Source organism: Stenotrophomonas sp. FSL W7-1447 (assembly GCF_037966425.1).
In the GTDB taxonomy this organism is placed as follows: domain Bacteria; phylum Pseudomonadota; class Gammaproteobacteria; order Xanthomonadales; family Xanthomonadaceae; genus Stenotrophomonas; species Stenotrophomonas pavanii.
In genome coordinates, this window is record NZ_CP150199.1 from 4030433 (window position 1) to 4086340 (window position 55908).

The following is a 55908-nucleotide window of genomic DNA, read 5'->3' on the forward strand; positions in this document are numbered from 1 at the left end:
ATGAGCGCCAACGAGCGCCGCGAACGCATCGAGAAGGCGCTGACCCAGGTCGGCCTGGGCTCGCGCATGAAGCACTACCCGAATGAGCTGTCCGGTGGCCAGCAGCAGCGCGCGGCGATCGCGCGTGCGCTGGCTGGCAGCCCGCGCCTGCTGCTGGCCGACGAACCGACCGGCAACCTGGACACGCAGATGGCGCGCGGCGTGATGGAACTGCTGGAGGAGATCAACGCCGCCGGCACCACCATCGTGATGGTCACCCATGATCCGGAACTGGCCGCGCGTGCGCAGCGCAACGTGCACATCGTCGACGGCCAGGTCACCGACCTGGTCCGCGAGCCGGTGCTGGCCACGCCGCGCCACATCGTCGCCGTCAACGAGTGAGGCCCGGCCATGTTCGCCTACTACGCCCGATTGGCGGTACGCAGCTTCCGCCGCAACAAGGTCCTGACCGCGCTGATGGTGGTGGCCATCGCGCTCGGCATCGGTGCCTCGATGACCACCCTGACCGTGTTCCACGTCCTGTCCGGCAACCCCATTCCGGACAAGAGCGAGCGCCTGTTCTACGCGCAGATCGACCCGCGGCCCCGCAACGGCTTCGGCCTTGAGGAGGAACCGGAAGAGCAGATGACGCGCTATGACGCCGAAGCGCTGCTGCGCGAAGCGAAAGCCGAGCGCCAGGTGATGATGACTGCCGGTGATGCAACGATCGAACCGGACAACAGTACGCTCAAGCCGTTCTCCATCGACACCCGCTGGACCTCGGCCGACTTCTTCCCGATGTTCAACGTGCCCATGCAGTACGGGCGGCCGTGGACCCGCGAGGACGACAACGGGCGGGCCCGCGTGGCCGTCATCTCCAAGGCGCTCAACGAGAAGCTGTTCCAGGGCGCGAACAGCGTCGGTCGCGAAATCCGGCTCGAGGGCAATGCGCTGCGCATCGTCGGCGTCATGAAGGCCTGGAACCCGGAGCCACACTTCTTCGACCTCACCACCGGCGCGTTCGGCAAGGAAGAGGATCTGCTGGCGCCGATCTCCACCTCGTTCGATCTGCAGCTGGGCAGCAATGGCAACATGAACTGCTTCGGTGAAAATCCCGACGGCGCCAACAGCTACTCCGTCAACGCGCCCTGCGCCTACCTGCAGTACTGGGCAGAGATGGATCCGTCCAAGGCCGGCGACTACCGGCGCTATCTGGAGAACTACTCCAGCCTGCAGCGCCAGGCCGGCCGCTTCGAACGCCCGGTCAACGTCCGCCTGCGCAACGTGATGGAGTGGCTGGACTTCAAGGGCGCTGTACCCAACGACGTGCGGCTGCAGCTGTGGCTGGCCCTGGGCTTCCTCGGCGTCTGCCTGGTCAACACGGTCGGCCTGCTGCTGGCCAAGTTCCTGCGCCGCAGCGGCGAGATCGGTGTGCGCCGCGCGCTGGGCGCCAGCCGCGGCCAGATCTTCCTGCAGTGCCTGGTCGAAGCCGGTGCCGTGGGTGTGGTCGGCGGCGTGCTCGGCATCGGACTGGCCCTGCTGGGGCTGTACGCGGTCCGCCAGCAGCCCGTCAGCTACGCGCAGCTGGCCCACCTGGATGGCAGCATGCTGCTGCTCGCGCTGGGCCTGACCCTGCTCGCCAGCCTCGCCGCCGGCTTCCTGCCCGCCTGGCGCGCGATGCAGGTCACTCCCGCCATCCAGCTCAAGTCGCAGTAAGCACGAGAACGAGGACCTCCCATGGACATCCGCCCCATCCTCAGCACCCTGCGCCGGCACAAGACCGCTGCCGCGCTGATCGTGCTTGAAATCGCCCTGACCTGCGCCATCGTCTGCAATGCCCTGTTCCTGGTCAGCCAGCGCGTGGAGCGCATCAGCCGGACCAGCGGCATGGCCGAAAACGAGCTGGTCCTGGTCCGCGTGACCGGCGTCGGCAAGCAGACCGATGCCGCCGCCCGCACCCGCGAGGACCTGGCATCGCTGCGCGCCATCCCCGGGGTCACCGCGGTCAGCGTGATCAACCAGGTGCCGTTCCGCAACAGCTCGTCCAACACCAGCATTTCGCGCGAAATGAACCAGGAACGGCCGACGGCCAGCGTCGGCATGTACACGTTCTCCGAAGACGCCTTGCGCACGCTGGGCCTGAACCTGGTTGCCGGCCGCGACTTCCAGCCGGCCGAGTACTTCGACTTCGACAACCTGAGCAAGGCCAACGGCACGCCGGTGATCCTCAGCCAGGCCGCCGCGCACAAGATGGCGCCGGACGGCAATGCGCTGGGCAAGACGTACTACATGGGCAAGCAGACGGTGAACGTGATCGGCATCGTCGATACGCTGGCCACGCCCAATGGCTGGGGCAACAACTGGGATGACACCATGATCATGCCGGTGCGCCGCGTCTTCGGCGATGGCATCTACATGCTGCGCACCGATCCTGCGCGCCGCGATGAGGTGCTCAAGGCCGCACTGTCCGCCCTGGACCGCAACGATCCCAACCGACTGATCCGCGAGAAGCAGTCGTTCACCGACCAGCGCGAGGACTTCTTCAAGAACGACCGCGCAATGGTCGGCCTGCTGATCACCGTCTGCGTGGCGCTGCTGGTGGTCACTGCGCTCGGCATCGTCGGGCTGGCCAGCTTCTGGGTGCAGCAGCGCAGCAAGCAGATCGGCATCCGCCGCGCGCTCGGCGCCACCCGGGGCCAGATCCTGCGCTACTTCCAGACCGAGAACTTCCTGCTGGCCACGCTGGGCATCGTGCTGGGCATGCTGGCCGCCTACGCGATCAACCTGGCACTGATGAACCTGTACGAGCTGCCGCGCATGCCGCTGCTGTACCTGCCGCTGGGCGCCCTGCTGCTGTGGACGCTGGGCCAGGTCGCGGTGTTCGGCCCGGCGCGCCGCGCTGCGGCGGTCCCCCCCGCAGTCGCCACGCGCGGAGCCTGAGATGCGCACACGTCTGATGACCCTGCTGATGCTCCTCCCACTGCCGGCAGTTGCCGGCGGTGGCAGCGCAAGCACCCTGCAGTGGCAGCAGGGCGAGGCCCGGCTGGCGCTGCACTCGACCGATGGGCAGATCCAGGTGGAGGCGGCGCGCCCGGAGGGCCGATTCGGTGTCCGCCGCGGGGACCGCATCCTGCGCGTGGATGACACGCCCGTGTACCAGATCGATCACCTGTCCCGGGCGCTGATCGATTCCCCCGCCGCGCGGGCCTACCTGCTGCTGCGGCGGGAGCGACGGCTGGTGAGCGTCGCGGTGGATGTGGACGCCTGGCGCCAGGCGCTGGACGCTCCGCCGCCGCCCCCGCCGCCGCCGCCTCCTCCGCCCCGCCCCTGAGAAGCGGCAACGCCTGCATGGCCACGGCTTTGGCTATGCTTGATGGGTGGCGCCGGGCTCTCCCGGCGTACGGACACGAACACGGCTCCATCGGTGCCGCCCATCCCTTTCTGCAGAACCGCTTGATGCCTTCGATCCTGATCATCGATGACAACGCCAGTGTGGGCACCGCGCTGGACGTGCTGTTCTCCCTGCACGACATCGACACCCTGCAGGCGCAGAGCCCGGCCGAGGGCCTGGCTCTGCTGGAGTCGCAGCCGGTCGACCTGGTGATCCAGGACATGAACTTCAGCGAGGACACCACCTCCGGCGAGGAGGGCGAAGCGCTGTTCGCACAGATCCGCGCGCGCCACCCGGACCTGCCGGTGATCCTGCTGACTGCCTGGACCCACCTGAGCAGCGCAGTGGACCTGGTCAAGGCCGGTGCCGCCGACTACCTGGCCAAGCCGTGGGACGACCGCAAGCTGCTGACCACGGTCAACAACCTGCTGGAACTGTCCGAGGCCCGTCGCGAGCTGGACCGGCGGCGCGCGCGTGAGCTGCGGCAGCGCACTGCGCTGGAGGAGAAGTACGACCTGTGTGGCGCGGTCTTCGCCGATCCGGCCAGCGAGCGCGTCATCGCCCTGGCCTGCCAGGTCGCGCGCTCGGAGCTGCCCGTGCTGATCACCGGTCCCAACGGCGCTGGCAAGGAGAAGATCGCGCAGATCATCCAGGCCAACTCGCTGGTGGCCAAGGGCCCGTTCGTCACGGTCAACTGCGGCGCACTGCCGTCGGAACTGATCGAGGCGGAACTGTTCGGCGCCGAGGCCGGCGCGTATACCGGCGCCAACAAGGCACGCGAAGGCAAGTTCGAAGCTGCCGACGGCGGCACGCTGTTCCTGGATGAGATCGGCAACCTGTCGCTGGGCGGGCAGATGAAGCTGTTGCGCGTGCTGGAGACCGGCCGCTTCGAGCGCCTGGGCTCCAACCGCGAACGACAGGTCAAGGTCCGCGTGGTCAGCGCGACCAACGCCGACCTGCCGGCGATGATCCGCGACGGCAGCTTCCGCGAGGACCTGTATTACCGCCTCAACACGGTCGAACTGGTGCTGCCGCCGCTGGCCGAACGTCCGGGTGACATCGTGCCGCTGGCCGAGCGCTTCCTGGCTGCCGGCAAGCCGCTGGCCAGCGCCGCCGCTGCCGCCCTGCAGCGGCACCCGTGGCCGGGCAACGTGCGCGAACTGCGCAACGTGATCCAGCGCGCCGAACTGCTGGCGACCGGCAACCGCATCGACGTGGCCGATCTCAACCTGCCGCGTGCGGCACCGGCACCACGCGCCACCGCGAGCGCCGGCAATGATCCAGACCGCGCGCGCATCGAGGACGTGCTGGCGCGCCACCATGGCGTCATCGCCCAGGCGGCCGCCGAGCTCGGCCTGAGCCGCCAGGCGCTGTACCGGCGCATGGACCGGCACGGCATCCCACGCGAATGAAACGGCGCTCGTTCACCTTCCGCCTGTTCCTGCGCCTGCTGCCGGTGCTGGCCCTGGCCGCTGCGTTGCCGTGGCTGCTGGCCTACTGGATGGACCATGGCTGGGTGGTGACCTCGGTGTCGGCGGCGCTGCTGCTGGCGCTGATGTGGTGGACCCTGCGCCGCGCCACCGCTCCGGTGCGCTCGTTGATGCGCGCGCTGTCCGGCACCACCAGCAGCTACCGCGACGGCGAGTACACCTTCGGCGTGTACTGGCCGGACAACGACGAACTGGGCGACCTGGTGCAGGCCCACCGCGAGCTGGGCGATGTGCTGCGCGAACAGCGGCAGGGCCTGGTGCAGCGCGAACTGCTGCTGGACACGATGGTGCAGAACACGCCGGTGGCGATGCTGTTGATTGCATCCGGCGGCGATGGCATCGCCCGCGTGGTGTTCTCCAACCTGGCCGCGCGCAAGCTGCTGCACGGCGGCTGGAAGCTGGAGGGCCAGCGCCTGGAAGAGGTGCTGGAGCAGGTGCCGGTGGAGCTGCGCGATGCCATCGTCCGCGGCGGCGACAGCCTCTTTGCGGTGCATGCGGAGGGCGAAGAAGGCGATGAGGAGGACGAGCAGGTCTATCACCTCTCCCGCCGCGCCTTCCAGCTCAACGGCCGCCCTCACGATCTGCTGCTGGTGCGCCTGCTCACTGCCGAGCTGCGCCGCCAGGAAGTGCAGACGTGGAAAAAGGTGATCCGGGTGATCAGCCACGAGCTCAACAATTCGCTGGCACCGATCGCCTCGCTGGCCCATTCCGGCGGCGTGCTGGTGCAGCGGGAGCGTTTCGAACGGCTGCCCGAGATCTTCACCACCATCGAGGACCGGGCGCGCCACCTGGAGGGCTTCATCCGTGGCTATGCGCGCTTTGCCAAGCTGCCCCAGCCACAACTGCAGACCGTGCACTGGGCGCCCTTCCTGTCCAGCCTGCGCCAGCAGATCCCGTTCACCCTGGAGCAGGAGCCGGACGAGGAACTGAGCAGCCGCATCGACATCGCGCAGTTCGGGCAGGCGCTGTTGAACCTGCTGAAGAACGCCCACGAAGCCTGCGCCGAAGCCGATCCGCCCAATGATGACGTGCGGGTGCAGCTGACGCGGCTGCCGCAGTGGCTGCGCCTGGATGTGCTCGATCGCGGCAAGGGCATGAACGAGCAGGTGCTGCAGAACGCGCTGATGCCCTTCTATTCGACCAAGCGCAATGGCACCGGCCTGGGATTGGCGCTGACCCGCGAGATCGTGGAGGCGCACGGGGGACGGGTGTCGCTGCAGAACCGCGGTGATGGCGGCTTGTGCGTGTCGATCCTGTTGCCGGTGGCTTGATCGAATAGATCCACGCCATGCGTGGATGTGCCGAGCCAGGTCGGCACCTACCCAACCTGCCGCATCGCCACCCGCAGGTGCATCGGGAACCCCAACGCAGCCTCTTCGGCCATCACCGCGCGCAGGCCCTCGCTCCACTCCGCTTCCGGCACTTCAACGAACCCTTCGCTGGCGTAGAAGGCTGCATTCCACGGGACATCGCTCAAGGTGGTCAGCACCGCAGCGGCAAAACCGGCCGCCCTGGCCTGCGCCACGGCATGCCGCAGCAGGGCACGGCCATGGCCACGACGCGCATGTGCCGGGTCCACATCCATCTGCACGACATGGAACTCGCCGCACAGCTCGCCGCCCAGCAGGTAACCCGCAATACCGCCTTCAGCGGCATCGACCACCCACAGCTGCCCGCGCCGAAGGCCATCCTGCAGTGCCTGCAGGTCCAGGCCGTGGCCGGCAAACACCGGATAGGCTTCGTGGCCCTTCAGCAGTTCGCCGGCACGCTGTTCAATTGCCGGCAACAGGCCGAGCTCGTCGGCGCGCGGGACACGTGGCTCAGGGCTTCTTGACCGGGCGCTTCCAGCCATCGATCGTTTCCTGTCGTGCGCGCGCCAGGGTCAGCTTGCCGTCCGGAGCGGTGCGGGTGATGACCGAACCCGCGGCGATGGTGGCGCCCTCGCCGATCGTCAGCGGCGCCACCAGCGAGCTGTTGGAGCCGATGAACGCGTTGTCGCCGATGGTGGTGGTGGACTTGTTCACGCCATCGTAGTTGCAGGTGATCGTGCCGGCACCGATGTTGACCCGGCTGCCGATCTCGGCATCGCCCAGGTAGGTGAGGTGGTTGGCCTTGCTGCCGACGCCAAGCGTGACCTTCTTGGTTTCAACGAAGTTGCCGACGTGCACGCCATCGGCCAGCACGGTACCGGGGCGCAGGCGCGCGAACGGTCCCACCAGCGCGGCACCTTCGGTGACCACGCCTTCCAGATCGCAGTGCGCGCGCACCTCGGTGCCCGGGCCCAGATTGACATCCTTCAGGCGATTGAACGGGCCCACGGTGACGCCGTCACCGAGCACGATGTTGCCCTCGAGGATGACATCGACATCGATCAGCACGTCACTGCCGACGGTGACCGTGCCGCGGATGTCCAGGCGCGCCGGATCGCGCACCCGCGCGCCCTGCGCGCACAACGCCCGCACCGCGCGACGCTGCCACGCACGCTCCAGCTGCGACAGCTGCCAGGGATCGTTTGCGCCTTCGGCTTCCTGCGCGTCGGCCACCAGCGCCATTTCGGCCGGGGTGTACTCATGCGCGGCGAAGGCGAACACGTCGGTGAGGTAGTACTCGCCCTGTGCGTTGCTGTTGGACAGCTGCGACAGCCAGCGCCGCAGCGCGGTGGATTCAGCGGCGATGATTCCGGTGTTGATCGTGCGCACGCGCAGCTGGTCGTCGGTGGCGTCCTTCTGCTCGACGATCGCGCCGACCCTGCCCTCGGCGTCACGCAGCACGCGCCCGTAACCGGTCGGATCATCGACCTCGGCCACGAGCACCGCCAGTCGCCCCGGCTCGGCCAGCAGGTCGCGCAGCGTCTGCGCGCGGATCAGCGGCACGTCGCCGTACAGCACCAGCACCTGCGCGGCATCGGGCACCTGCGGCATTGCCTGCGCCACCGCGTGGCCGGTGCCGAGCTGTTGTGCCTGCTCGGCCCACTGCAGGTCGGGCTGGTCGGCAAAGTACTGCCGCACCGCCTCGCCACCGTGGCCGTAGACCACGTGGATGGCCGCCGGCTGCAACGCGCGGGCGGTATCGATCACGTGCGCCAGCATCGGCTGGCCGGCGATCGGCTGCAGCACCTTCGGCAGCACCGACTTCATGCGCTTGCCGGCGCCGGCGGCGAGGATGATGACGTGCAGGGCTTGGGTCATGGGAGCGGCGGTCCGTAATTCGTTGCCGGTGATTCTAGAGCGTGGGCCGTTAACATGGGCATCCCTCTTCCTTCACCATGCCGATGAGCCTCGTCCGCCAGGGAAGCGCCTACCTCGTGATTGGGCTCGTGCAGCTGCTGGTCGATTGGCTGGTGTTCGTGGCCGCCACCGCGCTGGGCATGCCGGTGGCGCCAGCCAACATCGCCGGTCGCCTGGGCGGCATGCTGCTGGGCTTCTGGCTCAATGGCCGCTACACCTTTGCAGAGGCCGGCACCCGCAAGCTGGGATGGAAGCGCTTCGCACGCTTCTTCGGGCTGTGGCTGCTGCTGACGGCGGCGAGCACGCTGCTGGTCAGCCTGGTCGACCAGGCGCTGGGCCTGCAGTACACCTGGCTGGCCAAGCCGCTGGTGGAAGGCGGTCTGGCGTGCGTGTCGTTCCTGTTGATGCGCTACGTGGTGTACCGCTGAGACGGCACCAGGATCGGGATCGGGGCTGGGATTGGTAGAGTCGACTGTCAGTCGACTGCGCTTCCATCAGGTCGCCAGAATGCCGCGCTGCGCGCGATAGTCGACTAACAGTCGACTCTACCCGGTCGACTCTACCCGGTCGGCTCCAGCCAGTCGGCCCTGCCCGCTCCAAATAAAAACGCCGGCACGGGGCCGGCGTTCTCGTGGATGCTGCGCGAGCCTCAGTGCTTGAGGGTCTTGCGCAGGCGCTCCAGTGCCTGCAGCTGGACGACGGCCTCGGCCAGCTTCTGCTGGGCTTCGGCCACTTCCATCGCTTCGCCGCGGTTGGCCAGGATGCGCTCGGCTTCTTCCTTGGCCTTGCGGACCGAGGCTTCGTCGATGTCCTGCGCGCGGATCGCGGTGTCGGCCAGCACGGTCACCACCTGCGGCTGCACTTCCAGGATGCCGCCGGAAATGGCGAAATCCAGCTGCTCGCCGTTCGGCGTGGTCACCACCACCTTGCCCGGCTTCAGGCGGGTGATCAGCGGCGCGTGCTTGGGCGCGATGCCCAGTTCGCCCAGCTCACCGGTGGCCACGACCAGGGTCGCTTCGCCACGGAAGATTTCCTGCTCGGCGCTGACGATGTCGCAACGGATCGTGCTCATGCAAATCTCTTCGCTGTTCGCGGCGGCGCAATGCCACCGTGGGGGTCCACCGGCGCGGGCGGTTGCCCGGCACCGGCGTCAGGTCGGGCAGGATCGCTCCCACCCGGCCCGGATCAGGCCTTCTCGGCCATCTTCTTGGCCTTCTCGACCGCTTCTTCGATGCCGCCGACCATGTAGAACGCCTGCTCCGGCAGGTGGTCGTATTCGCCATCGACGATGGCCTTGAAGCCACGGATGGTGTCCTTCAGCGGCACGTACTTGCCCGGCGAACCGGTGAACACTTCGGCCACGTGGAACGGCTGGCTGAAGAAGCGCTCGATCTTACGGGCGCGCGACACGGCCTGCTTGTCCTCTTCGGACAGCTCGTCCATGCCCAGGATCGCGATGATGTCCTTCAGTTCCTTGTACTTCTGCAGGGTCTGCTGGACGCGCTGGGCGGTGTCGTAGTGCTCGTGGCCGATGACCAGCGGGTCCATCTGGCGGCTGGTGGAGTCCAGCGGATCGACGGCCGGGTAGATACCCAGCGAGGCGATCGAACGCGACAGGGTCACGGTCGAGTCCAGGTGGGCGAAGGTGGTCGCCGGCGACGGGTCGGTCAGGTCGTCCGCGGGAACGTAGACGGCCTGGATCGAGGTGATCGAACCATTCTTGGTCGAGGTGATGCGCTCCTGCAGGACGCCCATTTCCTCAGCCAGGGTCGGCTGGTAACCCACCGCGGACGGCATGCGGCCCAGCAGTGCCGACACTTCGGTACCGGCCAGGGTGTAGCGGTAGATGTTGTCGACGAACAGCAGGACGTCCTTGCCCTTGCCGTTTTCGTCCTTCTCATCGCGGAAGTACTCGGCCATGGTCAGGCCGGTCAGGGCGACGCGCAGACGGTTGCCCGGCGGCTCGTTCATCTGGCCGTACACCATCGCCACCTTGTCCAGGACGTTGGAGTCCTTCATCTCGTGGTAGAAGTCGTTGCCCTCACGGGTACGCTCACCCACGCCGGCGAACACGGACAGACCGCTGTGCGCCTTGGCGATGTTGTTGATCAGTTCCATCATGTTGACGGTCTTGCCGACGCCGGCGCCGCCGAACAGGCCGACCTTGCCGCCCTTGGCGAACGGGCACATCAGGTCGATGACCTTGATGCCGGTTTCCAGCAGCTCGGTGGCCGGGGACTGGTCTTCATACGACGGCGCAGCGCGGTGGATTTCCCAGTTGTCGCTGGCAGCGACCGGGCCGGCTTCGTCGATCGGACGGCCCAGCACGTCCATGATGCGGCCCAGGGTGCCGGCGCCGACCGGCACCGAGATGCCACGGCCGGTGTTGACGGCAACCAGGTTGCGCTTCAGGCCGTCGGTGGAACCGAGGGCGATGGTACGCACCACGCCGTCGCCCAGCTGCTGCTGGACTTCGAGGGTGATCTCGGTGTTTTCCACCTTCAGTGCGTCGTACACCTTCGGCACCGATTCACGCGGGAAGTCGACGTCGACGACCGCGCCGATGATCTGAACGATCTTGCCCTGACTCATTGCTGCATCCTCTAATGTGTGCTTTGAACGAACGCGGTCAGACTGCTGCCGCGCCGCCGACGATTTCGGAGATTTCCTGGGTGATCGCTGCCTGGCGCGCCTTGTTGTAGACGAGCTGCAGGGTGCCGATCAGCTTGTTGGCGTTGTCGCTCGCCGCCTTCATCGCAACCATGCGTGCCGCATGCTCGGAGGCGACGTTTTCCAGCAGTGCCTGGTACACCAGCGACTCGATGTAACGCGTCATCACGTGCTCGAGCACGGTCGCGGCATCGGGTTCGTACAGGTAATCCCAGTCGTGGTGAGCGACCTGCTTCTCAGCCGGCGGCAGCGGCAGCAGCTGATCGAAGCTGGCCTTCTGCACCATGGTGTTCACGAAGCGGTTGTAGACCAGGTACACGCGGTCGATCTTGCCTTCGGTGAAGGCGTCGAGCATGACCTTGATCACACCGATCAGCGATTCCAGCTTCGGCACGTCGCCGATGTGGGTCACGCTGCCGACCATGTTGACCTTCACGCGGCGGAAGAAGGTCGAAGCCTTCTGGCCAATGGTCACCAGGTCCACTTCGGCACCCTTGTCCTGCCATGCCTTGGCTTCGCCCAGCATCTTGCGGAACAGGTTGTTGTTCAGGCCGCCGGCCAGACCGCGATCGGAGGAGATCACGATGAAACCGACCCGCTTGACCTGCTCGCGCTCGACCAGGAACGGATGCTGGTAGTCGGTGCTGGCCTGGGCCAGATGACCGATCACCTGCTTCATCGCCTGCGCGTACGGACGCGAGGTCTTCATCCGATCCTGCGCCTTGCGGATCTTGGAGGCCGAGACCATTTCCAGGGCGCGCGTCACCTTGCGGGTGTTCTGCACGCTCTTGATCTTGGTTTTGATTTCGCGTCCGCTTGCCATCTCTTGTTTCCCGTGGCGCGGGGCTGATGCCCCGCGTTGTTCAACCGTTTGTCATCTGGTCCAGCGGAGCCAGCGGCTCCGCTCTACAGGACCGCGATTACCAGCTGCCGGTGGTCTTGAACTCGGCGATGCCCTTCTTGAAGGCACCTTCGATGTCGTTGTCCCAACCGCCGGTGGCGTTGACCTTGCTGATCAGCTCGCCCTGGGTGTTGGCGAAGTGGGCGTGCAGGCCTTCTTCGAACGCCAGCAGCTTGTTGACCGGCACGTCGTCGAGGTAACCCTCGTTGACGGCGTAGATCGACAGCGCCTGGTTGGCGATCGACATCGGCGCGTACTGCTTCTGCTTCATCAGCTCGGTGACGCGCTGGCCACGCTCCAGCTGCTTGCGGGTCGCTTCGTCCAGGTCCGAGGCGAACTGCGCGAACGCAGCCAGCTCGCGGTACTGGGCCAGCGAGATACGGATGCCGCCCGACAGCTTCTTGATGATCTTGGTCTGGGCCGAGCCACCGACGCGCGACACCGAGATACCAGCGTTCACGGCCGGACGGATGCCGGCGTTGAACAGGTCGGTTTCCAGGAAGATCTGGCCGTCGGTGATCGAGATCACGTTGGTCGGAACGAAGGCGGACACGTCGCCGGCCTGGGTCTCGATGATCGGCAGCGCGGTCAGCGAACCGGTCTTGCCGGTGACCTTGCCTTCGGTGAACTTCTCGACGTATTCCTCGGACACGCGGGCCGCGCGTTCCAGCAGGCGCGAGTGCAGGTAGAACACGTCACCCGGGTAGGCTTCACGGCCCGGCGGGCGCTTCAGCAGCAGCGAGATCTGGCGGTAGGCCACGGCCTGCTTGGACAGATCGTCGTACACGATCAGCGCGTCTTCGCCGCGATCCATGAAGTACTCACCCATGGTGCAGCCCGAGTAGGCGCTGATGTACTGCATGGCGGCCGATTCGGAGGCGGTCGCGGCCACCACGATGGTGTGGGCCAGCGCGCCGTTCTCTTCCAGCTTGCGCACGATGTTGGCGATGGTCGACGCCTTCTGGCCGATCGCAACGTACACGCACTTGATGCCGGTGCCCTTCTGGTTGATCACCGCATCGATCGCCATGGCGGTCTTGCCGGTCTGGCGGTCACCGATGATCAGCTCACGCTGGCCACGGCCGATCGGGATCATCGAGTCGACCGACTTGTAACCGGTCTGCACCGGCTGGTCGACCGACTTGCGCCAGATCACGCCCGGCGCAACACGCTCCACCGGAGCGGTCAGGTCGGTGCCCAGCGGGCCCTTGCCATCGATCGGCTCGCCCAGCGCGTTGACCACGCGGCCCAGCAGTTCCGGACCGACCGGCACTTCCAGGATGCGGCCGGTGGTCTTGGCGACGTCGCCTTCGCGCAGGTGCTCGTAGTCACCCAGGACCACGGCGCCGACCGAGTCGCGCTCCAGGTTCAGGGCCAGGGCGAAGGTGTTGTTCGGCAGTTCGATCATTTCGCCCTGCATCACGTCGGCCAGACCGAAGATGCGCACGATGCCGTCGGACACGCTGGTCACGGTGCCTTCGTTGCGCGATTCCGCGGCCAGCTTGACCTTCTCGATGCGGTTCTTGATCAGTTCGCTGATTTCGGAGGGGTTGAGCGTGGTTGCCATCGTCAAGTCCTAGTGCCGGCAGCGGGGCCGGACGTTAAATGAATTCAGTTAGCGAGCGCGGTCTGCAGACGGGCCAGCTTGCCCTTCAGCGAACCATCGATGACCACGTCGCCGGCGTCGATCACGGCGCCGCCGATCAGCGAGGCATCGACCGCGGTGGTCACGTCGACCTCGCGGTTGAAGCGCTTGCGCAGCGCAGCCTTGATCGCGTCCAGCTCACCGGCCGACAGTTCGGCCGCCGAGGTCACCGTGGCCTTGACCACGTGCTCGGCTTCGGCGCGCAGGGCGTCGAACATGCCGGAGATTTCCGGCAGCAGCGGCAGACGATGCGATTCGGCCAGGATGGCCAGGAAGCGCGAGTAGGTCTCGCCGTGCGACACCGGCGCCAGCAGGGCGACGGCGTCGTCACGACCCAGCTCCGGGTTGGCGAGCAGGGCCGCCACGCGCGGGTCGGCGGCGACGTGGGCGGAGAACGCCAGGGCGTCCGACCACGGCGCGAACGCGCCTTCGTCGCGCGCGGTCGCGAACGCGGCGCGGGCGTACGGGCGGGCAAGCGTGAGGGCCTGGCTCATCCTTAGATCTCCGAGGCCAGCTCGTCGAGCAGCGCCTTGTGGGCGTTGGCGTCGATTTCGCGCTTGAGCAGCTTTTCGGCACCGGTCACGGCCAGCGCGGACACCTGCTTGCGCAGATCTTCACGGGCACGGTTGGCGGCGGCGTCGATTTCAGCCTGGGCCAGTTCCTTCTGACGGGTGGCTTCGGTGATCGCTTCGTTACGGGCAGCATCAACGATCTGGTTGGCACGCGCGTGGGCCTGATCGATGATCTCGTTGGCCTTGGTGCGGGCTTCCTTCAGCGCTTCGTTGACCTTCTCCTGCGCCTGGGCCAGGTCTTTCTGGCTGCGGTCGGCCGCGGCGAGGCCTTCAGCAATCTTCTGCTGGCGCTCTTCGATCGCGTTCATCAGCGGCGGCCAGATCTTGGTCGCGATGATCCAGATCAGACCAGCGAAGGCCAGCGCCTGCGCAAGGAGGGTGAAATTGATATTCATGGTTAGCTCGATCGCTGGTTTCGGGGTGGACGCGCCGCCGTAGCGGCACATCCGGCCTTCATCCGAAACCGGGTGCATCAGCACCCGGTCGTCTCAAACCGCTGTATCAGCCGGCCAGAGCCTTGGTGACGGCGCCAGCGAAGGCAGCCGACAGCGGGTTGGCGAAGGCCAGCAGCAGGCCAACGGCGACCGAGATGATGAACGCGGCGTCGATCAGGCCGGCGGTGATGAACATGCGGACCTGCAGGACCGGGATCAGTTCCGGCTGGCGCGCGGCCGACTCCAGGAACTTACCAGCCATGATGGCCAGACCCAGACCGGCGCCCAGCGCGGCCAGGCCGATCATGATGCCGACGGCAAGGGCGGTGGAGCTCTGAATCTGCGCGAAGTTGGTCAGGACGGCGAAGTACATGGTTATCTCCAGGAACTTAAGTTGCTAAGGGTGATGAAACGGATGAAGGTTGAAACGCGTTGAAGCTTGAAACTCAGTGAGCGTCTTCCGACAGGCTCAGGTACACGATCGACAGCATCATGAAGATGAAGGCCTGCAGCGGGATCACCAGCAGGTGGAACAGCATCCAGCCAAGGCCGAACGCACCACCGGCAATGGCACCGAAGAAACCGGCACCACCCAGCACCCAGATCAGCAGGAACACGATTTCGCCGCCGAACATGTTGCCGAACAGTCGCATCGCCAGCGAGATCGGCTTGCTCAGCCACTCGACGATGTTGAGGATCAGATTGAACGGCATCATCCACTTGCCGAACGGCGCCGTCAGGAATTCCTTGATGAAGCCCAGCAGGCCCTTGGACTTCAGCGCGAAGAACAGCATCAGGAAGAACACGCTGATGGCCATGCCGAGGGTGGCGTTGACGTCAGCGGTCGGTACCGGCTTCCAGTAATGGATGCCCGCCCATTCCAGCGGCTTGGCGATGAAGTCGGCCGGGATCATCTTGATCAGGTTCATCATCAGGATCCAGAAGAAGATCGTGATGGCGATCGGCGTGACCAGCTTGCTCTTGCCGTGATAGGTGTCCTTGGCCTGGCGGTCGACGAATTCCAGGCAGATCTCGACGAAGGCCTGCCACTTGCCCGGCACGCCGGCAGTGGCCTTGCGGGTGCCCAGCCAGAACGCGACCACGATCACCAGGCCCATCAGGACGGCGGTGAGGAAGGTATCGACGTGGATATGCCAGAACATACCCTCACCCTTGCCGACCGGCGCGGTCAGGTTGTGCAGGTGATGCTGGATGTAGCTGGTAGGGGTTAGAGCCTCGCCCGCCATGTGTCCGGAACCTTCAGTTAATTGAATTCTGTCAACGCCTGGCCATAGCCAGGACCTGGAACATCAAGCCGACGGCGATACCGGCCAACAGCGCCAATGCAGGCAGCTTGAAGACCAGAAACCCCACCAGCAGGACGCCGAAAACCACGACCCACTTGGCCACGATCGCAATGATCAGGCGAGCCATCGCCGATCCTGCGGCCACCGCGCCACCGCCCAGTGCCATCCGTGCAGCCACCCAGCCACCGGCGGAAATCGCCACTCCGGACGCCAGAGCACCGAGGGCATATTTCGGACCCACCAGCAGGAAGGCCAGGGCCAGGACAGCGACCGCGGCCAGCGGGTAGACCGCGGCGCGCAGCATCAGTCGCCGACCCGCATCAACGGAGTTCAGCACAGGACGTCCCGCGTGGTTGCAAGTGGAAGGCTGAGGCGGCTAAAGCAGGGGGGCCTCATCGAGCCGCCAAATTATAGCAATGGGACAATTTGCGAGACAACCGCTGCCTGTTCATCCCTGGAAGCCGCAAGTTGCGGTAACGGTTACATTTTTGCGTGCCACCAGGGGGACAATGACGTCCGCACCATGTTGCGGCGCAGTATTGAACTTTGGTCGCAGGCTGCGGAACTTTCGTCAGGCAAGCCGGTCCGATCATTCGACCTGCCTGCAGCATCCTCGTCGGCTCCACCCCGCAGGTCCCACGATGGCCCCGAAGCCCCGCTCCGGGGCCATCCTTTTGCAGGATCGCGACAGGGCTGAACCGTACACGCCCCATGGACCATACGTTCACGCATGGTGGACGCGTGCGTCCGGCACAGTGGTCTTCATTCTGATGAACCACTGCAAGGACTCTTCGATGCGCCCCGTACCCACCCTGCTCGCCCTTTCCCTGCTCGCCGCCGGCGCTTCGTTCGCCTCTGCGGCCCACGCCGCCGAAGGCGATGACCGCTTCGCCATCCGCCTGGGTGCGATGAACATCGACTCGGACAACACGCTGCGCGGCAGCACCACCGTGGCCGGCCAGGACATCTCCCTGGACCAGGACTTCAAGCTGGGCGGCAAGGAATGGGAGCCGCGCATCGACGGCATGTTCCGCATCAGCAACCGCCAGCGCCTGCTGTTCAACTACTTCAAGTACGACAAGGACCGCCGCGAGACGCTCGACCAGGGCATTTCCTTCGGCGGTGAGACGGTGCCGGCCGGCAGCTTCGTGAAGGGCGAGCTGAAGTACCAGGTGGCCAGCCTGGTCTACGACTACTCGGTCGTCGATACCGACACCTTCGACCTGGGCCTGCAGATCGGTGGCGAGTACGCCAAGGTCAGCACCAAGGGCTACGCCGACCTGGGCACTGTGTACGAAGGCCAGTTCCTCAACGAGAAAGCCGACGGCGTGGCACCGGTGGTGGGTGCACGCATGACCTTCACTCCGTCCGAGCGCTGGATGATCACGCTGCAGGGCCAGTACCTCAACACGCGCTGGGGCAGCTTCGATGACTACAAGGGCGACCTGAGCCGCGCCAATGCGATCGTCGATTATCGCTTCACCAAGAACTTCGGCGTATTCGCCGGCTACGACTGGTTCAAGCTGGACGTGGACAAGAAGGGCAGCGACGGCACGGTCGGCCTGAAGCAGGAGTTCAAGGGCCCGGTGGCCGGCATCAGCTTCGTGTTCTGATCCCCTGCCCCTTCCACGGCATCTTCTCTCCTGGCGCGGCCTCCGGAACATCGGGGCCGCGTTTTTTGTGGGTTGCTGGCGAAGAGCAGAAGCGGGTTGGTCGAGCGCCGGAGGGAGCGGGGGCTGCGTGCGAATGTCCCCCGGCGCCGGCCTGCGGCCGGCACCTCCTCCTTTACTTCGCACACAACCCCCGCTCCCTCCGCGTGTAAGGCATCCCGGCGGCCCAGGCTGTGGCTCTCGACTATCCGCAAGTCGAGCCGCTGCGCGGGTGGCAATTGCCGTAGACGCATGCGTGGTCGAGCGCTGGAGGGAGCGGGGGCTGCATGCGAATGTCCCCCGGCGCAGGCCTGCGGCCGGCGCCTCCTCCTTCACTTCGCACACAACCCCCGCTCCCTCCGCGTATCAGGCATCCAGGCGGCCGTGGCAGAACAGCCGGCTGTGGCTGCTCCGTCCGCAAGCCGAGCCACTGCGCGGGTGGCAGGCATTTCGACAAAGTAAAGGAGGAGGCGACCGCCGCAGGCGGGCGACGGGGGACATTTGTCGAAATGCCTGCCACCCACGCAGTGGCCCAGACCCTCGCGATGTGCTGCCGAAGGCATCCCCGCAGCCAACAAAAAACCCCGGCAGAAACCGGGGCTTTTCGTTCGGAACGGCGCGGGCGCCTTACTTCTTCTTCGGCATGTACAGATCGGTGATCGTGCCGTCGTAGATTTCCGAGGCCATCGCCACCGACTCGCTCAGCGTCGGGTGGGCGTGGATGGTGTGGCCGATGTCCTCGGCTTCCGCACCCATCTCGATCGCCAGGCCGATCTCGGCCAGCAGGTCACCGGCATGCACGCCAACGATCGCGCCACCGATGATGCGGTGCGTCTCTTCGTCGAAGATCAGCTTGGTGAAGCCCTCGGTGCGACCGATGCCGATCGCGCGGCCGCTGGCCGCCCACGGGAACTTGGCCACGCCGACCTTCAGGCCCTTGGCCTTGGCTTCGGTCTCGGTGACGCCAACCCAGGCGATTTCCGGGTTGGTGTAGGCCACCGACGGAATCACGCGGGCCACCCACTCCTTCTTGTGGCCGGCCGCCACTTCGGCCGCCAGCTTGCCCTCGTGCGTAGCCTTGTGGGCCAGCATCGGGTTGCCGACGATATCGCCGATGGCAAAGATGTGCGGCACGTTGGTGCGCATCTGCCGATCGACCGGGATGAAGCCACGATCGGTGACCTGCACGCCGGCCTTTTCGGCATCGATCTTCTTGCCGTTCGGCGAACGGCCCACGGCCACCAGCACGCGGTCGAAGGTGCCCTTCGCCAGCGCCGGCGCCTGGCCTTCCTCGGCGGCGTCGAAGGTCACGGTGATGCCCTTGGCGTCGGCAGTGACACCCGATGCCTTGGTCTTCAGGTGCACGTCGATGCCCTGCTTCTTCAGGCGGTCGGCCAGCGGCTTGACCAGGTCCTTGTCGGCACCCGGCATCAGCTGGTCCATGAACTCGACCACGGTGACCTTGCTGCCCAGCGCGCTGTACACGGTGGCCATTTCCAGGCCGATGATGCCGCCACCGACGACCAGCAGCGAACCCGGCACTTCGGCCAGCTCCAGCGCGTCGGTGGAATCCATCACGCGCTTGTCGTCCCACGGGAAGTTCGGCAGCTTCACCGCCTGCGAACCGGCGGCGATGATGCACTTCTGGAAGCGCAGCAGCTGGGTGCTGCCGTCAGCAGCGGTGATTTCCAGCTCGTTGGCCGAAACAAACCTGCCGACGCCCTGCACGTTGCGGACCTTGCGCTGCTTGGCCATGCCGGCCAGGCCCTTGGTCAGCTGGTTGACGACCTTTTCCTTGTACTCGCGCAGCTTGTCCAGGGTGATGGTCGGCTTGCCGAACTCGACGCCGAAATCACCGGCGTGGGCCACTTCGTCGATCACCGCAGCAGCATGCAGCAGCGCCTTGGACGGAATGCAGCCCACGTTGAGGCAGACGCCGCCGAGGCTGGCGTAACGTTCAACCAGCACCGTATCCAGGCCAACGTCAGCGGCGCGGAAGGCGGCGGTGTAACCGCCCGGGCCCGAGCCCAGCACGACCATTTCGCATTCAATGTCGGCCGGCTTGCCACTGGACAGCGCCGGCTTCGGCGCGGCCGGCTCGGCCGGGGCACGGTGCGACGGAGTCACCGGCGGCTTGCTGGCCGGGGCGGCCGCAGCGGGCGCCGGCGCAGCGGCCTTGGCCGGGGCTTCGGCGGCACCTTCAGCATCCAGCACCACGACCACGGCGCCTTCGGACAGGGTGTCGCCCAGCTTGACCTTGATTTCCTTCACCACGCCGGCGGCCGAGGACGGCACTTCCAGGGTGGCCTTGTCCGATTCCAGGGTCACCAGACCCTGATCCTTCTTCACCGTGTCGCCGACGGCGACCAACACTTCAATCACCGGCACATCGCTGTAATCGCCGATGTCGGGAACCTTGACTTCAATCGTGGCCATGGTGGGTTTTCCTCATGCCCGGCCGGCGCCGCCGGCGGGCTGTCACTGCATCTGTTCACGCGGCCGCGCCAGGGGCAGCGGCCGCACGGTGGGGGCGAAGCGGTGCGTTACAGCAGCACGCGGCGCATGTCGGCCAGTACCTGCGACAGGTACGTGGTGAAGCGTGCGGCCAGGGCGCCATCGATGACGCGGTGGTCGTAGCTCAGCGACAGCGGCAGCATCAGCTTCGGTGCGAAGTCCTTGCCGTTCCAGACCGGCTGGATGGACGACTTGGAGACGCCCAGGATGGCCACTTCCGGCGCGTTGACGATCGGGGTGAACGCGGTGCCGCCAATGCCGCCCAGCGAGCTGATCGAGAAGCAGCCGCCGCTCATGTCGGCCGGGCCCAGCTTGCCGTCGCGCGCCTTCTTGGCCAGTTCGCCGGTTTCCTGCGCGATCTGCACCACGCCCTTCTTGTCCACGTCGCGGATCACCGGCACGACCAGGCCGTTCGGCGTGTCGGCGGCAAAGCCGATGTGGAAGTACTTCTTCAGGGTCAGGTTTTCGCCGCTGGCATCGAGCGAGGCGTTGAACTCCGGGAACTTCTTCAGCGCCGCAGCGCTGGCCTTGATCAGGAAGGCGAGCATGGTCAGCTTGATGCCGGCCTTCTCGTTTTCCTTGTTCAGCGCCACGCGCAGGGCTTCCAGGTCGGTGATGTCGGCCTGTTCGAACTGGGTCACGTGCGGGATCATCGCCCAGTTGCGGGCCAGGTTCGCACCGGAGATCTTCTTGATGCGCGACAGCGGCTGGACTTCGGTCTCGCCGAACTTGCTGAAGTCGACCTTCGGCCACGGCAGCAGGTTCAGGCCACCACCGGCGGCGACGGCGCCACCGCCGGCAGCCGGCACGCCACCGCTGAGCGCGGCCTTGACGAACTTCTGCACGTCGCCCTTGGTGATGCGGCCGCCCTTCTCGGTGCCGTTGACCTGCAGCAGGTCCACGCCCAGCTCGCGGGCGAACACGCGCACTGCCGGGGTGGCGTACGGCACCTTGGCCGGCAGCACGCCGTCGGCGTTGAACTGCACCGGCGGGCTGGACGGGGTACCGGCCGAGGCGATCTCGCGGGCCGCCAGCTTGTCCGGCTGGGCCGGAACGGCCACCGGCTCGACCTTGGTGGCGGTCTCGGCAGCGGCCGGGGCGGCGGCAGCAGCGGCCTTGCTCGGGGCCGGTGCGGCAGCGCCTTCGGCCTCGATGATGGCGACCACGGCACCCTGCGACAGGGTGTCGCCGACCTTGACCTTCAGCTCCTTGACCACGCCGGCCACCGACGACGGCACTTCCATGGTCGCCTTGTCGCTTTCCAGCGTCACCAGGCCCTGGTCCTTCTTGACCGTGTCGCCCACGGCGACCAGCACTTCGATGACCGGGATGTCGGTGTAATCGCCGATGTCCGGCACCCGGGCTTCAACCGCACCGCCGCTGGCAGCCGGGGCAGCCGGTGCGGCAGCCGCCGGGGCCGGCGCGCTCTGGGTGGCGGCAGCCGGGGCAGCGGCCTTGGCCGGGGCCGGTGCGGCGGCGGCCGGCGCGGCGGCTTCGCCTTCGGCCACTTCGATCAGCGCCACGACCTTGCCTTCGGACAGGCTGTCGCCGACCTTGACCTTGAGTTCCTTGACCACGCCCGCCACCGACGACGGCACTTCCATGGTCGCCTTGTCGCTTTCCAGCGTCACCAGGCCCTGGTCCTTCTTGACCGTGTCGCCGACGGCGACAAGCACCTCGATTACCGGGATATCGCTGTAGTCACCGATATCGGGGACAAGTGCTTCCTTGATTTCGGCCATGGGGATAACTCCGGCAATCTGGTGTAGGGAAACGTCTATTGTGCGGCCAGCGGGGGCCAGCGCCAACCGTTACAGGTGTTTTCAGTACACACGCAGCCGGGACAGGCTGTTGCCCATGGGTCGGGTGCGCGACCAGTCGGTAGCGTATTGTCCAGGCGATGTCCGCCTCATGTCGCCCGTGCGTCAGCGACCGGTTGCCAGGCCTTGCGCAGGCGCGGCAGCGACCACGCGGCATTGGCAGGGCTGGTTGACGGCAACGCGACCACCGGGGGCGGCGTCTCCAGCCGCGGCAGCACCCAGCGCTGGAAGGCCTGCAGTGATGCACCGCCATTGCAGCCGATCAGCGTCAGCTCAGGCAGCGTGGCGATCAGTTCCGGCAGCGCATTGGCCACTTCGGTGCCGCGCACGATGTCCGCATCCAGGCTGCCGCGCCGCTCGCAGCGGCCGATCACATCCCACAGGCCGATGCCCGCAGCATTCAACGCCTGCAGCCGCGCTGCATAGGGCAGGTCCACGCTGAAACCGCAGATGTCGGCCATCAGCGGCCAGAAGCGGTTGCGCGGATGGGCGTAATACCGCTGCTGCTGCAGCGACGCCGCGCCTGGCATCGAGCCCAGCACCAGTACCCTGCAGTCCACGTTCACCTGCGCTTGCAGGCCGATGCACACCGTTGCTGTGCTCACATCTTCTCCAACTGCATGAATGTCACCGCGTGCCGGAAACCCCATGAATACAGGCATTCCGCACCGGTCGCTGAACAAGGAAAACTATTTTTTAACGTGCGTCGGATTCGATTCATGTTGGGGCGACTACGGTGTGCTCGCCCCGCAACCGGGGGCCCAAAACAAGAAACATTAGGAGATACCCCCATGCGCTCCATCCGTATCCTGAGTCTCGCCCTGCTGACCTCCGCCGCCTTCGCGCCGGCCGCTTTCGCCCAGGACAGCAGCAGCACCGACACCGCTTCTGGCAAGCATTTTGCCGTTGTCGGCGGCATCTCGCTGCTGGAACCGAAGAACGACACGATCACCGGCGTGAAGAAGACCGATGGTGGCCCGGCGCCGACCGTCAGCTTCAGCTACTACATCAACGACAACTGGGCCGTTGAACTGTGGGGCGCTGCCGACAAGTTCGAAAACAAGTTCAAGGGCCCGAACAACGCCCGCCTGGGCTCGGTCGAGCAGCAGCCGGTCGCGCTGAGCGGCCAGTACCACTTCGGCCAGGCTGACAACGTGTTCCGCCCGTTCGTGGGCGTGGGTTACTACCAGTCGAGCTTCAGCAACGAGAAGCTGGGCAACGGCGCTGACACCGACATCCGCTTCAAGGATGCCAAGGGCGTGATCGGTACCGTCGGCGTGGACATGAACATCAACTCCACCTGGTTCGCCCGTGCCGACGCCCGCTACATGCGCGCCCGCCCGGACGTGAAGGTTGGCGGCGAGAAGATCGGCGAAGCCAAGATGGATCCGTGGACCGTCGGCTTCGGCATCGGCGCCCGCTTCTGATCCAGGCAGCACCTGCTTCACGGATGTAACGCGACGGGCCCTTCGGGGCCCGTCGTCGTTTCCGTCACCCGCGTTCTGTAGAGTCGACTGACAGTCGACTCTACGCACACACAGGACGCGGAGGCCCGATGGACGACCTCGACCTGCTGGTCATCGGTGGCGGCATCAACGGCGCCGGCATCGCCCGTGACGCCAGCGGCCGCGGCCTGCGCGTCCTGCTCTGCGAGCAGCATGACCTGGCCGCACACACCTCCAGTGCCAGCAGCAAGCTGATCCATGGCGGCCTGCGCTACCTCGAACAGGGCGAGTTCGGCCTGGTGCGCAAAGCGCTGGGTGAGCGTGAGACGGTACGCCGGCAAGCCCCTCACCTGGTCCATCCGCTGCGTTTCGTCCTGCCCTGGGAGCCGCACCTGCGACCGCGCTGGATGCTGCGCGCGGGACTGTGGCTGTACGACCATCTGGGCCGGCGCAGCCCTGCGTTCCCCGCATCGCACGCACTGGACCTGCAACGCGATCCGCTGGGTCGCTGGCTCTCCCCCGCGTTGCGGCACGGCTTCAGCTACGCCGATGCGCAGGTCGATGACGCGCGGCTGGTGCTGCTCAACGCCCTGGATGCCGCGCAGCGCGGCGCACACGTGCGGGTCCGCAGCCGCTGCATCGACCTGCGCCCCGTGCAGGGCCGATGGCAGGCCGTTCTGGAATCCGCCGATGGCCAGCCGCACCCGGTGACGGCGCGCGCCGTTGTCAATGCGGCTGGTCCGTGGGCCGGTGGCCTGCTGGAACAGATGCAGGGGCGCGGCGATGGCCCCGCGCTGCGCCTGGTGCAGGGCAGCCACATCGTGCTGCGCCGCCCCTGGCCCAGCGACAGCGCCTGCCTGCTGCAGCAGCCCGATGGGCGCGTGGTGTTCCTGCTGCCCTTCGCCCACGGCCACCTGCTGGTCGGCACCACCGACACCGACTATCGCGGTGACCCGGCGCGCTGCAGCGTGCTCCCTGCGGAGGTGACGTACCTGTGTGATGCGGCCAATCGCTACCTGCGTGATCCCATCGCAGCGGAAGACGTGGTCTGGCGGTTCGCTGGCGTACGCCCGTTGCTGGCCGATCCCGATCCGCGTGCGGCACGACTCAGCCGTGATTACCGTCTGCAGCTGCAGTCCCACCCGGCACCGGCGCTGCATGTGCTGGGCGGCAAGCTGACCACCTACCGGGTGCTGGCCGAGGAGGCGCTGGAGCTGCTGCGGCCAGCGCTGCCACAGATGGGGCCGGCGTGGACGGCAGGCGGAGACCCGCTGCCGGGCAGCGACTGGGGCGACGCCACGCAGGCGTGCTCGCGCCTGCAGTCACTGGCACCGTGGTTGCCGAGCGGGATCGCACAGCGCTGGGCCGGGGCCTACGGCAGTCGCAGCGCGGAACTGCTGCAGGGTGTACAGGGCCTGCACGATCTTGGCGAGGCGTTTGGCGGCGGCCTGCATGCCCGCGAAGTGGACTTCCTGCGCAGGCATGAGTGGGCGCTCGACTCCGACGATGTGTTGTGGCGCAGGAGCAAGCTGGGGTTGCGGCTGGATGCTGCACAGGTGGCACGGCTGCAGGCGTGGATGGAGGGTCGGATCCCTTTCCCACAGAAAGGGCTCTGAGCCCCGTGTTGCCACGTGTGCCAACCAAGGTTGGCAGCTACCAGGGCAGCCGCGCGCGACGCGATCGATGCATTAGGATTTCCCCATCGCCATCGGAGACGCTGCATGACGCCCCGCTACGTGCTGGCCATCGACCAGGGCACCACCAGTTCGCGCGCGATCCTGTTCGACCGCGCCGGCGACATCGTCGGCAGCGCACAGCGCGAGTTCGCGCAGATCTTCCCGCATCCCGGCTGGGTCGAGCATGACCCGCGCGAGATCCTCACCAGCGTCTATGCCACGTTGACCGAACTGCTCAGCCGCGGGCAGATCGACCCGCGCCATATCGCCGCACTGGGCATCACCAACCAGCGCGAAACCACCGTAGTCTGGGACCGCACCACCGGCCAGCCCATCCACAACGCCATCGTCTGGCAATCGCGGCAGAGCCACGCCATCTGCGAGCGGCTGAAGTCCGAAGGGCATGAAGCGCTGATCCGCGAACGGACCGGCCTGTTGATCGATGCGTATTTCTCCGCGACCAAGGTGCGCTGGATCCTCGACCACGTGGAAGGTGCGCAACAGCGCGCCGAGCGTGGCGAGCTGCTGTTCGGCACCATCGACAGCTGGCTGGTGTGGAACCTCAGCGGCGGCCAGGCGCATGTGACCGACTACAGCAACGCGGCGCGCACCCTGTTGTTCAACATCCACACGCTGGACTGGGACGACGACCTGCTGGCCCTGCTCGACATCCCGCGCGCGATGCTGCCGCAGGTACGCGACTCCAGCGCGGTGTACGCGCATACCCGGCCGCAGTTCTTCTTCGACCACCCGATCCCGATCGCCGGCATCGCCGGTGACCAGCAGGCCGCGCTGTTCGGCCAGGCCTGCTTCCAGCCAGGCATGGTCAAGAACACCTATGGCACCGGCTGCTTCATGCTGATGCACACCGGTACGCAGGCGGTGCGCTCGCGCAATGGCCTGCTGACCACCGTGGCCTGGGGCCTGGACGGGCGGGTGGAGTACGCACTGGAAGGTTCGATCTTCATCGCCGGCTCGGTGGTGCAGTGGCTGCGCGACGGGCTGCGCATGATCGAACGCGCCAGTGACAGCCAGGCACTGGCCGCGCAGGTGCCCGACAGTGGCGGCGCCTACCTGGTGCCGGCGTTCGTCGGCCTCGGTGCGCCCTATTGGCGCAGCGATGTGCGCGGTGCGATGTTCGGGCTGACCCGCGGCACCCGCAAGGCGCATTTCGTGCGCGCGGCGCTGGAAGCGATGGCCTACCAGACCCGCGACGTGCTCGATGCGATGCAGTCCGATGCCGGTATCGCATTGAGCGAACTGCGCGCCGATGGCGGCGCGATCGGCAATGACTTCCTGGCCGGTTTCCAGGCGGACATTCTCGGTGTGCCGCTGTTGCGGCCGCGGCTGACCGAAACCACCGCGCTGGGTGCGGCCTACCTGGCCGGGCTGGCGGTAGGGTTCTGGTCCAGCCGTGAACAGATCGCCGCGCAGTGGGGGCTGGACCGCCGCTTCGAGCCGCAGATGAACGCGGCCCGGCGCGAGCGGCTGTACGCGGGATGGCAGCAGGCCGTCGCTGCCACCCTCGCCTTCCACGTCGATTGAGGGTAGTGCCGGCCGCTGGCCGGCAGCTCCGTGATCTTCGCAATGCCCGGTGAGTGCCGGCCAGCGGCCGGCACTACCGCACGGTCAGAACGCCGGCAGCACCGCGCCCTGGTACTTGGTCTCGATGATCGCCGCGCAGTGGGGGCTGGATGGACGCGGCCCGGCGCGAGCGGTTGTACGCGGGATTGAGGGTAGTGTAGGCCGCTGGTACAGCCCCGTGATCTTCGCAATGCAATGCTCGGTGATTGCCGGCAGCGGCGGCCTACACTACCGTACGGTCGGAACAGCCGGCAGCACCGCGCCCTGGTACTTGGTCTCGATGATCGCCGCGCAGTGGGGCTAGATTGGACGCGGCCCGGCGCGAGCGGCTGCACGCGGGATGGCAGCAGGCCGTCGCTGCCACCCTCGCCTTCCACGTCGATTGAGGGTAGTGCCGGCCGCTGGCCTACAGCTCCGTGATCTTCGCAATGCTCGGTGAGTGCTTACCAGCGGCTTACCGCACGGTCAGAACGCCGGCGGCACCGCGCCCTGGTACTTGGTCTCGATGATCGCCGCGCAGTGGGGGCTGGATGGACGCAGCCCGGCGCGAGCGGCTGTACGCGGGATTGAGGGTAGTGTAGGCCGCTGGTACAGCCCCGTGATCTTCGCAATGCCCGGTGAGTGCTTACCAGCGGCCGCACACTACCACACAGTCAGAACGCCGGCAGCACCGCGCCCTTGTACTTGGTCTCGATGAAGGCCTTCACCTGCGGGCTGGTCAGCGCCTTGGCCAGCTTCTGCACGCGGGCGTCGTCCTTGTTGTCCGGGCGCGCGACCAGGAAATTCACGTACGGCGAATCCTTGCTCTCGATCGCCAGCGCGTCCTGGGTCGGGTTGAGGCCGGCATCCAGCGCGTAGTTGGTATTGATCAGCGCCAGGTCGACCTGGTCCACCACGCGCGGCAGCATCGCCGAATCCAGCTCGCGGAACTTCAGGTTCTTCGGGTTGGCGGTGATGTCGCGCTGGGTCGACAGTGCGTTGGTCGGGTCCTTCAGCTGAATCACGCCGGCCTTGTGCAGCAGGATCAGCGCGCGGCTGTTGTTGCTCGGGTCGTTCGGGATCACCACGTCGGCACCTTCGCGCAGCTCGGCCAGCGACTTGACCTTGCGCGAGTAAGCCCCGAACGGCTCGATATGCACGCCGATCACCTTCACCAGGTCGGTCTTGCGGTCGCGGTTGTACGCATCCAGGTACGGCTCGGTCTGGAAGTAGTTGGCGTCCACCTGCTTCTGCACCAGCTGGTCGTTGGGCTGCACGTAGTCATTGAACACGCGCACGTCCAGGTCCACGCCTTCCTGCTTGAGGATCGGCTTGACCACCTCGAGGATCTCGGCGTGCGGCACGGCCGTGGCGGCCACCACCAGCTTCTGCGAGGGCTCGCCGGACGTGCCGCAGGCGGTCAGGGCCAGCGCCGCGGCGAGCAGGGGCAACAACAGGGTCTTCTTCATGGGGGACGGGATTCTCGGGGGGAGTGTCAGGAGGGTTCGTAGTTGCTCAGCGCCAGCTCAAGCAGCGCCTTGGCCTGCTCACGCAGCATCATCGGCTCGACGATCTCGGCATCCGATCCATAGTGCAGCACGTCCATCAGCAACTCGCGCGAGACGCTGTACGGCACCTTCAGCTCATAGCGGCCGTCGGCCAGGAAGCGGCCCTGCTGCTTGGAATGCCAGTGCTCGTCGGCCACCCAGCGCGCGGCCTTGGCGCTGAACAGGATGGTCGCCCACCCCTTCGGCGCACCGGAGAAAATGCCGTAGCTGGCGCCGAGCTGCTCGTCCAGCTCGCTGTCGGCGACGTCGCGGGCGGTGCTGTCGACCACCCGTGCCTTGTGGATGCGGTCCACTGCAAAACTGCGCAGGGCCTCGCGGTCGTGGTCCCAGGCGTCCAGGTACCAGTTGTCGCGATAGTGGGTCAGGCGCTGCGGCGAGACCGTGCGCTTGGTCGGCTCGTCGGTGGAACGGGCGCGGTACTCGAATGCCAGCTGGCGACGCTCCAGCACGGCCGAAGCGACGCTGCGGAAGCTGCCCTCGTCAAACTTGCGGCCGCGATGCGGGATCACCCGCACGCGGTCGACCGGCCAGCTGGAGACGCCCGCCTGGGCGGCCAGCAGGCTCTCGATGCGCTGCTGCAGCGGTGCCAGCACCGAGGACAGCACGCCGCCGCCGGTACGCGCCAGCAGGTGCTGGGAGGCCAACAGCGCATGCAGCTCTTCCGAGCTGAGCCATAGGCCGGGCAGCTCGAAGCGATCGCTCTCGTCGGCCTGGTAGCGGAAGCCCGCCTCGCCGTCGCCCTCGATCGGTGCCATCAGCGCGTCGCGCAGGAAGGCCAGATCGCGGTACACGGTGGCACGGGAACAACCGAGCTTGTCCTGCAGGGTCGCCACCGTGACCGGATAGCGCGCGGACTTGAGCAGACGATGCAGGGCGGTGATGCGTTCGTATCGGTCCATGCCCCCGATTATGTCCGAGTCGCGGGTCTTGTGTGGGACGTTTGGGCTATCGTGGTCGCCCCCACCCCATGGAATGCCCGATGCGCCGGTTGCCCGCCCTGTCCCTGCTGGCCTGCCTGCTGCTGGCCGCCTGTGATCGCGCGCCCGCGCCGGCCGGCACCGCGGCCCCCGTGCCAGCCGCCGACCCGGCGCAGGCGGTGCTGGGCGCCAGCCAGCGTTTCGCGGCCCTGCGCAGCTTCCACGCCGAACTGGAGGTCCTGGGCGCACCGCAGCCGGTGCGCAGCGCCATGGATTTCGTCGCGCCCGATCGATTCCGGGTGCAGACCCCGGCCGGTCCGCAGACCATCATCGGCGACACCCTGTTCCTGCAGGCCGACGGCGCGATCCGCCAGGTACCGACGCCGCCCGGCCTGCTGGAGCAATGGCGCAACCCGCTGCCGGCCGACGCCCTGCCGGCCGATCTGCAGGCCGAAGACCTCGGCAGCCAGGCGCTGGACGGGGTCCAGACCCGTCACTACCGGCTGCGCGGTGCCCAGCCCGGCGAACGCCTGGAATACTGGGTGGATGCCCAGGGCCTTCCGCGGCAGATCGTGCGCAGTGGCAGCAGCCATGGCCGCAGCTTCCAGCTGCGCCTGCGCTATTCGCGCTTCAACGACCCGACATTGCACGTCGATCTGCCCTGAATAGGGGATCGCAGCAACGCTTGCTGAAGCGCGCATTGGATCGATTCGGACCGCCATCACGCTTCCAGTATCATCACCGGCTGTCAACCGTTCCGGAGAACCCTCGATGTCCCTGCGCGTGTCCCTGCTGGTCCCCCTGCTGCTGTGTGCGCCGCTCGCATACGCGCAGGATGCCTCCGAGCTGGCGGCGATGTCCTCGCCGTGGAGCGGCAGCGGCGGCGAGCTCGGCTTTGCGTCGGCACGCGGCAACAGCAGCACCGAGAGCTTCAACGGCCGCCTGCGCCTGCGTTACACCGACGGCGACTGGGTGCACAGCATGGACCTGTTCGGCCTGCGCTCCAGCTCCAAGGTGACCGAGACCAATGACGACGGCACCACCACCCGTCGCAACAACACCACTGCCAACCGCTACACCGGCAGCGCCGGCAGCGCGCTGCAGCTGGGCGAGCACCGCCAGCTGACCGCCACGGTGCGTACCGAGCGCGACGACTTCGCCACCTACGACCGCCAGAGCTCGTTCGGTCTGGGCTATGGCACCCGCCTGTGGAACACCGAGCGCTTCTCGTTCGACGCGCAGATCGGCCCCGGTGTGCGCCGCACCCACAGCACCGAAGACGACCGCACCCGCACCGGCCTGATCGGCCGTGGCCTGTTCGACATGAAGTATTCGCTGACCGACAACACCGACCTGGTCAACACCCTGCTGGTCGAGTCCGGTTCGTACAACACCTTCGGCCAGAACGACTTCGGTGTCTCGGTGAGCATGAACGAGCACCTGGCGCTGAAGGCCGGCTGGCAGGCGCGTTACAACAGCGACGTCGCCGAGGACAAGCGCAAGACCGATACGCTGACCACGATGAACGTGGTCTACAAGTTCAAATAAGCAGAACGGGCGCCCAGGGCGCCCGTTCCTCTTTCGGTAGTGCCGGCCGCCGGCCGTCAACTGCATTCAACTGGGGCACGCGGTTGCTGGCCAGCGGCCGGCACTACCGGCGATGGCTCAGGCGTTCAGCAGTTCGCCGGCACCGGCCTCCAGCAGCATCTTCGCCACGCGCTGGCCGAGCGCCTCCGGGTCGCTGCCCGGGCCCACCGCCTCGGCGCGCACCGCGCGGCCATCGCTGGCACTGCCGACCAAGCCCTGCAGGTGCAGGTCGTCGCCCTGCCACTGCGCGATGGCCGCCACCGGCACATGGCAGCTGCCATGCAGCGCGCGGTTCATTGCCCGCTCGGCTTCCACGCAGGCGCGCGTGGCTGCGTCATCAAGCGTGGCGAACAGCGCCCGCAGGCGCGCATTGCCGCCATCACATTCCACCGCGACGGCGCCCTGTGCCGGCGCCGGCAGCCACTGTGGCGGCTGCAGGCGCGCGACGATGCGTGCGCCCAGGCCGAGGCGCTCCAGCCCGGCCACGGCCAGCACGATCGCGTCGTAGCCACCATTGTCGAGCTTGGCCAGGCGCGTGTTGACGTTGCCACGCAGGTCCAGCAGCTGCAGGTCCGGGCGCAGCGCGCGCAGCTGGGCCTGGCGGCGCAGCGACGAAGTACCGACCCGGGCACCTATCGGCAGCGCGTCCAGCGAGGCATACAGGTTGGAAACAAAGCCATCGGCCGGATCGTGGCGGGGCAGGATTGCCGGCAGCGCGAACGGCTCGTCCAGTTCCATCGGCACGTCCTTCAGCGAGTGCACCGCGCAGTCGGCCTCACCGCGCAGCATGGCCAGCTCCAGTTCCTTCAGGAACAGGCCCTTGCCACCGATCGCGGCAAGCGAGCGATCAAGCACCTCGTCACCGCGGGTGCTCATCGGCACCAGTTCCACATGCAGGCCGGGATGGGCCTGGCGCAAGCGGTCGGCGACGTGTTCGCTCTGCCAGAGGGCGAGCGGGCTCTTGCGGGTGGCGATGCGGACGGTTTCCATCCGGTCATTATCGCGCCTTCGGCGCGGATACGGCCAACGGCGGAGCCCCTCGTGGCTGGGGGTATCAAAGCAGAAGCCGTGCTTGGCCGGGGCGGTGGGGTCACGCGGGGACGCCGTGAACCCATCCCTGGGGGCTTGGCCGCGACATCCATGCCGCCGACACCCCGCATGACCTCACCGCCCCGACCTTTGACAATTTCCGTGTGCGCCAGCCACGGAAGATCAAAAGAAAAATGAAGAAGCAAAGGCAACAGCCGACGGCTTCCGGGGTCAGATCCCTTTTCCGCAGGAAAAGGGATCTGACCCCTCTTCCCCCGCCCGATAACACCAATGCTCTTGCTGTCCGATGCGGTAGACAACGGACGGGTTGGGCCGGGGTGGGGTGGCGGGACCGTTGGCGCCATGGGCCCGAGGCATGCCTTGGGCGGGTTGGGCAGGACGCCCAACCCCGGACTTGCCGTGTGCGCAGGACAGCGCACACGAGCAAGGCGCCATCGAGCCCCCATGGATGGGTTTACGGCGTGTCCCGCCGCCCCACCCCGGCCCGAGCCAGCACGTAGAAACACCGAGCCATGACCCGCTGTTGCTGTTGCTTCAGACGTTGCTCTCAAGCAGTCGCGGCCGCAAGCCGCGCGGGACCACTCACAGATGCCGCAGTTCCTGCTTCAGCGTCGCCACGCAGCGGCGGCTCACTTCCAGCGGCTGCTTGCCATGCCGCAGCACCGCCTGCACCTGCCCGCCAGAGCCACGACGCAGTTCCACCAGCTCGTGGCGTGCCACCAGGCAATTGCGATGGATGCGGATGAATCGGCTGGCGAACTCCTCCTCCAGCGACTTCAGCGATTCCTCGATCAGGTCCTCGCCGCGTGCGTGGTGCACCACGACGTACTTCTCCTCGGCCTGCAGGTAGTGGATGTCGTCCAGCGGAATCAGGCGCAGGCTGCCGCGCAGGCGCGCGCACAGCACGCTGCGTGCCTGTTGCCCGCTGTGCGCCTGCGGCTGGCCATCGCGGCCGGCCAGGAATGTGCGTGCACGTGCAATCGCCGCCGCCAACCGTTCGGCACGCACCGGCTTCATCAGGTAATCGATCGCCGCCGCCTCGAACGCTGACAGCGCATGCGCATCGTAGGCGGTGCAGAACACCACGGCCGGCCGCGGTTCGAAGCTGGCCAGGTGGCGGGCAGCTTCCAGGCCATCCAGCCCGGGCATCGCGATATCCAGCAGGACCAGGTCCGGCTGCAGCGCCGCGCACGCGTGCAGGGCCTGCTCGCCGTTGCCGGCCTCGGCCACCACGTCCACGCCTTCCTGCGCCGCCAACAGGCTGCGCAGGCGCTCGCGCGCCAGTGGTTCGTCATCGGCGATGACTACCCTCACGATCGTTCCCTCACTGGATCGGCACTGTCACCTGGCAGGCATAGTAGCCCTCGCTCCAGCCAGCCGTCATCCGCGCGGCGCTGCCGAAGCGCCAGGCCAGCCGATGGCCGATGCTGTGCTGGGCATGGCCGGCGCCCCGCGCCAACGCCAGCCCCGGTGCCTGCGGATCGGGTGCCGGGTTGCGCACGCGGATCTGCAACGCGTTGCCCTCGCGCGTCAGGTGCAGCTCGATGGTGCCGCCTTCGGGCAGGCGCGAGATGCCATGCAGCACGGCGTTCTCCACCAGCGGCTGCAGTACCAGCCTCGGTAACGGCAGATCCCACGGCAGCGGTTCCTCGCGCTGCCAGCGCACCTGCAGGCGTTCGCCCAGGCGCAGCGATTCGATCGACAGGTAGCGCTCGGCCAGCTCGCATTCGTCGCGCAGGGTGGAATCACCCTCGCCTGCGCCCAGCGCCGCACGGAACAGATCGGACAGGTCGAGCACGGCACGCTCGGCCACCGCCGGGTCCCGATGCAGCAGGCTGGCGATCAGGTTCATGCTGTTGAACAGGAAATGCGGGCGGATGCGCGCCTGCAGCGCATCGGCCTGCGCGCGCGCATTGGCCTGCACCTGGGCCGCCCAGCGGTCGCTGACATAGAAGTAACGAAGCGCCAGCGCGCTGATCAGCGCGGTGGTGGCGGCGCTGCCGAGGGTGAAGCGCCAGAAGCTGATGCCGTTGGCGAAACTGTCACCCAGCACCGCGTACAACGCGTGCACGATGCCGGCGCAGACCACCGCGATCAGGGTTGCCAGCGCGATCGCGGCAACGGCGCCCAGTACCTGCGGCAGCCTCGACAGCGCCTTCCGCAGCACGCACAGGCTGGCGGCCACTGCCAGCGCCAGCCACAGCGCGAAGCCGCTGGCCGACAGCAGTTCGCCAACCGTCCAGTGGCGGCTGCCATCCGGCGCAAGCGCCAGCACCACCACCACCAGCTCGGCCAGGCCCAGCATCGCCGCCAGCCGTGGCAGGCGGCACAGTTCCGGCATCCACGGCGATGGGCTGGCCGGGGGCATGGCTCAGGCAACGCCCAGCCGTTCCTGCAGCCAGTCACCCAGCGCCTGGATTTCTTCGGCACAGACCTGGTGGGCCATCGGGTAGCTGTGCCACGCCACGTCCAGGCCCAGCGTGCGCAGCGCCTGTGCGCTGTGCGCGGCGACGGCCTGCGGGATCACCGGGTCGCCACTGCCATGGGCCATGAACACCGGCACCTGCACGGCACCTTCAGCGCGACGGGCACTGTCGGCCTCGGGCAGATAGGTGGACAGGGCGATCAGGCCGGCCAGTGGCGCGGTGCGCGCCAGCGCGGCGGTCAGGATGATCGCCCCGCCCTGCGAGAAGCCGGCCAGGAAGATCTTCTCCGCCGCGATGCCACGCTCGATCTCGCGCGCGATCAGCGCGTCCAGCTGCACTACCGATTCCTGGACGCCGGCCATGTCGGCACGCGACCGGAAGTCCATGCCGACGATGTCGTACCAGCCGCGCATCGGCACGCCGTTGTTGATCGTGATCGGCCGCACCGGTGCGTGCGGGAACACGAAGCGCAGCGCCGGCCAGTGCGGCCGCACCAGTTCCGGCACGATCGGCGCGAAATCGTGGCCATCGGCGCCGAGGCCGTGCAGCCAGATCACCGACCACTGCGGCGAGGCGCCGGTTTCCTGTTCCACCGTTTGCAGCATGATGCGGCTCCGTCAAGTTCGAGCCGCATTATGCCGCTGGCGTGGGGCAATCAGTACAGCGGCGGGTGCTCGGCCGCTTCCCGCCGCAGCTGGGCGGCGCGGACCAGTACCGGTGGCGGGATGTTCTCTTCGGGAATGTCCAGCAGGCCCAGGCGATGCAGGAAGGCGCCCGGCCCCCGCGAGGAGGTCAGCGCCACCACCGGAATGGCCAACACCATGCCGATCACCACCGGCGCCATCCACGCCGCCAGCGACGGCGACACGGCCCAGGCCAGCACGCCCATGAAGGCGCCGAACGCACCCAGGCCGCCATAGCCGCGGATCAGCGCCATCCACGAGATGCCGCCGTCGTCGCGCTGCTGCGCGTCCCAGCCCGAGTCGCGGCCGGACAGCACCTCGGCCACGCCGCGCGACTGCACGTACATCACCACCGGCGCCATCAGCGCGGCCAGCACGGTTTCCACCAGCATCGACACGAAGGCGCGGATCGCGCCGCCACAGCCCCGGCGGTCGACCGGGTCCAGCAGCATCGCCAGGTAGCCCAGGACCTTGGGCAGCAGCAGCACTGCCATGGTGGCGGCAAACAGCCGCACCACCTGTTCTTCGTCCTGCGCGCGCCAGTACACGCTGGGCGACAGGTGCAGCAGGGCATTGAAGTCGATGCCCTCCTGGAACAGCGGGATGGCGATGCCGATCAGCATCAGCATCGCCCACATCGGTGCGGTGAAATAGTGGCCGATGCCGATCAGCATGTGCGTGCGGCTGATCCAGTGCAGGCCGCGGCTGCCGACCACCTTGCCGTGCTGCAGGTTGCCCTGGCACCAGCGGCGGTCGCGCACCAGCAGGTCGGTCAGCGTCGGCGGGCCTTCCTCGTAGCTGCCACCAAGGTAGGGCACCATGTGCGCGGCCCAGCCGCCACGGCGCATCAGTGCCGCTTCGACGAAGTCGTGGCTGAGCACATGGCCGCCGAATGGCTTGCGTCCTGGCAGCGCCGGCAGGCCGGCGTGGTCGGCGAAGGCGCGGGTGCGGATGATCGCGTTGTGGCCCCAGTAATTGCTTTCGGCGCCATGCCACCACGCCACGCCACGGGCGATCACCGGGCCATACACGCGCCCGCCGAACTGCTGCATGCGCGCGAACAGGGTGCGGCCACCGATCACCGACGGCAGGGTCTGGATCAGGCCGACGTCGGCGTTGTGCTCCATGCCGGCCACCAGGCGCACGATGCTGTCGCCGGTCATCAGGCTGTCGGCATCCAGGATCAGCATCTGCGGGTAGGCGCCGCCGAAGCGACGCACCCAGTCGGCGATGTTGCCGGCCTTGCGCCCGGTGTTGTCACCGCGGCGGCGGTAGAACAGGCGGGCCTGGCCGTCCGGCACCCGGTCGCGCAGTTCGGCGAACACCTGTTCCTCGGCAGCGGCGATGTCGTCGCGGCGGGTATCGCTGAGCACGAAGAAATCGAAGCGGTCGAGCTGGCCGGTGGCCGCCACCGACTCATAGATCGCCTGCAGGCCGGCCAACAGGCGGCGCGGATCTTCGTTGTACGTCGGCATCAACAATGCGGTACGGCTGTGCACGGCCGGCAACGGTTTGTCCGGGTCGATGCCGAGGCGATAGCCGCGGTCGAACACCGCGGTCAGGAAGCCGGCCAGCGCGCTGGCAAAGGACAGCGCGATCCAGGCGAACAGGCCGACGAACAGCACCAGCAGGCAGGCTTCGAGCACGCTGATGCCATTGGCCGACAGCACCCGCCACATCATCCGCGTGGCCACGGCGGTCATCCCGAGCGTGCCACCGAAGATGTACAACCGACGCAGGCCGATCAGGCGTGGCGAGGTGCGGTGCCGCCGGACCTTCAGTGCGCCTTGGTGCAGGGTCTGCTCGGGCATCGGCAATGGCGATTCCGCGGGCAGCAGCGCCCAACCGGCATCACGCCGGGGCGATTCTGCTTCCGCCTGGATGGTCTGCACCCCCATCGACACCTACTCCGCGCCGTCGGCACGGCCGGCCGTCCCGGCCGGGCTGCATGCACCAAGGTTCCCGGCGCGCTTTCCCGGCGCCCGCACTTGTCCTGGCTGTGTCGGCCCGGGGCCGCACAGTCGATGTCTGTCACTACCGGAACCCACACGATCTCCAACGGGGCGGAATCGAAAATGCGGCCCAGTCTAGGGCGCCAAATGTAAGCCGGGTGCGAAGGCCTACGCCGGGATTTCTCCCCATTCAGCTAATAGCAGGCGATCACGTCGCGGGACGGCCAGATGTCACTCCATCCGCGCCGGCACTGGATCGTAACAAATGAGAACGGGTATCATTCAAAAATCAGGCAGGTCACCGTCTTCCGCACGGCCGCGACCCACCCAGCTGCGCCGGTCCGCACCGCGCGCCCGACGACCCACGGAAGGGTAGCTGCCTGCTGTCTGCCTGCGCCTGCTGCTTCCACCGGGTCACCCTACCTCCCATGGAAGCCGTCATGTCCCTGCCGTCCCGTTCCCCCCGCGCGCGCCTGCCGCGCACCCGCCTGGCCAGCGCCCTGGCCACCGCCTGCCTGCTGGCCCTGCCCGTCCTGGCCGCCGCCGAGGCCAGCACCGATGCCTCCCCCCAGGACCTGGACGCCGTGGTGGTCACCGCCTCCGGCAGCCAGCAGTGGATCAAGGATGCCCCGGCCAGCATCAGCGTGATCAGCCGCGAGGACATCGAGCGCCAGCCGGTGCCCGACCTGGCCACCCTGCTCAGCCGTGTTCCGGGGGTGACCGGTGGCCTCAGTGCAGTCGGCGAGCAGTCCAAGATCAAGCTGCGCGGCATGCCGTCCAACTACACGCTGGTGCTGGTGGACGGCAAGCGCATGGGCAGCTCGGCCTCGACCCACTACCGCCCCGATCTCGGCCGCCAGGACCTGAACTGGATCGCGCCCGAGCAGATCGAGCGCATCGAAGTGGTACGTGGACCGATGTCCTCGCTGTACGGCTCCGACGCCATGGGCGGGGTGATCAACATCATCACCCGGCGCATCGGCGACGCCTGGACTGGCAGCGCCACCCACAGCCTTACCCGCCCCGGTGACAGCAAGCGCGGCGATACCCAGCAGATCGGCGCGACCTTCTCCGGCCCGCTGGGCGAGCGCTTCGGCCTGCGCATCGGTGCCAACAGCATGCGCCGTGAGTCGGACCAGTCCAACGGCGGCGTCTATGGCAACGCCTACGCCGGCGAGAAGGACCGCAATGTCGATGCCCTGCTGCAGTGGACGCTCAGCGACGCACAGGCGCTGTCGCTGGAGGCGGGCCATGGCGTGCAGCAGGCCTTCATCGATGCGTCGCTGGAAAAGCAGGACGAAGGCGCCTGGGGTGCCAGTGAGCTCAAGCGCAGCTCGCTGGCGCTCAACCACGATGGCAGGTGGCGCTTCGGCACCTCCAGGCTCAGCGCGTACTGGACCGAATACACGAACGACATTGGTGCCACCGGCCGTTCCGAGGCCACCGATACGATCATCGAAGGCAGCCTGACCACGCCATTCACCCTGGGCGTTGAACATCAGTTCGCGGCGGGTGGGCAGTGGAAGCGCCAGCAGCTGACCAACACCGACACCATCGGCCGCGCGCCGATCGACTACGCCGGCAACGCGGTGAGCGGCTCCAATCTGGACGTGGATACCTGGGCGCTGTTCGTCGAGGACGAACTGAAGCTGCACCGCACCCTCGCCCTGACCGTGGGCGCGCGCCTGGACCATCACCCGCAGTTCGGCGGCCACGTCAGCCCGCGTGCCTACCTGGTCTGGCACCCGGCCGAACAGTGGACGATCCGCGGTGGTGTCTCCAAGGGCTTCCGCGCGCCCAGCCTGACCGAGAACTCAGCCAGCGCGGCTACCCAGTCCGGCGGCCGCGGCTGCACCTCGCTGATCCCGCTGGGCTATACCCGCGGTGGCTGTTACATGGCCGGCAACCCGGACCTGGATCCGGAAACCAGCACCAACCGCGAGATCGGCATCAGCTTCGACAATGACCTGATCGATGCCGGGGTGACCTATTTCCATACCGACTTCCGCAACAAGATCGAGTACGCGCCCCTGGGCCTGTTCAACGGCCTCTGGTGGACGCGCATGAGCAACGTGCAGCGCGCGCGCACCAGTGGCATGGAAGGCAATTTCAACGTCCGCTTCGGCGAGCAGTGGCGCTGGCGCACGTCGGCGACCTGGATGAAGGAAGCCAGGAACCTGACCACCGGCCGCGACCTGATCGATACGCCGGAATTCTCCGGCTATTCGTCGCTGGACTGGACGCCCGGCACGGTGTTCTCCAGCAGCCTGTCGGCGCAGTACACCGGCAGGCAGGTCGGCACCGCCACGACCTTCCTCAAGGCCTACACCCTGTATGACCTGACCGCGGCATGGAACGTCAACGAGGTGCTGACCCTGCGCGGTGGCGTCAGCAACCTGGCGGACAAGAAGCTGTATGCAGAGGGCTCCACCGACTACTTCGTCGCCGGGCGCAGCTACTTCCTCAGCATGACCGCACGGTTCTGACCGGCGGCGCGCGCCGTGATCGCGCTGGCGACCTGCCAGCGCGATCGACGGTGTTGCGGGTTACTCGCTTTCCAGCGCGGCCGGTGCCGCGTCGCGCGTGGCGGCCGTGCGTGCACGGTCCATCGCCACCGCCAGTTGCTGGCGTGCGAGCAGTTGTTGTGCCTGCACCACTTCAGGTGTCGGCAGGAGCACCGGTCCCGGTGCGTTTTCCGGTGTAGCAGGTGTGGTCATGCAACCTCCATGGACATCCCGCCGCCGCACGGGTCCAACCGGGGCGGCAGCGGAACTGCGCACCCTAACTCAAAAACGAGGCAGGCGGGTGACGGTGCGGCACCCGGCCGCACGACGTGGAACATGGCGCGCGTCACATTTTTGACGGCAGCCCTTGGATCCTGAATAGGACTTGCCTTATCATGAAAACGTTTTCTCACAGGGATGTTTCCCCAAAATGAATACCACTGACCTGTCCCAGTTCAGCCCGAAGTGGCAGTTCCGCTTCAACTTCTTCCGCCAGCATGGCGCCCCCAAGAATCCCGGTTTCAAACAGGCCTGGAAGGCGCTGTCGTTCGGTGACCGCCTGAAGATCAACCTGAACTTCTTCGCGTTGTTTTTCGGTGCGATCTACCTGTTGATCCTGGGCATGTGGCGCAAGGCGCTGGTGGTCATCGGCATCAACATCGCGCTGGCCATCATCAGCATGTTCCTTCCCGACGTCGTCGGGCGCATGCTGTTCATCGCGATGAATCTGCTGGTCGCCTCCAGCACCAACTACAGCTATTACCTGGAGAAGGTGGAGGGTCGCGCCAGCTGGAACCCGTTTGAAGGAATGTTCTAAGCCATCAGACCGGCGCAGGGATGCGCGGCAAGGATGCAACCGACGCCCGGCCCCCGCCGGGCGTCTTCATTTCTGCGATCAGGCCGCGCGGCGTGCCACGACCGCCGGCTCGGCCTGCAGCCGGAAGCGCGACACCGCCACCGCCAGCTGCTCTGCCTGCTCCTCCATCGCACGCGCGGCGGCACTGGCTTCCTCCACCAGCGCAGCGTTCTGCTGGGTGGTTTCGTCCATCTGCACCACGGTCTGGTTGACCTGCTCGATGCCGGCCGACTGCTCGCGCGAGGCGGCCGAGATCTCGGCCATGATCTCGTTGACCCGACCGACCTGGCCGACGATGTCCTGCATGGTGCGCCCCGCGCCGTGTACCAGCTGCGCGCCGGCACCGACCTGGGCCACCGAGGCGTCGATCAGCGCCTTGATCTCCTTCGCGGCACCTGCCGAGCGCTGCGCCAGCGCGCGCACTTCACTGGCAACCACGGCGAAGCCACGGCCCTGCTCACCGGCGCGCGCCGCTTCCACTGCTGCGTTCAGCGCCAGGATGTTGGTCTGGAATGCAATGCCATCGATCACCGAGATGATTTCGGCAATGCGCTGCGAGGACGCTTCGATCTGTTCCATGGTGTGCACCACCTGGCTGACCACCTGCCCGCCTTCGCTGGCCACGTCCGCCGCGGAACCGGCGAGGGTGTTGGCCTGCAACGCATGCTCGGCATTCTGGCGCACGGTCGAGGTCAGCTCTTCCATCGACGCAGCCGTTTCCTCCAGGTTGGCCGCCTGCTGTTCGGTGCGGCGCGACAGGTCGCTGTTGCCGGCCGCGATCTCACCGGCGGCCAGGCGGATGCTGGCCGCCGACTGCTGGATCTGGCCGACAATCTGGGTCAGCTGCTGCACGGTGCTGTTGGCATCGTCGCGCATCACCGCAAATACCCCGTGGAAGTCCCCCTGCATGCGGGTGCTGAGGTCACCGGCGGCGATCGCGCGCAGCAGCGTGGACAGCGCAGCCAGGTTGTGGTCGCTCACCTGCATCATGGTGTTCAGGGTTTCGACCATGCGGCGGAAGTCATGGTCGAAGCGCAGCGCATCACCGCGCACCGCGAAATCACCGGCGGCCGCCGCAGCGGCCAGCTGCTGGATCTGCTCGTTGATCGCGGCCAGGTTGTGCTTGGTGGTTGCCATTGCGGCGGTGAACACCGCCTTCTCGCCCGGCAGCGCTTCCATGTCCACACTGAGGTCGCCCACGGCATAACGCTGCATGACCTCCACCAGGCGCTGGGTGACGGCGTTGCTGGAGGCCACCAGCTGGTTGCTGTCGGCCACCATGCGGCCATATTCGCCCGGGAACGCTGCCGCATCCATGCGGTAGCTGAGTTCACCGGCATCGTGGCGGCGCGCCATTTCGGCCTGCGCAGCCATCACCGACTGCAGCTGGCCGCGCATGCCCTGCATCGCGTCCAGCAGCCGCCCCACTTCGTCATTGCTGCGCGCCGGCAGCGCGCTGTCCAGCTTGCCGGCCGCGACGTCACCGGCCACGCGCACGGCTTCAGCCAGCGGACGGATCGCCAGGCGGCGCAGCAGCACATACACGCCGGCGCTGAGGCTCAGCGCGGCGACCACGCCGACCAGCAGGGTCAGCCACAGCAGCTGGCGCGCTTCTGCCACGATCACCGCGTGCGGCACCACCACGCCCAGCGCGAAGCGCTGCGGGGCGTCGCCCACGCGCAGCGGCACATACACGCGCACGTTGCCGGCCGCATCGGGGCTGAAGGCCTCGAACGGGCGGTCGGCGGCAATCTCGGCCAGCATGCTGCGGGTCAATGCATCACTGCGCGGCTTGCCGATCTCGGTGGCATTGGCCGAGGCCAGCACCACGCCCTTGGGCGAGAGCAGTTCGACACGACCGGCCCCCATCGGCTTCAGCGTGGCCAGGTGCTTCTGCAACGCTGCCAGCGAGAAGTCGACGGTGAACACACCCAGGAACCTGCCGTTCTCGATGATCGGCGTGCTCAGCGTGCTCATCAGCACCTGCTGCCCGGCGATGTCATAGGCATACGGCTCGCTGACTTTCGGCAGCTTGTCGCGGCTGGGCCCCATGTACCAGTCACCCGATCCGCTGGCGGTCTCGGTGTAATCGGTCATCACCGACTGCTGCGGCTTGCCCTCCTGCCAGGCCCAGTAGCTCATGTAGCGACCGGTGGCATCGTGCGCCTCGGTGTTGACGAACTCGGCATCCTTGCCGTCGAAGGCATCGGCCTCCCACATGGTGCTCTTGCCCAGCCATTCGGGATGGCTGCGCAGCTGCTCGCCGAGCACCGCCGCCAGGCTGGCGCGGTCGGGCACGTCACCACGGGCGCGCTGGGCCAGCACGCTTTCAACCATGGCATCGTTGCTGGCGAAGGCGGTGCCCAGATCGGCCGCCACCTGGCGCGCTTCGGCGGTCGCCTCGCTGGTCATGGTCTGCCGCGAGGCATTGATCAGGCTGGTGCTGGCCTGGCGATAGATCAGGAACGCGGTCAGGCCGAAGCACAGCAGTGCGATGGCGGCGGTGCCCAGCATCAGCTTGTGGGCGATGCTGCCCGGGCGGCGGGCAGCGGCGGAGCGGGAAGAAGGCATGGGAGGGTCCACAAGGCAGTTCAGGACGACCGGCACCCCGAGGGCACCGCGCAGGCGCGCGATCCGTCGCGCAGGCCACCGGCCGCCGGGGGGCCCCGGCGCTGGAAGCGCACCGGGTTAGCGGCCGCCCGCCAACGAGGTTGAGGCAACCCGCCTGGATATTCCTGAATCTGCTCAGGGTCGGTCAGCGGCCCGTCCCTGCCGAAGCCCTCATTCGGCCACGCGGTCCTTGAGCCACTGCGCGCGCGGCAGTACCTCGATGCTGCCGACGGCGTACTGCTGCAGCACCTCGTCCGGCCCGAAGCTCGGCTGCCAGCCCAGCACGCTGCGCAGGCGGGCACTGTCGTAGACGCGGTCGATGCTCAATGGCAATGGCCAGCCACGGCGCTCGAACTCGGCCAGCAGCTGCGGTGCGCGGCGGGCCAGCACGCTGCGCGGATGGGTGGCCAGCTCCAGGCAGTCCTCGCGGCGGAACGGCGTCGGCGCACAGGCGAGGTAGCGTGCGAACCCGGTGCCGTCGTGGTCAAGCAGCAGCGCGGCATGTGCGCTTGCCACATCGCGCGCGTCGATGCCGCGATGCAGGCGGAACATTGCCATGCGCTCGGGCGGCTCGGGGAAACAGCGGCCCATGCGCAGCACGCGAACGCTGAAGCCCGGCGCGGCAGCGGCTTCGGCCAGGGTCTCGGCCTGCAGCTTGGTGCGGTGGTAGATCGTGCGCGGCAGCGGTTCGGTGTCTTCGTCGATCCAACGGCAGCCGCCGGCCACCACCGCGTGGCCGTACAGGGCGGTGGTGCTGGTCAGCACGAAGCGCCGTGCACCGGCATCGCGCGCCGCCTGCAGCAGGTGTGCGGTGGCCTCCACATTGATCTGCTGGAACACCGTATCCGGCACCAGGCTGACATGCGGGGCATGCAGGGCCGCAGTATGGATGACCGCGTCCACGCCGCGAACCGCACGCGCGACGGCCTGGCGATCGGTGACGTCGGCAACGATGCGCGTGGTCGCGAACGGGCTGCGGTCCAGGCCCACCACCTCGTGGTTGGCCGCCAGCGCACCGAAGATCGCGCGCCCGATGCGCCCGGAACTGCCGGTCAACAGAATCTTCATTGAGTCCATTCACTCGAAGCGCCCGGGAACTACCGGGATGCTTCGATTCTAGGCACGCATCCGCGCGTCTGCGAGAGCATGGCCACGCAATGCTGCGTTCATCGTGACGACTTTGCCGGCGCCAGCAGTTGCCGTGCGATGAACAGCGGGTCGTCGCCACCAGCAATATCGGGCCTTACGCCGGTTCGTTCCCAGTTGCCGCCGGTGCGCAGGTTGATCGGTTGCCGGTCGGGAATGCTGATCTGATAGCCATCGGGCAGCAGCACAGGATCACCAAACATATGCGCGGCACCGCCGCTGCGCGTGCCGACGATGCGGGCACGGCCCAACGCCTGCAGTGAATAGGCAACGAACTCGGCCGCCGAGCCGGTGCGGCGGTCGATCAGCACCACCAGCGGTTTCAGGTACGCGGGCAGGCTCGCCGGAGGCAGCGGTACCGGCGTGCGCCGGCCGCGCCGGTCCAGCTGCTGCACCGCGTCGATCTTCGTGTCCAGCAACGTGCGTACCAGCAGGTCCGCGCTGCCGTCGTCGCCGCCCCCGTTCTGGCGCAGGTCCAGCACCAGCCCATCGGTGTCGGCCAGCAGTGTGAAGGCCGCCGCGAGCTTCGGCCGGGCCAGATCCAGCGGATAGAAGGTGCTCAGCCGCAGGTAGCCGACGTTGCCCTCCAACACCCGGACCTCGCGCACGCCGGCACCATCGACGCGGGCATCGGCGCGCCAGGCCATCAGCCAGTCGTCCTGGCCGGCCGCCGCGTCCACGCGTTCAACGTGGAAGTGGCCGTCGAAGCGGTCCAGGTCCTGGTTCAGGCGTGCACTGAAGGCCACAGGATCGGCACAGCTGCCCGCATAGCGCTGCTGCGCCGCCCAGGTGCGCAGGGCATCGGCGATACGGGCGCCCTCCGCCTCGTCCAGGTACTGCGCCTGCACGGCGCTGGCCGCCGCCTGCAGCACCGCGTCCTGCGCCGGGCAGGCCGCGCCCAGCAGCGCACCGAGCATCCAGGAGAACGCCATGCCCCACCCCGCATTGAAGATATGTAAGTGCTTATATATCATCCCGGTCATGGATCTCCAACACGCCACGCTGGGCACCCTGCTGCGCGCCCTGCTCGACCAGCTGGACCCTGCGGTGGAACAGGCCTACCGGAACCTGCAGCTGGACTACCGCCCCCGCTACACGCCGGTACTGCGCACGCTGATGGCACAGGGCCCCTGCCGGATCAAGGACCTGGCACTGGCCTGCGGGCTCAGCCATTCGGCGCTCAGCCAGACGGTGGCGGCGATGGTGCGCGACGGTTGGCTGCACGCCGCCAACGGCGAGGATGGGCGCGAACGCATCCTGCAGCTGAGCCTGCGCGCGCAGCGGGCGCTGCCTGCGCTGCAGGCGCAATGGCAGGCCACCGCGCGTGCGGCGCGCAGCCTCGATGCCGATCTGGGGCAGTCGCTGGAGCAGGTGCTGCGCGAAGCGCTTGCCGCGCTCGAACAGCGCCCCTTCACCCAGCGCCTGCAGGACGCGCGCCGGCGCTGAGGCGCTACTGCTCGGCGGCCATCTCGATTTCGCTGACGAAGGTCCAGCTGCCGTTGGTCACGCGCAGCTCCAGCGTGCGGCATAGCGCGGCCAGCGGCACTGCATTGCCGAGTACATACTCCTCTTCGGTCGAACCCATCACGCCGGCCTGGGTGAAGGGTGCCGACAGCGCGCCGATCGAAACGGCGGCAGTTCCCGGCTCGGCGCACATCACCTCCACCGATGTCGGCGTGACGATGCCCCAGGCCGGGCGCGTCATGGTGTGCAGGCCGATCCAGTCCACCCGCCGGCGCTGGCCGAGGTCGAGGGTGATGCTGAGGTTGCCGTGCAGGCCGACCCAGCCCGCGTCCATCGGATTGCGCGGGTCGCCCACACGGCGGTCGAACAGCTCATGGCCGCTGCGGTCGGGATAGCTGGCCGCAGGCGCCACGCTGTAGTGGTAGGTGGTCTGCAGCGGATCGACGATGTACGACGCACCCAGGCCATACAGGCCGCGATAGGTGTTCATCATCCGCGGCGCCTCGCCGTAGCCCTGGCCGGGGCCGACCACTTCGGACAGGTGGTACTGGTTGAGCCAGGCAACGCGCTTGCCAGCCGAGCGCGCACTCCACAACTGCTGGTTGATGCGCTGCACCGACGCCGGCCGGTAGGCACCGGACAGGCCGTTGCCGGTGTCCAGGAACAGCGGGCTGCCATGGTTGAACAGTTCGATGTCGGCCCACAGGCCACTGGCCCCCAGCTGCGCCGACAAGGCCTGGTAGTACTGCTCGGTGCTGTAGCCGGGTCGATCCCACTGGAACAGTTTCGCGTACGGCGCCGCGCCGATGCCGTCCTGCCAGATCTGCACGTCGACGCCCGTGGCCGCACGGAAGCGCAGCGCAGCGCTGGCGACACTGGCCGGATCGACGCTGGAGGATGCCAGGTAGGGCGCCACCATCACCGGCCGGGAGGGCGTCGCCGCTTTCAGTGCGGAGACGATCGCGCGGTAGAAGGACGCGCGCTCGGCTGGCACCTGCGCGGGCTCATCGGTGATGTACCAGCCGGCGAATGCCGGATGCGCCGCGTACTGCTGGGCCAGCTGCGCCATCGACTGCGCGGCATCCTGCGCCACCGCCGCGGCATTCGATCCCTGCCAGAACGTCGCACACTGGCCCGAACTGTAGGTGGTGCCGACCACGACTTTCATCCCACGCGCTGCGGCGGCGTCCAGTACCGTGCCCAGCTTGGCCGGGAAGCCGGCGATCCATTCGAAATCCTGCGTACTGCCGGCACAGCCCACGCCAGCCCGGGTGGCGCGGGTCTGGCCGATGATGAGCGTGTCATTGCCCAGATCCTGCAGCTCGTCGAGGAACATCGGCAGCTGTGCCACCGGCAGTTGCTCATCGCTGGCCGAATAGCCGAAGTGGACGAAACTGCCGCTCAGCAGTGCGTTGTCCGCGTGCGCCGACGCAGCGCAGGCCAACAGGGCGAGCCATCCGAATCGGTTCATGGTGTCCCTTCCTGGCCGGGCATCCATCCGGCGTGCGGGCTCCATCCTAGCAAGCCGGCGCTTCCGCGCCGCCATGTAGCGCGGCCGTGAACGCGCGCGCGACGCAGCGTGAAGGCAAGGCCACCGGTGCGGACACTGCCTTAGCCACGTAGCGGCAAGGATGAGCTTCCTTTCCATGCACCGGGAGAATTCACATGGCTGACCAGCGTCACGGCACCTCCCACCGTGGCTTCGCCTCGATGGACCAGGACAAGCAGCGCGCGATCGCCGCCAAGGGGGGACGCGCCGCCCACGCCTCCGGCAACGCACATGAATTCAGCCCGGCGGAGGCGCGCGAAGCGGGCCGCAAAGGTGGCGAGGCAATCAGCCGCAACCGCCAGCACATGGCCGCGATCGGCCGCGAAGGCGGGCACGCGCGCCATGCCAATGCACGGCGGCAACAGCAGCAGGCGGCCGAACCCGCGCCAGCGACCTCGACGCCGCAGCGTCAGCAGGGTTGAGCCCGTCGGTTCAGCCCGGCTTGCGGTGCCGGTAGAGTGCAAACGCCGCCAGCAGGGCCAGCACGCCGGCGACCGTCATTGCCCAGTCGAAACCGCTGGCCATCGCGCTGCGGTACCACGCCTGGGCCTGCGATCCTGGCAGCGGCAACGCCGGGTGCAGGATGAGTGCGCGGGCCTGCGCAGCCATCGCAGGCTGCACGGCGCGCAGGCCCATCAGGCTGCCCAGCAGCGCGATACCCAGGCTCATGCCGGCCTGGCGCAGCGCGTTCATCGTGGCCGACGCAATGCCGGCACGTTCGACCGGTACGCATGACATCACCGCCATGCCGGTCGCCGGTACCGCCAGCCCCATGCCAGTGCCGAGCAGCATCAGCAGGGCGCTGGCCTGGCCGTGCGCTGTGGTCGGCCCGAACGTGGCAATCGCACACAACGCCATGCCGGTCAGTGCATAGCCCGCCACCAGTGCGGTACGCAGCCCGATCCACGCCGCCAGACGGCCGAACAGCAGCGACACCACCGCCATCAGGACGAACTGCGGTACCAGCTGCGCACCGGCCTGCGCGGCCCCGTGTCCCTGCGCCTGCTGGAGGAACAGCGACAGGAAGAACAGGCTGGCATAGGCGGTGAATCCGAGCACGAACGAGGCCAGGTTGAGCACGCCAAAACCCGGTATCGCCAACAGGTCCAGCGGCAGCAGCGGCCGCGCCACCCGGCGCTCGACCCGGCCAAACAGTGCCAGGCCCGCAGCCGCGATGCCGAGCGCCAGCAGGGTTGCAGGTGCCAGCAGGCCGTGCTCGCCGATGGCGATCAGGCCATAGCTCAGTGCAGCCAGCGCGACGATGCTCAGCAGTTGCCCGGCCGGATCCAGCGCGGCGTGCTGCGGATGCCGTCGCTCTGGAATGCCCCAGGCCCCCAGCGCGAGTGCAAGCAGGCCCAGCGGCAGATTGATCAGGAAGATGCCAGGCCAGCCGACGCGCTGGACCAGTTCGCCTCCCAGCAGCGGCCCCAGCACCAGCGCCAGCGCACTGAACGCCGACCAGCCCCCGATCACGCGCGCACGCGCACGCGCTTCGGGAAACGCATGGCTGAGGATCGGCATCGCACTCGGGATCAGCAGGGCGCCGGCCACACCCTGCACCACCCGCCCCGCCACCAGTGCGGAAAGACTGCCTGCGCAGGCACACAGCAGCGAGCCCACGGTGAAGGTCGCCACGCTGAGCAGCCACATGCGGCGGTGGCCATAGCGGTCACCCAGCGGCCCCGCCGACAGCATCACTGCGGACAGGGCGATGGCATAGGCGTTGATCACCCACTGCAGCCCGGCCATGTCGGTGTGCAGTGCCTGCTGCAGCGTCGGCAGCGCGACGTTGACGATGCTGATGTCCAGCGAGGCGAGGAAGGTGCCCAGGTAGGCCGCCAGCACCAGGGCCGGCCGTCGGAAGCGTTGCATGTGCGGATGCCGGGAGAGAGCGTGCGCGCATCGTAGTTTGATGACTGACCGTCAGTCAATGACCGACGGTCAGTCATTGCCGGAGGAAGGCTAGAATGGCGACCGTCGCCCCCGGACCCCGCCCCATGCCGATTCCCGCAGTCGCCAGGCCGCGCACCAAACCCGCTGAAACTCGCCAGGAAGAGCTGATGGACGCCGCGCAGGCCCTGTTCCTGTCACAGGGCGTGGAAGCGACCACCATCAGTGACATCGTGGCCGCCGCCGACGTGGCCAAGGGCACGTTCTATACCTACTTCGCCTCGCGCACCGAGATCCTGCAGGCGCTGGCGCAGCGCTACACACAGCGGTTCATGGCCGAGGTCGACCAGGCCGTGCAGCAGCATCCAGCCCATGATGGCGTGGCCCGGCTGCGCGCCTGGATCCGCGCCAACATCGAGATCTATGTGCGCACGCACGCACTGCACGACGTCGTGTACCCCAACCATCACCACCACCAGCGCGGCAATGCCGAGCGCAACGCGATCCAGCAGCAGCTGCTTGGCATCCTCGAAGCCGGTGTACAGGCGGGTCTGTGGCAGCTGCCGGCACCGCAGGTCACCGCCTCGCTGATCTATGCCGGCGTGCACGGCGCCACCGACGACCTGATCGCTGTGCCGTCGCAGGACGCAGAGGTGTTCATTGCGGCGGTGGTGGCCGATTGCCTGCGCATGGTCGGCGTGTCGCCGGCCCCGAAGCGTGGCGGCACCCGTCGCTGAAGCGCTCGCCGTCGCTCAGGCGTGGGCGAGGATGTTCAGCAACCGACCGAACGGGTCGCGGACGAAGAAGCGGCGCACGCCCCAGGGCTCGTCGACGGGGCCATACTCCACCGCCACCCCGGTCGCGCGCACGCGCTCCAGTACCTCCTGCAGGTCGTCCACTTCGATCGACAGGTCCGGCACCGGTGTGCCGGAGCCGCCTTCGCTGGCGAAGCTGATCTGGGCGGGGGCACTGCCCTGCCCGCCGTGGGTGACGATCCAGCCATGGTCCATCACCACTGGCATGTCCAGCAGTTCGCTGTAGAACGCTGCCGCACGCGCCGGATCAGACGTGGCGATGTTGGCGACGACGCGCTTGACGGCCATGTTCCACTCCACCGGGAAGGAAGCGTCGAGACTGCCCGACCTTGCGCACGAACAGAAGAGCCCCGTCATGGACGGGGCCCGTCATCAGCCGATCATGGCGGGGCTTACACCGCGCCGCAGCGCTCCATGACACATCGATCGTATTCGTACTGGCATTCCATGGCATTACCCCCACCGGCCACACACGCCTGGTAGGCCTTCCAGCAGGGCAGATCGCAGGGCTGGACCGGTCCGGCCACGGCCACCGAGCCGCTGCAGGCCAACGCGAACACAGCACCGGCGATCACTTTCCTGAAAGTACGCATCGACATCACTCCTTGATAAGCCTGGTGAGCCCAGGCCAGGCCACCATAGCGCTGCACACAGGACGTCGGGTGAAGGCGGCTGCGGCTCGACTCAGTGTTGCAGCAGACCCAGCACACGCAGCTGCGCGGCCAGCTCATCCAGGTTGCGCCACGGCAGGATCGGCGAATTGCCGCGCTCGTCCGGCGGGTTGTCCGGCAGCGCGTCGGACCAGCCACCGGCCCCGACAAGCGGCAACAGCGGCCGCTTGTGCAGCCACGCCAGGCAGACCTCCGAGATCGTACCGGCGCGCCCGCCGATGACGATGCAGGCATCGCCGGCCAGGGCCATGATCAGGTTGCGCGCATCGCCCATGCCACAGGGCACCACCACCGTCGCCGGCCAGTCGGCCGGCGGCATGCTGCTCTCCGGAATGACGCTGAGCACCTGGCCACCAGCGGCGATTGCCTGCTCGGCAGCCACGCGCGTAGCCGCACTGCCACACCCACTGACGACCGTGATGCCCTGGATGGCCAGGAAACGCCCTGCTTCCGCTGCACGCTCGAACGCGTCGCTGCCAGGGTCTGCGCTACCCAATATCGCCACCTGTGGTTTACGGACGGCTTTCTCCATGGACGGCTCCAACACCTCGGAAAAAAAGAGTCACGGTGCGCTGCCCGGCGGAGCCGCCGCAGCTGCCCGTCACAGAACATTAACACGTTCATAAAATTATCTTCACATCAATGGGGGATGTCGCCTCGCCTTGCCGTTAACGGCCTTGTTGTCCGTCAACCAAGGAAGTTGTCCGATGAATCACCCGCTGTATGGCCGTTCGTCCCGCTCCCTGTCGCACCGCCCGCTGGCGCTTGCCGTCGCCAGCTCGCTGCTGCTGGCCACCGCACTGCCAGCCATGGCCAGCGAATCACTCGATGCCTGGCAGCAGCAGCGCCAGCTGCAGGCCGCGTGGGCGCAGCCGACGAACACCTCCGCCGAGGCATCCGTTGGTCAGGCGCTGCCGACCGCAGCCACCCCGTCCGCGGTTCTCGGCACCCCCGGCGATCCCGCCAGCTGGCGCAGCGATGAATTCAACGCCGATTGGGGCCTGGCTGCGATGGGCGCGGATTACGCCTATGCACGCGGCCTGACCGGCAAGGGCGTACGCTTGGCGCTGTTCGATTCGGGCTCCGCGCTGGCGCATCCGGAGTTTGCAGGACGCAATACCTCCAGCATCACCATCGGCGCCAACTGTGCGACGCCGGGTGTGGTCGCAGGTGCCGGCGCCTGCGAACAGACCCGCGGTGAACAACCCGGCTACAACTACTATGGTCTCGGCGCGGGCGTTCCGGCCGCACTCGCAGCACGCCTGATCGCTGCCGGCCAGCCTTACGGCTTCAGCTATGCCGACCATGGCACCCACGTACTGGGCACCATCGGCGCCAACCGCGATGGCAAGGGCATGCACGGCGTGGCGTTCGGCGCGAACCTCACCGCCGCCCGCGTGTTCGGCGACACCTACTACGAGTGGCGCCTGGACCCCGACAATTTCTATCGCCCGCGCGCGCTGTACCGCACCGATCCGGATGACGCCGCGACCCTGGACATGTATGCGCAGATCCAGGCGCAGGGCGTACGCGCCATCAACCACAGCTGGGGCATTTCCACGCGCAACATGACCGCCGCCGCGCTGGACCAGCAGTACGCCAACATCGGTGCCGACTATGGCGTGTATGGCAGCATCTACGCCAGCAACGGCGACACCCCGGGCTCGACCCTCATCCAGGTGTGGTCGGCCGGCAATGGCAGTGGTGCGGTCGCCGGTATCACGGCCTCGATGCCGCGCTGGAAGCCCGAACTGGAGCCCTACTGGCTGGCAGTGGCCAACGTGCGCCGGCCCAACGCGGCCGCCGGGGAAACCGACTACGTCATTGATGGCAGCTCCAGCGTCTGCGGCGTTGCGGCCAACTGGTGCATCTCGGCACCCGGCACCGACATCGTCAGCACGATCGTTTCCGGCGATATCCAGGGCCGCGTCGAGAACACCTCCGCTTACGTGCGGCTGATCATCGACAGCGAGAACACCCAGTACGTCTACGGCACGAAGACCGGCACGTCGATGGCGGCGCCGCACATCACCGGCGCGCTCGGCCTGCTGATGGAGCGCTTCCCTTACCTGGACAACGCCCAGGTCCGCGACGTGCTGCTGACCACCGCGCGCGACCTTGGCGCGCCGGGGATCGACCCGATCTACGGCTGGGGCATGGTCGACCTGCGCAAGGCCATCGAAGGCTACGGCTCGCTGCGCGTGGACACCAACGTGGTGATGAACCAGAAGGCCGGTGGCCTCAAGGTCTGGGAAGGCGATGCCTGGGACAACTGGACCAACGACATCGGCGGCCCCGGCAAGCTGACCAAGTCCGGCATCGGTTGGCTGCGCCTGAGCGGCAACAACCGCTTCAACGGCGCGGTGCTGCGCGAGGGCACGCTGGAGTTGAACGGCACCAACACGCTCACCTCGGCGGTCGAGGTGCAGGGCGGCCAGTTCCTGCTCAACGGCAGCCTGGTCTCCACCGCGCTGACCACCACCGGGGGCGTGAGCACGGTCAGCGCCAGTGGCGTGCTGAAGAACAGCAACCTGGTGGTCAACGGCGGCGTGGTGTCCTTCAACGGCACGCAGACCGGCGGCACCACCACGGTCGGCGCCAACGGCCTGCTGAAGGGCGTCGGCACGCTCGGCAACACCCGCGTCGACGGCATCATCGCGCCGGGCAATTCGATCGGCACGCTGACCATCAACGGCAACTACGTGCAGGGCGCCACCGGCGTGTATGCGGCGGAGCTGGCCCCGGGTGGCCGCAGTGACCAGCTGCACGTGACCGGCACCGCCACCCTCGGCGGCACCCTGGTCGCACTGCCGGAACCGGGCGTGTACTACCTCGGCGAACAGTTCAACTTCCTGCGTGCCGACGGTGGCATCAGCGGCCAGTTCGCCAGGACCGACTTCAGCGCGTTCTCGCCCTTCCTGCAGTTCAGCCTGGCCTACGGCGCCAATGGCACGCGTATCGAAGTCGCCCGTGGCGCCTCGCTGACCACGGCTGCCAACACCCCCAACCAGCGTGCCGTGGCGGCGGCGGCCGACCTGCTGCCGATCGCCCAGGGCCTGCCCAAGCCGCTGACCCAGCTGTTCCCGCAGCAGATCGGCGGCGTGCTCGACGGTCTCAGCGGCGAGCTGCATCCGGCCACGGCCATCGCCCTGGTCGAGGGCAGCCGCTACGTGCGCGATGCCGCGTTGTCACGCCGTGCCGGTGTCGCCGCGCCCGGTACGGACGCCGGTGATGCGACGGGTGCGTGGGTGCAGGCCATCGGTGGCAACAGCACGCTGGACGGTGACTACAACACCGCCCGCACCGAAGCCAACAGCAACGGCCTGCTGGTCGGCCTCGACCGCGAGTTCTCCGGCTGGCAGGTTGGCGTGCTGGCCGGGACCGGCCGTACCGACGTCAAGCAGCAGGACCGCCGCGCCAAGTCGAAGATCGACAACACGCACTTCGGTGCCTATGCCAGCCACACCTGGGGCGGTTTCGGCCTGCGCGGTGGTGTGGCGTGGAGCAAGCACGAGGTGAAGAGCACGCGCGAGGTCGCCTTCGCAGGTTTCAGTGACAGCCTCAGCGCGCGCTACGACGCCCGCACCCGCCAGGCCTTCATCGAAGCCGGCTACCGCTTCGGTGGCCCGGAGGCCGGGCTGGAACCGTACCTGCAGGTGGCGCGTGTCGAAGTGGATCTCAAGCGCGTCAACGAACGCGGTGGAGCAGCGGCACTGCAGGGCAAGGTGGACGATACCGGAACCACCATCGCCACCGTCGGCGTGCGCTTCGACAAGGGGCTGAAGGCTTCGTTCCAGCAGGAGAGCTGGCTGCACCTCCGCGGTGGCGTCGGCTATCGCCGCGCCTCCGGTGATCGCAGCCAGGTCGCCAACCTGGCCTTCGCCAACGGCAGCACGACGTTTGCGGTCAACGGTGCACCGATCGCCGACAACGCGGTGGTCGCCGAGCTGGGCCTGTCGGCCTGGCTGACCGCGCGCCAGCAGCTGGAGCTGGGCTACAGCGGCCAGTTCGGCAGCGAAAGCCGCGACCACGGCGCCCAAGCACGGTGGTCGGTGCGCTTCTGATTCCGACGCCGCGTCTGGTTGAACGATCGGGGTGGCCGGAGGGCCACCCCACTTTCTTGCCACGTACCGCAAAAAAAAGCCGGAGCAGCGTACTGCCCCGGCTTCGGCGACTCAGCGGAGACAGCCGCTAAGTACGATCAGGCTGCCTTCATGGCGTGCTTTCGAGCACGCATCACGTTGTGGCATTCCTGCACTTCCGGCAGCAGCTGGGTCACTTCCTGGCGCACCGCCGGCGGAAGCTCGTTGTCCTGCAGCACGTCCTTGAACGTGCCCAGCAGGCGGTCTTCGGATTCTTCCAGCTCGGCCACGTAGCCGTAGTTGGTGTCACCGAAGGCAGCGCGGACCTTGCCATAGAACTGCTGCATGGAACCCACCACGGTGCCGTGTTCGGCCGGCTTGCCACCGCTGGCGGCAACCGAACCGCTCAGTGCGGCGACGATGCGGCCCTTGACCCCGGCGATGCGGGTGAACAGCGCCGACAGCTCGGCATCCTTCACCTTGGTAGCAGCCTCTTCGTAGAACGACTTGCCGTCACGAGCGATTTCGATCAGGTCGTTGAGGCGATGTTCGATGGTGGACTGGGTGCTCATGGCGTTGCTCCTGTTTCGTCGTTTCGGGGGAGAAAAGCAGCCTCGACTGCGCTGCCTGTGGGGTCACTGTGGACAGGCCCGTGTGGTTCGCGGGTGAGCAGCGATTGATGCGCAGATCACTTCACCCAACCCGCACTGACTGCTTCACGTCAGAGCGGCATGCCGTTCACGGCGCGTGCCCGCGCAGCCTCACCAGGGAATGAACAAGATGATCAGGACGATCACCAGCACGGCGGCGAGCGCCGCCAGGAGGATGTTGCGCTGGCGTCCACTGGGCTTGGGTTTACCGGGAGTATTCATGCCTACCTGCCTGTAGCTACGGATGACCCCGGCAGCTTGATGAATCCGCGCCCGTGCTCCCGTGCAGAACGCGTGCAGGCGACGTGCACGTCGCCAGCGCCGGTGTCGATTCCCGGCCCGCCCGTTCGTCGGATCATGAAAGCCCCTCCCTTGCCGACCCGAGGTGTATCCATGCTTCCCGTGCTCACCGCCTTTGCCAACTCCCCCGACCGCGGCCAGGGCCTGGCCCGGGACATGCGCGTGCGCTGGGCACTGGAGGAACTGGAAGTGCCCTACGACGTGCACCTGCTCACCTTCGCTGAGCTGAAGCAGCCCGCGCACCTGGCCAGGCATCCATTCGGGCAGATTCCGACGTGGCAGGAGGGCAGCCAGACCCTGTTCGAATCCGGCGCCATCGTCCTGCACCTGGCCGAACGGCACGCCGGCCTGCTGCCACGCGAGCCCGACGCCCGCACGCGCGCGATCATGTGGCTGTTCGCCGCGCTGAACACGGTGGAGCCGCCGATTGTCGAACGCTCCATGGCCTGGGTACTGGAGCGCGAACAGCCGTGGTACGCACAGCGGCTGCCGATGCTCGATGAGCGGGTCCGGATCCGGCTGGCGCAGCTGTCGACGTGGTTGGCCAGGAGCCCATGGCTGGACGGCGAATTCAGTGTGGGTGACCTGATGATGGTCTCGGTGCTGCTGCGGCTGAACAGCAGCGGGCTGCTCGACCCGTACCCACAGGTGGCCGCCTACGCGGACCGGGCGACGCAGCGGCCCGCCTACCAGCGGGCCTTCGCCGCGCAGCTGGCGGTGTTCCAGAACGCCTAGCGCTGCGCCCCGCGTCGAGGCATCACTGCAGCCTGCGCCGGCACGCCGCCTGCACCAGCATCAACTGCGCCATCAGAATCAGCATCGCACAGCCCGACAGCAGCCAGGGGTCGATGTACCACTGCTCGTTGAAGCGGAAGTCGCCCGCGGAAATGCGTTTCCAGCCGTTG

The 55908-nt window shown here is 67.4% G+C and carries 52 protein-coding genes (2 of these 52 only partly in view); 20 read left to right on the forward strand and 32 right to left on the reverse strand.

Annotated elements, in window-relative coordinates; all coding sequences use genetic code 11:
* From NSQ78_RS18700 to NSQ78_RS18725, 6 genes are all read left to right on the forward strand, one after another.
* Positions 1-381: the 3' portion of an ABC transporter ATP-binding protein gene (locus NSQ78_RS18700; protein ID WP_049466611.1), read on the forward strand. The gene continues 342 nt to the left of window position 1, outside the view; the window shows 381 of its 723 coding nt (coding positions 343-723); its start codon lies beyond the left edge, outside the window; the stop codon is at positions 379-381.
* A 9-nt stretch (positions 382-390) separates the two neighbouring features.
* The gene (locus tag NSQ78_RS18705; RefSeq protein WP_064239234.1) at positions 391-1695 is read left to right on the forward strand and encodes an ABC transporter permease; all 1305 of its coding nucleotides are present in this window, start codon (positions 391-393) and stop codon (positions 1693-1695) included.
* Positions 1696-1716: 21 nt separating this feature from the next.
* Positions 1717-2919: an FtsX-like permease family protein gene (locus tag NSQ78_RS18710; RefSeq protein ID WP_057495084.1), complete on the forward strand. Its 1203-nt coding sequence runs from the start codon at positions 1717-1719 to the stop codon at positions 2917-2919.
* A 1-nt stretch (position 2920) separates the two neighbouring features.
* Positions 2921-3310, forward strand: coding sequence for a PDZ domain-containing protein (locus tag NSQ78_RS18715; RefSeq protein WP_064239235.1), 390 nt, complete (start codon positions 2921-2923; stop codon positions 3308-3310).
* A 125-nt stretch (positions 3311-3435) separates the two neighbouring features.
* Positions 3436-4782, forward strand: a complete 1347-nt coding sequence (locus tag NSQ78_RS18720; protein WP_064239236.1) for a sigma-54 dependent transcriptional regulator — start codon at positions 3436-3438, stop codon at positions 4780-4782.
* Entirely contained in the window at positions 4779-6131 is a 1353-nt protein-coding gene (locus NSQ78_RS18725) for a HAMP domain-containing sensor histidine kinase (RefSeq protein ID WP_049466602.1), read from the forward strand. The genes NSQ78_RS18720 and NSQ78_RS18725 overlap by 4 nt, the downstream gene beginning before the upstream one ends.
* Before the next feature lie 47 nt (positions 6132-6178).
* Here the strand turns inward: NSQ78_RS18725 and NSQ78_RS18730 are convergent, their stop codons facing one another.
* Positions 6179-6712: a GNAT family N-acetyltransferase gene (locus tag NSQ78_RS18730; protein WP_053461446.1), complete on the reverse strand. Its 534-nt coding sequence runs from the start codon at positions 6710-6712 to the stop codon at positions 6179-6181.
* Positions 6681-8048 carry a bifunctional UDP-N-acetylglucosamine diphosphorylase/glucosamine-1-phosphate N-acetyltransferase GlmU gene (gene glmU, locus NSQ78_RS18735; protein WP_049466599.1) on the reverse strand — a complete coding sequence of 456 codons (1368 nt, stop codon included), beginning with the start codon at positions 8046-8048 and terminating at the stop codon, positions 6681-6683. Before glmU ends, NSQ78_RS18730 begins: the two co-directional genes overlap by 32 nt.
* An 83-nt stretch (positions 8049-8131) precedes the next feature.
* On the opposite strand from glmU, the gene NSQ78_RS18740 reads away from it, so the two are divergent.
* Positions 8132-8515 carry a GtrA family protein gene (locus tag NSQ78_RS18740; RefSeq protein WP_064239237.1) on the forward strand — a complete coding sequence of 128 codons (384 nt, stop codon included), beginning with the start codon at positions 8132-8134 and terminating at the stop codon, positions 8513-8515.
* A 221-nt stretch (positions 8516-8736) separates the two neighbouring features.
* On the opposite strand, the gene NSQ78_RS18745 is transcribed toward NSQ78_RS18740, so the two are convergent.
* From NSQ78_RS18745 to NSQ78_RS18785, 9 genes are all read right to left on the reverse strand, one after another.
* Positions 8737-9159: a F0F1 ATP synthase subunit epsilon gene (locus tag NSQ78_RS18745; protein ID WP_005411127.1), complete on the reverse strand. Its 423-nt coding sequence runs from the start codon at positions 9157-9159 to the stop codon at positions 8737-8739.
* A gap of 113 nt (positions 9160-9272) precedes the next feature.
* The gene (gene atpD / locus NSQ78_RS18750) at positions 9273-10679 is read right to left on the reverse strand and encodes a F0F1 ATP synthase subunit beta (RefSeq protein ID WP_339207136.1); all 1407 of its coding nucleotides are present in this window, start codon (positions 10677-10679) and stop codon (positions 9273-9275) included.
* Positions 10680-10716: 37 nt separating this feature from the next.
* The gene (atpG, locus tag NSQ78_RS18755) at positions 10717-11580 is read right to left on the reverse strand and encodes a F0F1 ATP synthase subunit gamma (RefSeq protein ID WP_005411129.1); all 864 of its coding nucleotides are present in this window, start codon (positions 11578-11580) and stop codon (positions 10717-10719) included.
* A gap of 97 nt (positions 11581-11677) precedes the next feature.
* Complete coding sequence (atpA, locus tag NSQ78_RS18760) at positions 11678-13225, reverse strand: F0F1 ATP synthase subunit alpha (RefSeq protein WP_005419511.1); 1548 nt, start codon at positions 13223-13225, stop codon at positions 11678-11680.
* A 44-nt stretch (positions 13226-13269) separates the two neighbouring features.
* Complete coding sequence (locus tag NSQ78_RS18765; protein WP_049466594.1) at positions 13270-13797, reverse strand: F0F1 ATP synthase subunit delta; 528 nt, start codon at positions 13795-13797, stop codon at positions 13270-13272.
* A gap of 2 nt (positions 13798-13799) precedes the next feature.
* Positions 13800-14270, reverse strand: a complete 471-nt coding sequence (locus NSQ78_RS18770; RefSeq protein WP_005419512.1) for a F0F1 ATP synthase subunit B — start codon at positions 14268-14270, stop codon at positions 13800-13802.
* Between the two features lie 106 nt (positions 14271-14376).
* A complete protein-coding gene (atpE, locus tag NSQ78_RS18775) occupies positions 14377-14682 on the reverse strand; it encodes a F0F1 ATP synthase subunit C (protein WP_005411133.1) in 306 nt (101 codons plus the stop codon).
* Between the two features lie 73 nt (positions 14683-14755).
* Positions 14756-15556 carry a F0F1 ATP synthase subunit A gene (atpB, locus tag NSQ78_RS18780; protein ID WP_049466592.1) on the reverse strand — a complete coding sequence of 267 codons (801 nt, stop codon included), beginning with the start codon at positions 15554-15556 and terminating at the stop codon, positions 14756-14758.
* A 31-nt stretch (positions 15557-15587) separates the two neighbouring features.
* Entirely contained in the window at positions 15588-15953 is a 366-nt protein-coding gene (locus tag NSQ78_RS18785) for a hypothetical protein (protein WP_014648497.1), read from the reverse strand.
* Between the two features lie 457 nt (positions 15954-16410).
* Between NSQ78_RS18785 and NSQ78_RS18790 the strand changes: the two genes are divergently transcribed.
* A complete protein-coding gene (locus tag NSQ78_RS18790; RefSeq protein ID WP_049466590.1) occupies positions 16411-17229 on the forward strand; it encodes a hypothetical protein in 819 nt (272 codons plus the stop codon).
* Between the two features lie 663 nt (positions 17230-17892).
* Here NSQ78_RS18790 and lpdA read toward each other — a convergent pair.
* From lpdA to NSQ78_RS18805, 3 genes are all read right to left on the reverse strand, one after another.
* Positions 17893-19701, reverse strand: a complete 1809-nt coding sequence (lpdA, locus tag NSQ78_RS18795; protein ID WP_057494523.1) for a dihydrolipoyl dehydrogenase — start codon at positions 19699-19701, stop codon at positions 17893-17895.
* A 107-nt stretch (positions 19702-19808) separates the two neighbouring features.
* Positions 19809-21521, reverse strand: a complete 1713-nt coding sequence (aceF, locus tag NSQ78_RS18800; protein ID WP_064239238.1) for a dihydrolipoyllysine-residue acetyltransferase — start codon at positions 21519-21521, stop codon at positions 19809-19811.
* 167 nt (positions 21522-21688) lie between these two features.
* Positions 21689-22204 carry a DNA-deoxyinosine glycosylase gene (locus tag NSQ78_RS18805; protein ID WP_064239239.1) on the reverse strand — a complete coding sequence of 172 codons (516 nt, stop codon included), beginning with the start codon at positions 22202-22204 and terminating at the stop codon, positions 21689-21691.
* Positions 22205-22390: 186 nt separating this feature from the next.
* On the opposite strand from NSQ78_RS18805, the gene NSQ78_RS18810 reads away from it, so the two are divergent.
* The 3 genes from NSQ78_RS18810 to glpK all read left to right on the forward strand — a co-directional run bounded on the left by NSQ78_RS18810 (position 22391) and on the right by glpK (position 26265).
* Complete coding sequence (locus NSQ78_RS18810; protein ID WP_064239240.1) at positions 22391-23026, forward strand: OmpW family outer membrane protein; 636 nt, start codon at positions 22391-22393, stop codon at positions 23024-23026.
* A gap of 128 nt (positions 23027-23154) precedes the next feature.
* The gene (gene glpD, locus NSQ78_RS18815; protein WP_064239241.1) at positions 23155-24660 is read left to right on the forward strand and encodes a glycerol-3-phosphate dehydrogenase; all 1506 of its coding nucleotides are present in this window, start codon (positions 23155-23157) and stop codon (positions 24658-24660) included.
* A gap of 105 nt (positions 24661-24765) precedes the next feature.
* Entirely contained in the window at positions 24766-26265 is a 1500-nt protein-coding gene (glpK, locus tag NSQ78_RS18820) for a glycerol kinase GlpK (RefSeq protein ID WP_064239242.1), read from the forward strand.
* A gap of 692 nt (positions 26266-26957) precedes the next feature.
* On the opposite strand, the gene NSQ78_RS18825 is transcribed toward glpK, so the two are convergent.
* Positions 26958-27752: a MetQ/NlpA family ABC transporter substrate-binding protein gene (locus tag NSQ78_RS18825; protein WP_339207150.1), complete on the reverse strand. Its 795-nt coding sequence runs from the start codon at positions 27750-27752 to the stop codon at positions 26958-26960.
* Between the two features lie 26 nt (positions 27753-27778).
* Entirely contained in the window at positions 27779-28750 is a 972-nt protein-coding gene (locus tag NSQ78_RS18830; protein ID WP_049467495.1) for a YafY family protein, read from the reverse strand.
* 80 nt (positions 28751-28830) lie between these two features.
* Between NSQ78_RS18830 and NSQ78_RS18835 the strand changes: the two genes are divergently transcribed.
* Both NSQ78_RS18835 and NSQ78_RS18840 read left to right on the forward strand, forming a co-directional pair.
* Positions 28831-29433 (forward strand): hypothetical protein, encoded by a 603-nt coding sequence (locus NSQ78_RS18835; protein ID WP_064239243.1) that lies wholly within the window; start codon positions 28831-28833, stop codon positions 29431-29433.
* Between the two features lie 106 nt (positions 29434-29539).
* Positions 29540-30316: a DUF481 domain-containing protein gene (locus tag NSQ78_RS18840; protein WP_014648509.1), complete on the forward strand. Its 777-nt coding sequence runs from the start codon at positions 29540-29542 to the stop codon at positions 30314-30316.
* Positions 30317-30433: 117 nt separating this feature from the next.
* Here the strand turns inward: NSQ78_RS18840 and hemC are convergent, their stop codons facing one another.
* The 5 genes from hemC to mdoH form a co-directional block, all read right to left on the reverse strand.
* On the reverse strand, positions 30434-31345 hold the full coding sequence (hemC, locus tag NSQ78_RS18845) for a hydroxymethylbilane synthase (protein WP_064239244.1): 912 nt from the start codon (positions 31343-31345) through the stop codon (positions 30434-30436).
* Positions 31346-31987: 642 nt separating this feature from the next.
* Positions 31988-32719, reverse strand: a complete 732-nt coding sequence (locus tag NSQ78_RS18850; RefSeq protein WP_049471037.1) for a LytTR family DNA-binding domain-containing protein — start codon at positions 32717-32719, stop codon at positions 31988-31990.
* A 10-nt stretch (positions 32720-32729) separates the two neighbouring features.
* Positions 32730-33773, reverse strand: a complete 1044-nt coding sequence (locus tag NSQ78_RS18855; RefSeq protein WP_064239245.1) for a sensor histidine kinase — start codon at positions 33771-33773, stop codon at positions 32730-32732.
* A 3-nt stretch (positions 33774-33776) separates the two neighbouring features.
* Entirely contained in the window at positions 33777-34436 is a 660-nt protein-coding gene (locus NSQ78_RS18860; protein WP_080473157.1) for an alpha/beta hydrolase, read from the reverse strand.
* 50 nt (positions 34437-34486) lie between these two features.
* The gene (mdoH, locus tag NSQ78_RS18865) at positions 34487-36412 is read right to left on the reverse strand and encodes a glucans biosynthesis glucosyltransferase MdoH (RefSeq protein WP_064239247.1); all 1926 of its coding nucleotides are present in this window, start codon (positions 36410-36412) and stop codon (positions 34487-34489) included.
* A gap of 494 nt (positions 36413-36906) precedes the next feature.
* Between mdoH and NSQ78_RS18870 the strand changes: the two genes are divergently transcribed.
* Positions 36907-38952, forward strand: a complete 2046-nt coding sequence (locus tag NSQ78_RS18870) for a TonB-dependent receptor (protein ID WP_064239248.1) — start codon at positions 36907-36909, stop codon at positions 38950-38952.
* Positions 38953-39012: 60 nt separating this feature from the next.
* On the opposite strand, the gene NSQ78_RS18875 is transcribed toward NSQ78_RS18870, so the two are convergent.
* On the reverse strand, positions 39013-39183 hold the full coding sequence (locus NSQ78_RS18875) for a hypothetical protein (RefSeq protein WP_005419553.1): 171 nt from the start codon (positions 39181-39183) through the stop codon (positions 39013-39015).
* Between the two features lie 217 nt (positions 39184-39400).
* Between NSQ78_RS18875 and NSQ78_RS18880 the strand changes: the two genes are divergently transcribed.
* The gene (locus NSQ78_RS18880; protein WP_046432666.1) at positions 39401-39787 is read left to right on the forward strand and encodes a DUF2628 domain-containing protein; all 387 of its coding nucleotides are present in this window, start codon (positions 39401-39403) and stop codon (positions 39785-39787) included.
* Between the two features lie 78 nt (positions 39788-39865).
* Here NSQ78_RS18880 and NSQ78_RS18885 read toward each other — a convergent pair whose 3' ends face one another.
* The 3 genes from NSQ78_RS18885 to NSQ78_RS18895 all read right to left on the reverse strand — a co-directional run bounded on the left by NSQ78_RS18885 (position 39866) and on the right by NSQ78_RS18895 (position 44514).
* Positions 39866-42397, reverse strand: coding sequence for a methyl-accepting chemotaxis protein (locus NSQ78_RS18885; RefSeq protein WP_064239249.1), 2532 nt, complete (start codon positions 42395-42397; stop codon positions 39866-39868).
* Positions 42398-42607: 210 nt separating this feature from the next.
* Positions 42608-43504 (reverse strand): NAD(P)-dependent oxidoreductase, encoded by an 897-nt coding sequence (locus NSQ78_RS18890; RefSeq protein ID WP_064239250.1) that lies wholly within the window; start codon positions 43502-43504, stop codon positions 42608-42610.
* Between the two features lie 98 nt (positions 43505-43602).
* Positions 43603-44514 (reverse strand): S41 family peptidase, encoded by a 912-nt coding sequence (locus tag NSQ78_RS18895; RefSeq protein WP_064239251.1) that lies wholly within the window; start codon positions 44512-44514, stop codon positions 43603-43605.
* A gap of 49 nt (positions 44515-44563) precedes the next feature.
* Here NSQ78_RS18895 and NSQ78_RS18900 point away from each other — a divergent pair, with 49 nt between their 5' ends.
* On the forward strand, positions 44564-45028 hold the full coding sequence (locus tag NSQ78_RS18900) for a MarR family transcriptional regulator (RefSeq protein WP_339207161.1): 465 nt from the start codon (positions 44564-44566) through the stop codon (positions 45026-45028).
* A 4-nt stretch (positions 45029-45032) separates the two neighbouring features.
* Here NSQ78_RS18900 and NSQ78_RS18905 read toward each other — a convergent pair whose 3' ends face one another.
* On the reverse strand, positions 45033-46517 hold the full coding sequence (locus tag NSQ78_RS18905; protein WP_064239253.1) for a DUF4434 domain-containing protein: 1485 nt from the start codon (positions 46515-46517) through the stop codon (positions 45033-45035).
* Positions 46518-46711: 194 nt separating this feature from the next.
* On the opposite strand from NSQ78_RS18905, the gene NSQ78_RS18910 reads away from it, so the two are divergent.
* Positions 46712-47017, forward strand: a complete 306-nt coding sequence (locus NSQ78_RS18910; protein WP_049471020.1) for a KGG domain-containing protein — start codon at positions 46712-46714, stop codon at positions 47015-47017.
* Positions 47018-47027: 10 nt separating this feature from the next.
* Here the strand turns inward: NSQ78_RS18910 and NSQ78_RS18915 are convergent, their stop codons facing one another.
* Positions 47028-48467, reverse strand: a complete 1440-nt coding sequence (locus tag NSQ78_RS18915; RefSeq protein ID WP_064239254.1) for an MFS transporter — start codon at positions 48465-48467, stop codon at positions 47028-47030.
* 125 nt (positions 48468-48592) lie between these two features.
* Between NSQ78_RS18915 and NSQ78_RS18920 the strand changes: the two genes are divergently transcribed.
* Positions 48593-49222, forward strand: a complete 630-nt coding sequence (locus NSQ78_RS18920; protein ID WP_064239255.1) for a TetR/AcrR family transcriptional regulator — start codon at positions 48593-48595, stop codon at positions 49220-49222.
* A gap of 15 nt (positions 49223-49237) precedes the next feature.
* On the opposite strand, the gene NSQ78_RS18925 is transcribed toward NSQ78_RS18920, so the two are convergent.
* From NSQ78_RS18925 to NSQ78_RS18935, 3 genes are all read right to left on the reverse strand, one after another.
* Entirely contained in the window at positions 49238-49588 is a 351-nt protein-coding gene (locus NSQ78_RS18925) for a VOC family protein (RefSeq protein WP_064239256.1), read from the reverse strand.
* Positions 49589-49692: 104 nt separating this feature from the next.
* Entirely contained in the window at positions 49693-49893 is a 201-nt protein-coding gene (locus tag NSQ78_RS18930) for a hypothetical protein (RefSeq protein WP_064239257.1), read from the reverse strand.
* Positions 49894-49984: 91 nt separating this feature from the next.
* Entirely contained in the window at positions 49985-50503 is a 519-nt protein-coding gene (locus tag NSQ78_RS18935; RefSeq protein WP_049471014.1) for a Rossmann fold nucleotide-binding protein, read from the reverse strand.
* 175 nt (positions 50504-50678) lie between these two features.
* On the opposite strand from NSQ78_RS18935, the gene NSQ78_RS18940 reads away from it, so the two are divergent.
* Entirely contained in the window at positions 50679-54035 is a 3357-nt protein-coding gene (locus tag NSQ78_RS18940) for an autotransporter serine protease (protein ID WP_064239258.1), read from the forward strand.
* Between the two features lie 137 nt (positions 54036-54172).
* Here the strand turns inward: NSQ78_RS18940 and NSQ78_RS18945 are convergent, their stop codons facing one another.
* Positions 54173-54625, reverse strand: coding sequence for a PA2169 family four-helix-bundle protein (locus tag NSQ78_RS18945; protein WP_064239259.1), 453 nt, complete (start codon positions 54623-54625; stop codon positions 54173-54175).
* A gap of 471 nt (positions 54626-55096) precedes the next feature.
* On the opposite strand from NSQ78_RS18945, the gene NSQ78_RS18950 reads away from it, so the two are divergent.
* Positions 55097-55738, forward strand: coding sequence for a glutathione S-transferase family protein (locus NSQ78_RS18950; RefSeq protein ID WP_064239260.1), 642 nt, complete (start codon positions 55097-55099; stop codon positions 55736-55738).
* 22 nt (positions 55739-55760) lie between these two features.
* On the opposite strand, the gene NSQ78_RS18955 is transcribed toward NSQ78_RS18950, so the two are convergent.
* Positions 55761-55908, reverse strand: partial view of a hypothetical protein gene (locus NSQ78_RS18955; RefSeq protein ID WP_049471007.1) — the 3' end only. 260 nt of this gene lie beyond the right edge of the window; only the last 148 of its 408 coding nucleotides appear in the window; its start codon lies beyond the right edge, outside the window; the stop codon is at positions 55761-55763.

Excerpts from the sequence above, each read along its gene's own strand:
- NSQ78_RS18705 (WP_064239234.1), top strand. The coding sequence starts at position 391 with ATGTTCGCCTACTACGCCCGATTGGCGGTACGCAGCTTCCGCCGCAAC.
- NSQ78_RS18710 (WP_057495084.1), top strand. The coding sequence starts at position 1,717 with ATGGACATCCGCCCCATCCTCAGCACCCTGCGCCGGCACAAGACCGCT.
- NSQ78_RS18715 (WP_064239235.1), top strand. The coding sequence starts at position 2,921 with ATGCGCACACGTCTGATGACCCTGCTGATGCTCCTCCCACTGCCGGCA.
- NSQ78_RS18720 (WP_064239236.1), top strand. The coding sequence starts at position 3,436 with ATGCCTTCGATCCTGATCATCGATGACAACGCCAGTGTGGGCACCGCG.
- NSQ78_RS18725 (WP_049466602.1), top strand. The coding sequence starts at position 4,779 with ATGAAACGGCGCTCGTTCACCTTCCGCCTGTTCCTGCGCCTGCTGCCG.
- NSQ78_RS18730 (WP_053461446.1), bottom strand. The coding sequence starts at position 6,712 with ATGGCTGGAAGCGCCCGGTCAAGAAGCCCTGAGCCACGTGTCCCGCGC.
- glmU (WP_049466599.1), bottom strand. The coding sequence starts at position 8,048 with ATGACCCAAGCCCTGCACGTCATCATCCTCGCCGCCGGCGCCGGCAAG.
- NSQ78_RS18740 (WP_064239237.1), top strand. The coding sequence starts at position 8,132 with ATGAGCCTCGTCCGCCAGGGAAGCGCCTACCTCGTGATTGGGCTCGTG.
- NSQ78_RS18745 (WP_005411127.1), bottom strand. The coding sequence starts at position 9,159 with ATGAGCACGATCCGTTGCGACATCGTCAGCGCCGAGCAGGAAATCTTC.
- atpD (WP_339207136.1), bottom strand. The coding sequence starts at position 10,679 with ATGAGTCAGGGCAAGATCGTTCAGATCATCGGCGCGGTCGTCGACGTC.
- atpG (WP_005411129.1), bottom strand. The coding sequence starts at position 11,580 with ATGGCAAGCGGACGCGAAATCAAAACCAAGATCAAGAGCGTGCAGAAC.
- atpA (WP_005419511.1), bottom strand. The coding sequence starts at position 13,225 with ATGGCAACCACGCTCAACCCCTCCGAAATCAGCGAACTGATCAAGAAC.
- NSQ78_RS18765 (WP_049466594.1), bottom strand. The coding sequence starts at position 13,797 with ATGAGCCAGGCCCTCACGCTTGCCCGCCCGTACGCCCGCGCCGCGTTC.
- NSQ78_RS18770 (WP_005419512.1), bottom strand. The coding sequence starts at position 14,270 with ATGAATATCAATTTCACCCTCCTTGCGCAGGCGCTGGCCTTCGCTGGT.
- atpE (WP_005411133.1), bottom strand. The coding sequence starts at position 14,682 with ATGTACTTCGCCGTCCTGACCAACTTCGCGCAGATTCAGAGCTCCACC.
- atpB (WP_049466592.1), bottom strand. The coding sequence starts at position 15,556 with ATGGCGGGCGAGGCTCTAACCCCTACCAGCTACATCCAGCATCACCTG.
- NSQ78_RS18790 (WP_049466590.1), top strand. The coding sequence starts at position 16,411 with ATGCGCCCCGTACCCACCCTGCTCGCCCTTTCCCTGCTCGCCGCCGGC.
- lpdA (WP_057494523.1), bottom strand. The coding sequence starts at position 19,701 with ATGGCCACGATTGAAGTCAAGGTTCCCGACATCGGCGATTACAGCGAT.
- aceF (WP_064239238.1), bottom strand. The coding sequence starts at position 21,521 with ATGGCCGAAATCAAGGAAGCACTTGTCCCCGATATCGGTGACTACAGC.
- NSQ78_RS18810 (WP_064239240.1), top strand. The coding sequence starts at position 22,391 with ATGCGCTCCATCCGTATCCTGAGTCTCGCCCTGCTGACCTCCGCCGCC.
- glpD (WP_064239241.1), top strand. The coding sequence starts at position 23,155 with ATGGACGACCTCGACCTGCTGGTCATCGGTGGCGGCATCAACGGCGCC.
- glpK (WP_064239242.1), top strand. The coding sequence starts at position 24,766 with ATGACGCCCCGCTACGTGCTGGCCATCGACCAGGGCACCACCAGTTCG.
- NSQ78_RS18825 (WP_339207150.1), bottom strand. The coding sequence starts at position 27,752 with ATGAAGAAGACCCTGTTGTTGCCCCTGCTCGCCGCGGCGCTGGCCCTG.
- NSQ78_RS18830 (WP_049467495.1), bottom strand. The coding sequence starts at position 28,750 with ATGGACCGATACGAACGCATCACCGCCCTGCATCGTCTGCTCAAGTCC.
- NSQ78_RS18835 (WP_064239243.1), top strand. The coding sequence starts at position 28,831 with ATGCGCCGGTTGCCCGCCCTGTCCCTGCTGGCCTGCCTGCTGCTGGCC.
- NSQ78_RS18840 (WP_014648509.1), top strand. The coding sequence starts at position 29,540 with ATGTCCCTGCGCGTGTCCCTGCTGGTCCCCCTGCTGCTGTGTGCGCCG.
- hemC (WP_064239244.1), bottom strand. The coding sequence starts at position 31,345 with ATGGAAACCGTCCGCATCGCCACCCGCAAGAGCCCGCTCGCCCTCTGG.
- NSQ78_RS18855 (WP_064239245.1), bottom strand. The coding sequence starts at position 33,773 with ATGCCCCCGGCCAGCCCATCGCCGTGGATGCCGGAACTGTGCCGCCTG.
- NSQ78_RS18860 (WP_080473157.1), bottom strand. The coding sequence starts at position 34,436 with ATGCTGCAAACGGTGGAACAGGAAACCGGCGCCTCGCCGCAGTGGTCG.
- mdoH (WP_064239247.1), bottom strand. The coding sequence starts at position 36,412 with ATGGGGGTGCAGACCATCCAGGCGGAAGCAGAATCGCCCCGGCGTGAT.
- NSQ78_RS18870 (WP_064239248.1), top strand. The coding sequence starts at position 36,907 with ATGTCCCTGCCGTCCCGTTCCCCCCGCGCGCGCCTGCCGCGCACCCGC.
- NSQ78_RS18875 (WP_005419553.1), bottom strand. The coding sequence starts at position 39,183 with ATGACCACACCTGCTACACCGGAAAACGCACCGGGACCGGTGCTCCTG.
- NSQ78_RS18880 (WP_046432666.1), top strand. The coding sequence starts at position 39,401 with ATGAATACCACTGACCTGTCCCAGTTCAGCCCGAAGTGGCAGTTCCGC.
- NSQ78_RS18885 (WP_064239249.1), bottom strand. The coding sequence starts at position 42,397 with ATGCCTTCTTCCCGCTCCGCCGCTGCCCGCCGCCCGGGCAGCATCGCC.
- NSQ78_RS18890 (WP_064239250.1), bottom strand. The coding sequence starts at position 43,504 with ATGAAGATTCTGTTGACCGGCAGTTCCGGGCGCATCGGGCGCGCGATC.
- NSQ78_RS18895 (WP_064239251.1), bottom strand. The coding sequence starts at position 44,514 with ATGGCGTTCTCCTGGATGCTCGGTGCGCTGCTGGGCGCGGCCTGCCCG.
- NSQ78_RS18900 (WP_339207161.1), top strand. The coding sequence starts at position 44,564 with ATGGATCTCCAACACGCCACGCTGGGCACCCTGCTGCGCGCCCTGCTC.
- NSQ78_RS18905 (WP_064239253.1), bottom strand. The coding sequence starts at position 46,517 with ATGAACCGATTCGGATGGCTCGCCCTGTTGGCCTGCGCTGCGTCGGCG.
- NSQ78_RS18910 (WP_049471020.1), top strand. The coding sequence starts at position 46,712 with ATGGCTGACCAGCGTCACGGCACCTCCCACCGTGGCTTCGCCTCGATG.
- NSQ78_RS18915 (WP_064239254.1), bottom strand. The coding sequence starts at position 48,467 with ATGCAACGCTTCCGACGGCCGGCCCTGGTGCTGGCGGCCTACCTGGGC.
- NSQ78_RS18920 (WP_064239255.1), top strand. The coding sequence starts at position 48,593 with ATGCCGATTCCCGCAGTCGCCAGGCCGCGCACCAAACCCGCTGAAACT.
- NSQ78_RS18925 (WP_064239256.1), bottom strand. The coding sequence starts at position 49,588 with ATGGCCGTCAAGCGCGTCGTCGCCAACATCGCCACGTCTGATCCGGCG.
- NSQ78_RS18930 (WP_064239257.1), bottom strand. The coding sequence starts at position 49,893 with ATGCGTACTTTCAGGAAAGTGATCGCCGGTGCTGTGTTCGCGTTGGCC.
- NSQ78_RS18935 (WP_049471014.1), bottom strand. The coding sequence starts at position 50,503 with ATGGAGAAAGCCGTCCGTAAACCACAGGTGGCGATATTGGGTAGCGCA.
- NSQ78_RS18940 (WP_064239258.1), top strand. The coding sequence starts at position 50,679 with ATGAATCACCCGCTGTATGGCCGTTCGTCCCGCTCCCTGTCGCACCGC.
- NSQ78_RS18945 (WP_064239259.1), bottom strand. The coding sequence starts at position 54,625 with ATGAGCACCCAGTCCACCATCGAACATCGCCTCAACGACCTGATCGAA.
- NSQ78_RS18950 (WP_064239260.1), top strand. The coding sequence starts at position 55,097 with ATGCTTCCCGTGCTCACCGCCTTTGCCAACTCCCCCGACCGCGGCCAG.